50 protein-coding genes and 1 riboswitch (1 of these 51 only partly in view) are annotated in these 56,667 nt (G+C 73.6%); of the genes, 19 read left to right on the forward strand and 31 right to left on the reverse strand.

What is annotated here, in order from left to right:
• The first annotated feature begins 197 nt into the window (after positions 1–197).
• From AB7J25_RS09230 to AB7J25_RS09275, 10 genes are all read left to right on the forward strand, one after another.
• Positions 198–749, forward strand: a complete 552-nt coding sequence (locus AB7J25_RS09230) for a precorrin-8X methylmutase (RefSeq protein ID WP_428507134.1) — start codon at positions 198–200, stop codon at positions 747–749.
• Positions 750–757: 8 nt separating this feature from the next.
• A complete protein-coding gene (locus AB7J25_RS09235; RefSeq protein WP_428507255.1) occupies positions 758–2,260 on the forward strand; it encodes a precorrin-2 C(20)-methyltransferase in 1,503 nt (500 codons plus the stop codon).
• Complete coding sequence (locus tag AB7J25_RS09240) at positions 2,257–3,351, forward strand: cobalt-precorrin-5B (C(1))-methyltransferase (RefSeq protein WP_428507136.1); 1,095 nt, start codon at positions 2,257–2,259, stop codon at positions 3,349–3,351. Before AB7J25_RS09235 ends, AB7J25_RS09240 begins: the two co-directional genes overlap by 4 nt.
• Before the next feature lie 81 nt (positions 3,352–3,432).
• On the forward strand, positions 3,433–4,044 hold the full coding sequence (locus AB7J25_RS09245) for a cupin domain-containing protein (RefSeq protein WP_428507138.1): 612 nt from the start codon (positions 3,433–3,435) through the stop codon (positions 4,042–4,044).
• Positions 4,037–5,047 (forward strand): AIR synthase related protein, encoded by a 1,011-nt coding sequence (locus tag AB7J25_RS09250; RefSeq protein WP_428507140.1) that lies wholly within the window; start codon positions 4,037–4,039, stop codon positions 5,045–5,047. The genes AB7J25_RS09245 and AB7J25_RS09250 overlap by 8 nt, the downstream gene beginning before the upstream one ends.
• 7 nt (positions 5,048–5,054) lie before the next feature.
• Positions 5,055–6,230: an MSMEG_0568 family radical SAM protein gene (locus AB7J25_RS09255; protein ID WP_428507142.1), complete on the forward strand. Its 1,176-nt coding sequence runs from the start codon at positions 5,055–5,057 to the stop codon at positions 6,228–6,230.
• Positions 6,231–6,264: 34 nt separating this feature from the next.
• Positions 6,265–7,671 carry a DUF1116 domain-containing protein gene (locus AB7J25_RS09260; RefSeq protein ID WP_428507144.1) on the forward strand — a complete coding sequence of 469 codons (1,407 nt, stop codon included), beginning with the start codon at positions 6,265–6,267 and terminating at the stop codon, positions 7,669–7,671.
• Positions 7,672–7,722: 51 nt separating this feature from the next.
• Positions 7,723–8,388, forward strand: a complete 666-nt coding sequence (gene nthB / locus AB7J25_RS09265) for a nitrile hydratase subunit beta (RefSeq protein WP_428507146.1) — start codon at positions 7,723–7,725, stop codon at positions 8,386–8,388.
• Positions 8,385–8,975 (forward strand): nitrile hydratase subunit alpha, encoded by a 591-nt coding sequence (gene nthA, locus AB7J25_RS09270; RefSeq protein ID WP_428507148.1) that lies wholly within the window; start codon positions 8,385–8,387, stop codon positions 8,973–8,975. Before nthB ends, nthA begins: the two co-directional genes overlap by 4 nt.
• Positions 8,972–9,334, forward strand: a complete 363-nt coding sequence (locus AB7J25_RS09275) for a nitrile hydratase accessory protein (RefSeq protein WP_428507150.1) — start codon at positions 8,972–8,974, stop codon at positions 9,332–9,334. The genes nthA and AB7J25_RS09275 overlap by 4 nt, the downstream gene beginning before the upstream one ends.
• 164 nt (positions 9,335–9,498) lie before the next feature.
• Here the strand turns inward: AB7J25_RS09275 and AB7J25_RS09280 are convergent, their stop codons facing one another.
• Genes AB7J25_RS09280 through AB7J25_RS09290 form a run of 3 tightly spaced genes read right to left on the reverse strand, consistent with a single transcriptional unit; the run spans position 9,499 to position 13,240 of the window.
• Complete coding sequence (locus tag AB7J25_RS09280) at positions 9,499–10,683, reverse strand: MSMEG_0565 family glycosyltransferase (RefSeq protein ID WP_428507152.1); 1,185 nt, start codon at positions 10,681–10,683, stop codon at positions 9,499–9,501.
• Positions 10,680–12,248: a protein FdrA gene (locus AB7J25_RS09285; protein WP_428507257.1), complete on the reverse strand. Its 1,569-nt coding sequence runs from the start codon at positions 12,246–12,248 to the stop codon at positions 10,680–10,682. The genes AB7J25_RS09280 and AB7J25_RS09285 overlap by 4 nt, the downstream gene beginning before the upstream one ends.
• A 5-nt stretch (positions 12,249–12,253) precedes the next feature.
• Positions 12,254–13,240: a carbamate kinase gene (locus AB7J25_RS09290; RefSeq protein ID WP_428507154.1), complete on the reverse strand. Its 987-nt coding sequence runs from the start codon at positions 13,238–13,240 to the stop codon at positions 12,254–12,256.
• A 110-nt stretch (positions 13,241–13,350) separates the two neighbouring features.
• Here AB7J25_RS09290 and AB7J25_RS09295 point away from each other — a divergent pair, with 110 nt between their 5' ends.
• Positions 13,351–16,539, forward strand: coding sequence for an ATP-binding protein (locus tag AB7J25_RS09295; RefSeq protein WP_428507156.1), 3,189 nt, complete (start codon positions 13,351–13,353; stop codon positions 16,537–16,539).
• On the opposite strand, the gene AB7J25_RS09300 is transcribed toward AB7J25_RS09295, so the two are convergent.
• The 5 genes from AB7J25_RS09300 to AB7J25_RS09320 form a co-directional block, all read right to left on the reverse strand.
• Entirely contained in the window at positions 16,517–17,056 is a 540-nt protein-coding gene (locus AB7J25_RS09300) for an MSMEG_0567/Sll0786 family nitrogen starvation N-acetyltransferase (RefSeq protein WP_428507158.1), read from the reverse strand. The genes AB7J25_RS09295 and AB7J25_RS09300 overlap by 23 nt on opposite strands.
• Entirely contained in the window at positions 17,053–17,661 is a 609-nt protein-coding gene (locus AB7J25_RS09305) for a hypothetical protein (protein WP_428507160.1), read from the reverse strand. Before AB7J25_RS09305 ends, AB7J25_RS09300 begins: the two co-directional genes overlap by 4 nt.
• An 82-nt stretch (positions 17,662–17,743) precedes the next feature.
• Positions 17,744–18,229 carry an MSMEG_0572/Sll0783 family nitrogen starvation response protein gene (locus AB7J25_RS09310; RefSeq protein WP_428507162.1) on the reverse strand — a complete coding sequence of 162 codons (486 nt, stop codon included), beginning with the start codon at positions 18,227–18,229 and terminating at the stop codon, positions 17,744–17,746.
• A gap of 31 nt (positions 18,230–18,260) precedes the next feature.
• A complete protein-coding gene (locus AB7J25_RS09315) occupies positions 18,261–18,527 on the reverse strand; it encodes a hypothetical protein (RefSeq protein WP_428507164.1) in 267 nt (88 codons plus the stop codon).
• Between the two features lie 2 nt (positions 18,528–18,529).
• Positions 18,530–19,873 (reverse strand): FAD-dependent oxidoreductase, encoded by a 1,344-nt coding sequence (locus AB7J25_RS09320; protein ID WP_428507166.1) that lies wholly within the window; start codon positions 19,871–19,873, stop codon positions 18,530–18,532.
• A gap of 121 nt (positions 19,874–19,994) precedes the next feature.
• Between AB7J25_RS09320 and AB7J25_RS09325 the strand changes: the two genes are divergently transcribed.
• Positions 19,995–20,606 (forward strand): helix-turn-helix domain-containing protein, encoded by a 612-nt coding sequence (locus AB7J25_RS09325; protein WP_428507168.1) that lies wholly within the window; start codon positions 19,995–19,997, stop codon positions 20,604–20,606.
• Positions 20,607–20,611: 5 nt separating this feature from the next.
• Here AB7J25_RS09325 and AB7J25_RS09330 read toward each other — a convergent pair whose 3' ends face one another.
• Positions 20,612–21,397: a phosphosulfolactate synthase gene (locus AB7J25_RS09330; RefSeq protein WP_428507170.1), complete on the reverse strand. Its 786-nt coding sequence runs from the start codon at positions 21,395–21,397 to the stop codon at positions 20,612–20,614.
• Between the two features lie 53 nt (positions 21,398–21,450).
• Positions 21,451–21,795: a hypothetical protein gene (locus tag AB7J25_RS09335; RefSeq protein WP_428507172.1), complete on the reverse strand. Its 345-nt coding sequence runs from the start codon at positions 21,793–21,795 to the stop codon at positions 21,451–21,453.
• A 99-nt stretch (positions 21,796–21,894) separates the two neighbouring features.
• On the opposite strand from AB7J25_RS09335, the gene AB7J25_RS09340 reads away from it, so the two are divergent.
• The gene (locus AB7J25_RS09340) at positions 21,895–22,293 is read left to right on the forward strand and encodes an OsmC family protein (RefSeq protein WP_428507174.1); all 399 of its coding nucleotides are present in this window, start codon (positions 21,895–21,897) and stop codon (positions 22,291–22,293) included.
• Positions 22,294–22,333: 40 nt separating this feature from the next.
• On the opposite strand, the gene AB7J25_RS09345 is transcribed toward AB7J25_RS09340, so the two are convergent.
• From AB7J25_RS09345 to cobN, 9 genes are read right to left on the reverse strand one after another with little or no spacing between them, the layout of a single operon-like run.
• Complete coding sequence (locus AB7J25_RS09345; RefSeq protein ID WP_428507259.1) at positions 22,334–23,077, reverse strand: cobalt-precorrin-6A reductase; 744 nt, start codon at positions 23,075–23,077, stop codon at positions 22,334–22,336.
• 8 nt (positions 23,078–23,085) lie between these two features.
• Complete coding sequence (gene cobM, locus AB7J25_RS09350) at positions 23,086–23,829, reverse strand: precorrin-4 C(11)-methyltransferase (protein ID WP_428507176.1); 744 nt, start codon at positions 23,827–23,829, stop codon at positions 23,086–23,088.
• Positions 23,826–25,070 carry a precorrin-6y C5,15-methyltransferase (decarboxylating) subunit CbiE gene (gene cbiE, locus AB7J25_RS09355; RefSeq protein WP_428507178.1) on the reverse strand — a complete coding sequence of 415 codons (1,245 nt, stop codon included), beginning with the start codon at positions 25,068–25,070 and terminating at the stop codon, positions 23,826–23,828. The genes cobM and cbiE overlap by 4 nt, the downstream gene beginning before the upstream one ends.
• The gene (gene cobT / locus AB7J25_RS09360) at positions 25,070–26,851 is read right to left on the reverse strand and encodes a nicotinate-nucleotide--dimethylbenzimidazole phosphoribosyltransferase (RefSeq protein ID WP_428507180.1); all 1,782 of its coding nucleotides are present in this window, start codon (positions 26,849–26,851) and stop codon (positions 25,070–25,072) included. The genes cbiE and cobT overlap by 1 nt, the downstream gene beginning before the upstream one ends.
• Entirely contained in the window at positions 26,845–27,354 is a 510-nt protein-coding gene (locus AB7J25_RS09365) for an SAM-dependent methyltransferase (protein WP_428507181.1), read from the reverse strand. Before AB7J25_RS09365 ends, cobT begins: the two co-directional genes overlap by 7 nt.
• A 26-nt stretch (positions 27,355–27,380) precedes the next feature.
• The gene (locus AB7J25_RS09370; RefSeq protein WP_428507183.1) at positions 27,381–29,474 is read right to left on the reverse strand and encodes an aminodeoxychorismate synthase component I; all 2,094 of its coding nucleotides are present in this window, start codon (positions 29,472–29,474) and stop codon (positions 27,381–27,383) included.
• Positions 29,471–30,046 (reverse strand): histidine phosphatase family protein, encoded by a 576-nt coding sequence (locus AB7J25_RS09375; RefSeq protein WP_428507185.1) that lies wholly within the window; start codon positions 30,044–30,046, stop codon positions 29,471–29,473. Before AB7J25_RS09375 ends, AB7J25_RS09370 begins: the two co-directional genes overlap by 4 nt.
• The gene (locus AB7J25_RS09380) at positions 30,043–31,419 is read right to left on the reverse strand and encodes a cobyrinate a,c-diamide synthase (protein ID WP_428507187.1); all 1,377 of its coding nucleotides are present in this window, start codon (positions 31,417–31,419) and stop codon (positions 30,043–30,045) included. The genes AB7J25_RS09375 and AB7J25_RS09380 overlap by 4 nt, the downstream gene beginning before the upstream one ends.
• A gap of 6 nt (positions 31,420–31,425) precedes the next feature.
• Complete coding sequence (gene cobN / locus AB7J25_RS09385; RefSeq protein WP_428507189.1) at positions 31,426–35,058, reverse strand: cobaltochelatase subunit CobN; 3,633 nt, start codon at positions 35,056–35,058, stop codon at positions 31,426–31,428.
• Between the two features lie 115 nt (positions 35,059–35,173).
• Positions 35,174–35,298: riboswitch (cobalamin riboswitch) on the reverse strand.
• Positions 35,299–35,453: 155 nt separating this feature from the next.
• On the opposite strand from cobN, the gene AB7J25_RS09390 reads away from it, so the two are divergent.
• From AB7J25_RS09390 to AB7J25_RS09400, 3 genes are all read left to right on the forward strand, one after another.
• The gene (locus AB7J25_RS09390; protein WP_428507191.1) at positions 35,454–36,077 is read left to right on the forward strand and encodes an HPP family protein; all 624 of its coding nucleotides are present in this window, start codon (positions 35,454–35,456) and stop codon (positions 36,075–36,077) included.
• Between the two features lie 5 nt (positions 36,078–36,082).
• Complete coding sequence (locus AB7J25_RS09395) at positions 36,083–36,985, forward strand: bifunctional methylenetetrahydrofolate dehydrogenase/methenyltetrahydrofolate cyclohydrolase (protein WP_428507193.1); 903 nt, start codon at positions 36,083–36,085, stop codon at positions 36,983–36,985.
• 125 nt (positions 36,986–37,110) lie between these two features.
• Positions 37,111–38,085 (forward strand): Acg family FMN-binding oxidoreductase, encoded by a 975-nt coding sequence (locus AB7J25_RS09400; RefSeq protein ID WP_428507195.1) that lies wholly within the window; start codon positions 37,111–37,113, stop codon positions 38,083–38,085.
• Between the two features lie 30 nt (positions 38,086–38,115).
• Here AB7J25_RS09400 and AB7J25_RS09405 read toward each other — a convergent pair whose 3' ends face one another.
• The 4 genes from AB7J25_RS09405 to AB7J25_RS09420 all read right to left on the reverse strand — a co-directional run bounded on the left by AB7J25_RS09405 (position 38,116) and on the right by AB7J25_RS09420 (position 42,693).
• Entirely contained in the window at positions 38,116–39,561 is a 1,446-nt protein-coding gene (locus AB7J25_RS09405; RefSeq protein ID WP_428507197.1) for a DUF2252 domain-containing protein, read from the reverse strand.
• A gap of 82 nt (positions 39,562–39,643) precedes the next feature.
• Positions 39,644–40,516, reverse strand: a complete 873-nt coding sequence (locus AB7J25_RS09410; RefSeq protein ID WP_428507199.1) for an MIP/aquaporin family protein — start codon at positions 40,514–40,516, stop codon at positions 39,644–39,646.
• Between the two features lie 140 nt (positions 40,517–40,656).
• A complete protein-coding gene (locus AB7J25_RS09415; RefSeq protein ID WP_428507201.1) occupies positions 40,657–41,952 on the reverse strand; it encodes a chloride channel protein in 1,296 nt (431 codons plus the stop codon).
• Positions 41,953–42,015: 63 nt separating this feature from the next.
• Positions 42,016–42,693 carry a GAP family protein gene (locus tag AB7J25_RS09420; protein ID WP_428507203.1) on the reverse strand — a complete coding sequence of 226 codons (678 nt, stop codon included), beginning with the start codon at positions 42,691–42,693 and terminating at the stop codon, positions 42,016–42,018.
• A 121-nt stretch (positions 42,694–42,814) separates the two neighbouring features.
• Between AB7J25_RS09420 and AB7J25_RS09425 the strand changes: the two genes are divergently transcribed.
• Positions 42,815–43,102 carry a DUF2795 domain-containing protein gene (locus AB7J25_RS09425; RefSeq protein ID WP_428507205.1) on the forward strand — a complete coding sequence of 96 codons (288 nt, stop codon included), beginning with the start codon at positions 42,815–42,817 and terminating at the stop codon, positions 43,100–43,102.
• Between the two features lie 47 nt (positions 43,103–43,149).
• Here AB7J25_RS09425 and AB7J25_RS09430 read toward each other — a convergent pair whose 3' ends face one another.
• From AB7J25_RS09430 to AB7J25_RS09465, 8 genes are all read right to left on the reverse strand, one after another.
• Positions 43,150–44,412, reverse strand: coding sequence for a serine hydrolase domain-containing protein (locus AB7J25_RS09430; RefSeq protein ID WP_428507207.1), 1,263 nt, complete (start codon positions 44,410–44,412; stop codon positions 43,150–43,152).
• Between the two features lie 224 nt (positions 44,413–44,636).
• The gene (locus tag AB7J25_RS09435) at positions 44,637–46,109 is read right to left on the reverse strand and encodes a biotin carboxylase (RefSeq protein WP_428507209.1); all 1,473 of its coding nucleotides are present in this window, start codon (positions 46,107–46,109) and stop codon (positions 44,637–44,639) included.
• On the reverse strand, positions 46,106–47,149 hold the full coding sequence (speB, locus tag AB7J25_RS09440) for an agmatinase (RefSeq protein ID WP_428507211.1): 1,044 nt from the start codon (positions 47,147–47,149) through the stop codon (positions 46,106–46,108). The genes AB7J25_RS09435 and speB overlap by 4 nt, the downstream gene beginning before the upstream one ends.
• A gap of 28 nt (positions 47,150–47,177) precedes the next feature.
• The gene (locus AB7J25_RS09445; RefSeq protein ID WP_428507261.1) at positions 47,178–48,551 is read right to left on the reverse strand and encodes a gamma-aminobutyraldehyde dehydrogenase; all 1,374 of its coding nucleotides are present in this window, start codon (positions 48,549–48,551) and stop codon (positions 47,178–47,180) included.
• A gap of 65 nt (positions 48,552–48,616) precedes the next feature.
• Positions 48,617–50,584 carry a primary-amine oxidase gene (locus AB7J25_RS09450; protein WP_428507213.1) on the reverse strand — a complete coding sequence of 656 codons (1,968 nt, stop codon included), beginning with the start codon at positions 50,582–50,584 and terminating at the stop codon, positions 48,617–48,619.
• Between the two features lie 3 nt (positions 50,585–50,587).
• Entirely contained in the window at positions 50,588–52,123 is a 1,536-nt protein-coding gene (locus tag AB7J25_RS09455; RefSeq protein ID WP_428507215.1) for an APC family permease, read from the reverse strand.
• Positions 52,124–52,485: 362 nt separating this feature from the next.
• Positions 52,486–53,772, reverse strand: a complete 1,287-nt coding sequence (gene lysA / locus AB7J25_RS09460; RefSeq protein ID WP_428507217.1) for a diaminopimelate decarboxylase — start codon at positions 53,770–53,772, stop codon at positions 52,486–52,488.
• Between the two features lie 113 nt (positions 53,773–53,885).
• Positions 53,886–54,557, reverse strand: a complete 672-nt coding sequence (locus tag AB7J25_RS09465) for a GntR family transcriptional regulator (RefSeq protein WP_428507219.1) — start codon at positions 54,555–54,557, stop codon at positions 53,886–53,888.
• A 151-nt stretch (positions 54,558–54,708) separates the two neighbouring features.
• Between AB7J25_RS09465 and AB7J25_RS09470 the strand changes: the two genes are divergently transcribed.
• Both AB7J25_RS09470 and pruA read left to right on the forward strand, forming a co-directional pair.
• On the forward strand, positions 54,709–55,644 hold the full coding sequence (locus tag AB7J25_RS09470; RefSeq protein ID WP_428507221.1) for a proline dehydrogenase family protein: 936 nt from the start codon (positions 54,709–54,711) through the stop codon (positions 55,642–55,644).
• Between the two features lie 64 nt (positions 55,645–55,708).
• Positions 55,709–56,667, forward strand: partial view of an L-glutamate gamma-semialdehyde dehydrogenase gene (gene pruA, locus AB7J25_RS09475; protein ID WP_428507223.1) — the 5' portion only. It continues 688 nt past the right edge of the window; the window shows 959 of its 1,647 coding nt (coding positions 1–959); the start codon lies at positions 55,709–55,711; its stop codon lies beyond the right edge, outside the window.

Here is a 56,667-nt window from a genome sequence, read left to right on the forward strand (position 1 = left end):
TCGTGTTCTGGACGGTCCTGGCACTCACCCTGGCCACCCTCGTCCAGCGGGCGACCCGACCCACGCCCGCACCCGTCTCCTGAACACCCACCGCGCGGCCGCCGTCACCCTGACGGCGGCCGCGTCGCCTCCCCCGTGCCGGGGAGCCGCGGGTGGAATTCCTGCCGGCCCGCGCGGCGGCCGCCTATCGTCCGCTCATGAGACTGCCCTCGTCGACGGCGGCGGACGGCCCGATCCGGGTCGTGCTCGTCGACGACCACGAGATGGTCGTCGCCGGTCTCACCGCCATGCTGAGCCCGTTCCCGGCGCGGGTCCGCGTGGTCGGGCGGGCGAGCGGCCTCGATGAGGCACTGGCGGTCATCGAGGACCTCCGTCCGGACATCGTCGTCTCCGATCTCCGGATGCAGGGCGCGACCGGCCTGGATCTCTGCCGGGCGCTGCGCGAGCGCGACCCGCAGCGGCGCATCGTCCTGCTCTCGGTCTACGACGACCAGCAGTACCTGTTCCAGGCACTGCAGGCCGGAGCGTGCGGCTACCTCCTCAAGCGGATCACCGGTGAGGAACTGGTCCGCCGGGCGCCGCGGCCCGCGGCGGTCCTGGGCATCCCGGTGGGCTTCATCGGGGCGGCCGAGTCCAAGGCGGAGCTCGCCGGGCGCAGCGACCTGGAGCACCTCGTCGTGCACGGCCGCCGCGGCGGCTCCGCGATCACGGTCGCGGCGGTCAACGCCCTGGCCAGCGAGCAGGAGTGAAGGTGGGAATGGGCACCGGACGGCTGTACGGCGTCGGCGTGGGGCCGGGGGATCCCGAGCTGACCACGATCAAGGCGGCGCGGATCATCACCGCCGCCGACGTCGTGGCCTACCACTCGGCCCGGCACGGGCGCTCCATCGCACGCCGGATCGCCGAGCCGCACCTGCGCGGCGACCAGATCGAGGAGGCGCTGGTCTACCCCGTGACCACCGAGGACACCGACCATCCCGGCGGCTACCAGGGCGCGATCGACGAGTTCTACGCCGCGGCCGCCGAGCGCCTGGCCGCCCACCTCGACGCCGGGCGCGACGTCGTCGTCCTCGCCGAGGGCGACCCGCTCTTCTACGGCTCCTACATGCACATGCACAAGCGGCTGGCCCACCGCTACCCGACCGAGGTCGTCCCGGGCGTCACGTCGGTCAGCGCCGCCGCGGCCGCGCTGGGCCGCCCGCTGGTGGAACGCGACGAGGTGCTCACCGTGCTGCCCGGCACGCTCGCCCGCGCGGAGCTGGCGCGGCGGCTGCGCGACGCCGACGCCGTCGCCGTCCTCAAGCTGGGCCGCACGTTCGGCACGGTCCGGGGCGCGCTCGCCGACGCGGGCCGGCTCGACGAGGCCCACTACGTCGAGCGGGCCACCATGAGCGGGCAGCGCACCGGCCGGCTCGCCGACGTCGACCCCGGCTCGGTGCCGTACTTCGCCGTGGCGCTGCTGCCGGGCGAGGCCGCCACCGCCGTCCCGGCGCCGGCGGAGGTCCGCACCGACCGGGCGGGAGAGGTGGTCGTCGTCGGCACCGGTCCGGCGGGGCGGGACCGGCTGACCCCCGAGGTCGCCGCGGCGCTCGCCGAGGCGGACGACCTCGTCGGCTACGGCCCCTACCTCGACCGGGTCCCGCCCAACCCGCGCCAGGCACGACATCCGAGCGACAACCGGGTCGAGGCCGAGCGGGCCGCGCTGGCGCTGGACCTGGCCGCGTCCGGGCGGTCGGTCGCGGTCGTGTCGGCGGGCGACCCGGGCGTGTTCGCGATGGCCGCCGCGGTGCTGGAGGTCGCGTCCGAGCCGAAGTACCTCGACGTGCCGGTGCGGGTGCTACCCGGGATGAGCGCCGCCCAGGCGGTCTCCGCGGCGGTCGGCGCGCCGCTCGGCCACGACCACGCGATGATCTCGCTGTCCGACCGGCTCAAACCGTGGGACGTCGTGGAGGAGCGGCTGGCGGCGGCCGCGGGCGCCGACCTGGCGATCGCGATCTACAACCCGCGCTCGAAGGCCCGCCCGTGGCAGGTGGCGGCGGCACGCGACGTGCTGCTGCGCCACCGGGCACCCGACACCCCGGTGGTCCTCGGCCGCGATGTCGGGGGCAGCGACCAGCGCATCACGATCACCACCCTGGGCGGGCTGGACCCGGAGCTGGTCGACATGCGCACGCTCGTGATCGTGGGCTCGTCGCAGACGCGGGTGGTCGAGCGGGCCGGGCGCACCGTCGTGCTCACCCCGCGGCACTACCGGCGGTGAGCTCGCGGCACGCCGCCGGGGGCGGGCTGCGGCACGGCTGGACCACCGGGGCCTGCGCCACCGCGGCCACCACGGCCGCGTACACCGCCGTGCTCACCGGGCGGTTCCCGGACCCGGTGACGATCACGCTGCCGAAGGGGCACCGGCCCGCGTTCGCGCTCGCCCACGAGCGGCTCGGCGCCGGGTCGGCGACCGCCGGGATCGTCAAGGACGCCGGCGACGACCCGGACGTCACCCACGGGGCGCTGGTCTCGGCCACGGTGCGGCCCGGCCCGACAGGGTCTGGCGTCACGTTCCGGGCGGGGCCGGGCGTCGGCACCGTCACCCGGCCCGGGCTGCCGCTGGAGGTCGGGGAGCCCGCGATCAACCCGGTGCCTCGCCGGCTCATGCGCGAGGCGGTCGCGGAGCTCGCGAAAACGCACGGGGCGCCGGGCGACGTCGTCGTCGAGGTCTCGATCGAGGGCGGCGAGGAGCTGGCCACGAAGACCTGGAACCCACGGCTGGGGATCCTCGGCGGGCTGTCCGTGCTCGGCACGACGGGCGTGGTGGTGCCGTACTCCTGCTCGGCGTGGATCGACAGCATCCGCCGCGGCGTGGACGTCGCCCGCGCCGTCGGGTACGTCCACGTCGGCGCCGCGACCGGCAGCACGTCGGAGAAGACCGTCATGGACCTCCACCGGCTGCCCGAGGAGGCCATGCTCGACATGGGCGACTTCGCCGGCGCGGTGCTCAAGTACCTGCGCCGCCACCCCGTCCCGCGGCTCACGATCGGCGGCGGGATCGGCAAGCTCGTGAAGCTCGGCGACGGCCACCTCGATCTGCACTCGGGCCGGTCGCAGGTCGACCTCGCCGCGCTTGCGCGGGTGGTCGCCGCTGCCGGGGGCGGCGCGCGGCTCGCCGCCGAGATCACCCGGGCCAACACCGCGCTCGACGCCCTTTGCATCTGCCGCGAGCACGGCTTCGACCTCGGGACGCTCGCCGCCCGCCGCGCCTGCGCCACCGCGCTCGACGTGCTGCGCGGGGCGCCGGTGGAGGTGGACGTGGTCGTCATCGACCGCGCGGGAGTGATCGTCGGGCGGGTGGGGCCGTAGCGCCGCATCAGCCTCGCAATATTCACCATAGGGAACGGCCGTCTATGATAGAAAAGACGTGCCGTCCCGGAGGAGCACCCGATGAAGCCGAGCGCGCACCCGAAGCCCACTGATCGTACCCACGGGTGGGAGCACGTCGTCGACGCGATCGGGCCCAGGGTCCGCCGGTTGCGCCTGCAGCTGGGCCTCTCCCTGCAGCAGCTCGCCGGCCGGGCCGAGGTCTCGGCGGCGGCGATCCACAAGGTCGAGCGGGGCGAGATGGTGCCGACGATCACCACGCTGCTCAAGCTGTCGGCGGCGCTGGAGCGGCCGGTCGGGTTCTTCATCGACGACGGCACGCCCGACCCCGTCGCGGTGCACCGGCGGTGGGACGAGCGGGCGACGCCACCGGCGGACTGGGCCTCGACGCTCGGCGGCGTGTCGGCGGAGTCGCTCGCGCAGCCGAAGGGTCCACTGCATGCCGGCGTGGTTGCGGCGACGCTGCCTCCCGGCGGATCCGGCACGGCGCCGACGCAGCGGCCCGGGGAGGAGATCCTCCTCGTCGACGAGGGGACACTCGCGGTCGAGATCGCCGGCGAGCGGTACCTGGTCGAGGCGGGCGACACCCTGCACTACCCCACGGACCGGCCCCGGTCCTGGCGCAACGACGGCACCGAGACCGTCCGGGCGATCTGGTGGTACGTCCATGACTGAGCTCCTCGCCCGGGACCGGGTCGACCTGGCCGCGCTCGGCGAGTCCGTGCGCGCGAACCCGGCACTCCACGCGAAGGCCGAGATCACGCTGGTCGGCGAGGTGCTCGGCGACACGGACTGGGTGAGCGGTCCCGGCGACGACGGCGCCGTGCTCGCGCCCATCCCCGCCACCGACCGCGTGATCGCCTGCGGCGAGGCCATGCTCCCCGCGTTCGTCCGCGCCGATCCCCGGGCGGCGGGCTTCGCCGCGGTCCTGACCAACGTCAACGACGTCGCCGCGATGGGTGCCGAGCCGCTCGGCATCGTCGACACGATCGTGGGCAGCGAGGTCCTCGCCCGGTCCGCGCTGGCCGGGATGCGCGAGGCCGCCGAGATGCTCCGCGTGCCGATCGTCGGCGGCCACCTCACGATCTGGGACGGCGAGCCGTCGATCTCCGCGTTCGCCGTCGGCTCGACGCCCCGTCCGCTGTCGGTCACCCGCGCCGCGCCGGGCCAGGCGCTCGTCGTCGCCGCGGCGCTGGACGGGGACATGCGCCCCGACTTCCCGTTCTTCCCCGCCTTCGAGGGGCGCCGCGACCGGTGCGCCGGGGACGTGCGACTCCTGCGCGACCTCGCTGCCGCCGGCGTCGTGGTCGCGGCGAAGGACATCAGCATGGCGGGGCTCGTCGGCTCCCTGGCGATGCTCCTGGAGGCGGGCCGCCTCGGGGTCGCGGTCGACGTCGACGCCGTGCCGACCCCGGCAGGCGTGGCGCACACGCGGTGGTTCAACTGCTTCCCGAGCTTCGGCTTCCTGCTCTGCGCGCCGGCGGGACGGGCGCGCGAGTGCGTGGCCGCCTTCACCGGGCGCGGGCTCGGTGCCGCCGTCGTCGGGACCCTGGACGGCTCCGGCGAGGTGCGGCTGCGCTCCGGCGCCCTCGAGACCCGGGTCCTGGCGCTCGGCAGGCGGGGCGTGACGGGTCTTCCCCCGCTAGCTGTATCGGATAGTGGAGTTCTTCCACTATAGTAGATGTATGACCGACCTCCTCACCGAAGCCCCGCCGTCGTTCCGCACGTCCGAGGCCCGGATCGCCGAACTGATCATGGAGTTGCAGGCGGTCGGACTGCGGATGGAGACCGACCTGGAGACGACCCGGACCGGAGGGGCGGGGCCCTCCGACTCCGGCATGCTCTGGATCGAGGGCGTCCCGGTCACGGTGCCGCCGAACAGCGCGTCGCCGTACGCCCTGCGCGCCGAGGACGACGGCCAGGGCGTCTACCGGGACGGGGTCAAGCTGGCCTCGGTGTCCGGCACCTCCCGCCCCCGCTTCTACGACCTCACCACCGCCGACGGGGTGCCCTACCACCAGATCGCCCTGCTGCACCTGGACTCCCTCGCCTCCACCGTCGTCCAGGCCTGCAACTACTGGGGGAACTCCGACCAGTGCGCGTTCTGCGGCATCGGGGTGTCGCTGGCCTCCGGGCGCACGATCGCCCGCAAGACCCCGGAGATGCTGGCCGAGGTGGCGCTCGCCGCACGTGACCTCGACGGCGCCGTCGACGCCACGCTGACCACTGGGTCGTCGGTGGCGCCGGACCGCGGCGCGCTCTACGTGTCCCGGTGCGCCGAGGCGGTGAAGAACGCCGCCGGCCTGCCGGTCGAGGTCCAGTTCGAGCCGCCGCGCGACCTCGTGGTGCTGGAGCAGGTCCGCGACCACGGGGTCGACGCGGTGGGCATCCACGTCGAGTCCTTCGACCCGGCCGTCCTCGCCCAGGTCGCGCCCGGGAAGTTCCGCACGGGCATCGACACGTACTTCCGGACGTGGGAGCGGGCGGTCGAGCTGTTCGGCGAGGGCCGGGTCTCCACCTACGTGATCCTGGGCATGGGCGAGGACCCCGAGCTCACCGTGGAGATGTGCCGGCGCGCGGTCGACATCGGCGTGTACCCGTTCGTCGTGCCCCTGCGCCCGGTCGCCGGGTCGCTGATGGCGGACGTCCCGGCCCCGAGCCGGGAGTACACCGAGCCGATCTACCGCAAGGTGGCCGGCTTCCTCGCGCAGCGCGGCCTCGGCCCGGAGACAGCCGTCGCGGGATGCGCGCGGTGCCAGGCGTGCTCGTCGCTCAACCTGGTGCAGAAGGCCGACCACCCCTCCCCCTGCGCGTCCGGCGGTGGTGCGGCGCCGCTGCTGCAGATCGGCCCCCGCCCGTAGCTCACCTTCTACTTCGATGAACGAGGAGGACGCCATGACGGCGCCCGTGCTGCCCGACGAGGTCGCGGTGGTCAACATCGGCCTGCCCATGTTCGCCGAGGCCGTCAGGGCCCAGGGCCGGCCCGTCCAGCACGTCGAGTGGCGGATCCCCGCCGGGGGCGACCGCGCCGCGGTGCGCGCGCTGGCCCGGCTGTACGGCGACGCCGCCGCGGCGGTCGACGCCGCCAACGACGAGGTCGTACGGCGGCTCGACCAGGGCGTGCCGCACCTGACCGCGGTCTCGACGGTCGGCGAGGCGGTGCCCGGCGTCGAGGGCCGGATGCTGCTGCACTGCGGCCCGACCCTCCCGTACGCGGAGCACTGCGACCCGCTGCGCCGCTCGATGCGCGCCGCGGTCGTCGCGGAGGGCTGGGCCGCCGACGTCGACGAGGCGGACCGGCTGCTGGCCCGCGAGGACGTCACGCTCGACGCGGCCAACCACCACGACACGGTCGTCCCGATGGCCAGCGCCGTCGGGCCGTCCCAGCCCGTGCTCGTCGTCGACAACGCCGAGGGCGGGACCCGCGCCTTCTCCTCGGTCAACCAGGGACCCGGCGACGTCGCGTGGTTCGGCCGCGACACCGACGCCGCGATCGCGCGGCTGCGTTTCCTCGCCGAGACCGCCGGGCCCGCGTTGCGCCGGATCCTCGACGCGGCGGGCAGGCTGGACGTCTTGGCGCTCGCCGCCCAGGGCGTCACGATGGGCGACGATCTGCACATGCGCACGCAGGCCGCGACCAACCTGCTCACCCGGACCTGGCTGCCGCACATCGCCGACCTCCCCGACGCCGCCCGCCGCCCGTTCGCCGACTACCTCGCGGGCAACCACCTGTTCTTCCTCAACCTCGCGATGGCCGCGGCGAAGTCGCTGCAGCTGTGGGCGCAGCAGGTGCAGGGTTCGAGCATCGTCACGACGATGTCCCGCAACGGCACGACGTTCGGGATCAAGCTCGCCGGCTCGACCCGGTGGCACGTCACGGACGCGCCACCGGTCGGCGACGCGCTCTACTACTCCGGCTACGGGCCCGGCGACGCGGCGGGCGACATCGGCGACAGCGCCGTCCTGGAGCTCACCGGCCTGGGCGGGCCCGCGGCGGGTGGCTCGGCGGCGGTCGCGGCCTTCCTCGGTGGGTCGATGGCCGACGCAGCCGCCGCGACCGTGGGCTTCCGCGCGATCTGTCACGGCACGAGCACCCGCTTCACGCTGCCCCCGATGGGCTTCGCCGGCACGCCGCTCGGGGTGGACGTGCGCAAGGTGGTGGAGCTGCAGATCACCCCGAAGGTGACGACGGGGATCCTGCACAACGCCTCCGGGGTCGGGCAGATCGGGGCCGGGGTGGCGACGGCGCCGGTCGACTGCTTCGAGTCCGCACTGCACGAACTCGCCGCGCGGATCGACTGATCCATCCACTATGCTCAATTCGATGTTCCTATCATGAACAGAGGTGGTGCCATGCAGACGATCGCCGACATCGGCGGCACCGATGGTTGGGGAGCGGCAGCCGTTCCCCGGGCCGAGGAGCCGGTGTTCGCCGAACCGTGGGAGGGGCGCGCGTTCGCGCTGACCCTGCTCACGATGGGCCGGGTCTCCGGGCAGAATCTGGACGCCTTCCGCCGCGCGCTCGGCGAGCTGGACGAAGCGGCGTACTTCGACGACGGCTACTACGGCCGCTGGCTCAACGCCGCCGAGAACATGCTCGTCGAGAGCGGGATCCTCGCTCCCGGCGCCGTCGACGTCCGGGTACGGCGCAACCAGGGCGAGGACGTCGAGGACCTGCCCGCACCGGAGCCGAGCAAGCCCGACTACGCCGCCACGGCGGCGGGCTCGCTGCGCCAGGTCGAGGACCCACCGGCGTTCGCCGTCGGCGACTCCGTGCGAGCGAAGGACGTGCCCCCCGTGCGGCACACCAAGCTGCCGCGCTACGCGAGCGGCAAGCTCGGCACCGTCGAGGCCGTCCAGCCCGCGCACCTCCTGCCCGACACCCACAGCGTCTTCGAGGGGGAGAACGCCCAGCACGTGTACACCGTGCAGTTCGACTCCCACGAGCTGTTCGGGGACGACGCCGAGGACTTCATCCTGACCGTCGAGCTGTTCGAGAGCTACCTGGAGAAGGCATGAGCACCACCGAGGAGCACCTCTCCCCCGCGCTGCGGACCGAGGCCCTGGAGCAGCTCCTGACCGAGCGCGGCCTGGTCGACCCCGCGGTCATGGACAAGTTCATCGCGACCTACGAGACCGCCGTCGGGCCGATGAACGGCGCGAAGGTCGTCGCGCGGGCGTGGGTGGACCCGGAGTACCAGCAGCGCCTGCTCGGCGACGGCACCGCTGCGATCAAGGAGCTCGGCTTCGGCGGGCCGCAGGGCGAGCACATCGTCGTCGTCCGGAACACCCCGCAGGAGCACAACGTCGTCGTGTGCACGCTGTGCTCCTGCTACCCGTGGCCGGTGCTCGGTCTGCCGCCGTCCTGGTACAAGGACCCCGCGTACCGGGCGCGCGTCGTCCGCGAGCCCCGCACGGTGCTCGCCGAGATGGGCCTGGACCTGCCGGACGACGTGCCGATCACCGTCCGCGACTCCAGCACCGAGGTGCGCTGGTTCGTGCTGCCGGAACGCCCGGCGGGCACCGAGGACCTCGGCGAGGAGGAGCTGGCGGCGCTGGTGACCCGCGACGCGATGGTCGGCGTGGCGAAGGTCGCCGCGCCGTGAGTGCGCCGCTGGCCGTCGACGGGCCCGCCGCCCCGCCGCGGTCGAACGGGGAGCTGGTGTTCGCCGAGCCGTGGGAGAGCCGCGCGTTCGGCATGGCCGTCTCGCTCTACGAGGCGGGGCTCTTCGCCTGGCCGCAGTTCCAGGCGGCGCTGATCGCCCGCATCGCGGGCTGGGAGGCCGGCCACCCGGCCGGGGAGTGCTGGAACTACTACAGCCACTGGCTGGGCGCCCTGGAGGACGTCCTCGCCGGTGACGGCACGGTGTTCCCCGACGAGGTCGCCCACCGCGCCGCCGCCCTCGCCGCCCGCCCGGCCGGGCACGACCACCGCGACGGGACCGGCCACGGTCACGGGCACTGACCCGCGCAGACACCACAGGGCCGCTCCTCCCGCTCAGGGAGGGGCGGCCCTTTCCGGCTACGGTCGCGTCCGCGCCGATCGGTCGGGCACATCCTCACCGAGCGTGCGGCCACTCACCTGCCGCGATGCAGGAACGCACGCTCGACGTGCCCGCAGTGCCGTGCTCAGACGGCCACGCTCGGGCGCAGCTCCGCGTAGATCTCGCGGTGCCGGTCGGCGCTCGCGGCCCAGCTGAAGCGGGTCGGGACCTGCCGCCCGCGGGCCCGCAGCCGGTCCCGCAGGGCGGCGTCGCGGACCAGCCGGGTCATCGCCGCGGCCAGGGCCGCGTCGTCGCCGACCGGGGGCAGCAGCGCGTCGGTGCCGTCGGTGAGGTACTCCCGGAAGACCGGGAGGTCGCTCGCCACGACCGGCAGCCCCGCCGCCATCGCCTCCAGCACGACCAGGCCCCAGCCCTCCTTCACCGACGGGAACGCCAGTGCGTCGGCGCTGTGGTACCAGCCGCCCAGCTCGGCCTCGCTCACGGTGCCGAGCAGGACGACGTCCTCGCCGAGGGTGAGCCCGAGGTCGGGCAGCATCGCGAGGGCGGCCTCCCGGTAGGCGGTGTAGTCCTGGAAGGAGTGGCCGCCCACCACGGCGAGCACGGCGTCGACGCCTTCACGACGGAGCCGGGCCAGCGCCCGGAACGCGTGCACGCTGCCCTTGCGCGGCTCGATCCCGCCCACCGAGAGGAACACGAACCGCCCCCCGTCCGCCGCCACGCGGGCCCGCAGCGCGGCGCGCACGTCCGCGGGCGGCGCCGGGAACCGCCCGGCGTCGACCCCGTTCGGGACGACGAGGGCGTCGCGGCCGTACTCGTCGCGCAGGATCCCGCGCCACTGGTCGCTGACGACGAGCACCCGGTCGGGCTCGACGATGGCGGCGCGCTGGCAGTCCACGAGGGCCTCGGTGGTGAAGTCGTCGACGTGGTGCACGGTCCGCACGACCGTGACCGGCGCGCCGGCGTCGCGCACCCGGGCCGCCGCCCGGGCCGCGATGCAGTCCTGGGTGTGCAGGACGTCGAAGTGCTGCGCCAGGTCGGCGAGTCCCGCCTCCAGGATGTCGATGGCGGCGAAGACGCGCTCCTCGAGCGTCGTGCCGGTCTTCGACGGCCCGGGCAGCACGGTGTGCGGCACCCGGGTCGGCCGGAACAGGCCGGCCCGCGGGTCGCCGAGCGCGACCAGGTGCACCGGATACCCCTGCGCGTGCAGCGCCTCGGCAAGGCTCAGCGTGTGCACGAGCCCGCCGCGTGGCTTCGTCGAGTGCGTGACCAGCGCCAGGCCACCCGCCGCCGGGCTCGGACCCGCGCTCACAGCCGCGCCGCCGCGAGCTCGGGCTTGCGCGTGGCGAGCGCCGCGGCGGCCAGCGCGGCGCGGGCCGCCGTGTCGGTGACCACGCAGCCCGCCTGTTCGAACGCCTTCCGCTGGGCCGCGTACCCCTGCGGGTCGCCCTCCGTGCCGAGCACGTAGACGACGACCTGCGGACCTCCGTCGGCGGTGATCTCCGCGCAGATCGGGGCCAGCTCGCCCGCCGGGTCGGCGTGCGCGCCGTACCCGAGCACGACGTCGAGCAGGATCGCCGCCACCGCCGGGTCGGCGCCCTCCTCCTTGAGCAGGGCGATCCGCGCCTCCGGGTCGATCATGGGGTGCGGGCGGCCCTTCGTGTACTCCTCCTCGCCGAGGTCGAGGCACACGTGCGCCCCGGGCGGGGCGGGCAGGCCGAGGGACTTGTCGATCGGGGTGTTGGAGTACACCGGGCCGAGAACGTCGGCCAGCACGACCAGCGACTCGTAGCAGAGCGTCCCACCGGAGTAGAGCCCACGCACCAGCGTGCGCTCGGGACCGAGCGCCGCGGCGGCGACGGCCACCCGCTCCACGAGCCCCTCGGCGGGGTCGGGCGCCTGCCCGCCCGCAGCGGCGACGGCCGCGACGGCGCCCGCCTCCAGGGTGCGGGTGACGGTGGCCCCGGGCGGTGCCCCGAACTCGGCCGGCACGCCGATCAGCGCGGCCACCAGCGGCTTGCCGGCCGCGGCCGCGACCACGGCCCTCGCCACCTCGACGGCGGGCGGCTTGGACACGAGCAGGACGACGTCGGTGCCCGGGTCGGCGACGAGCGTGCGCACGGCGGACAGCGCCATCCGCCCGCCGATCGCGGACGTGAGGTCCCGCCCGCCGAGCCCGATCACGTGGGAGACGCCGAGGCCCCAGCGGTCGACCAGCCCGGCGGCCTCCTGCGCCCCGGTGCCGGCGGCCGCGACCACCGCGACCCGCCCGGGCTTGACGACGTTGGCGAAGCCGAGACAGGTGCGGCCGAGCATGGCGGTGCCCGCCCCGGGGCCCATGACCAGCCTGCCGAGCCTCGTCGCCCGGTCCTTGAGCTCGACCTCCTCCTCGACGGGCACGTTGTCGCTGAACAGCAGTACGTCCAGGCCCGCCGACAGCGCCTTGTGCGCCTCCAGCGCGGCGTAGTCCCCGGGCACCGACACCACGGCGACGTTCGACCCCGGGGCCCGCGCCAGCGCCTCGGCCAGCGACCGGACCGGCCGCTCGGCCGCCTCGCCGCCATGGTCACCGCCCCGCTCGTCGGCGGAGAACATGGCCGACTCCGCCGCGGCCCGTGCGGCGGCGACGGCCTCGTCCGAGGTCGCCCGCACGGCCAGGAACAGGTCGTTCGCCCCGGCGGTCTCGATATCGGCGAGGTCGGCGAGATCGAAGCCCTCGGCCCTGAGCGTCTCCAGGTTCGCGGGGGTCGCCATCGCCGCCGCCGCCCAGTCGACGCCGTCGACGTCACGCATCGCCCGGGTCCCGAACAGCTGGACGACCGAGTCGACGTAGGTCTCGCGCTTCACGGTCACCCGGTACAGCAGTGCGGTGTCCATCCGGCTCACGAGGCGGCTCCCATGGTGAGGCCGGCCCGGTCGCCGGCGACGATGCGTGTGCCCGCGGCGTCGGTGCCGGCGGGATGGGGGGCGAGCGAGTCGGGGGCCAGCTCCGCATTGGTGATGACGGCGGTCTGCCCACCGTCGCGGAGGAACCGCAGGGCCGCCCGGACCTTCGGGCCCATGCTCCCGTCGGGGAACTGGCCGGCGTCCAGGTGCTCCTGCGCCTCGTCGAGACAGACCGTCCCGAGGCCGCGGGCCTGCGGGGTGCCGTAGTCGAGCATCAGGCGGGGCACGTCGGTGACCAGCAGGAGCGCCTCAGCGCCGAGCGCGGTCGCGAGCCGCTGCGCTGCGAGGTCCTTGTCGATCACGGCCTCGATCCCGCGGTACCCGGTGTCGGCGCGCACCACCGGCACGCCTCCCCCGCCGGCCGCGATCACCAGCGCGCCGGTCGCCACGAGGTCGCGGATCGCGGAGAGCTCGAGGATCTCGCCGGGCTGCGGCGAGGCCACGAGCCTGCGGTAGCCGCGGCCGGCGTCCTCGCCCACGACCCAGCCCTGCTCGGCCACGTGCCGCTGCGCGGCCCGGGCGTCGAGGAAGGGGCCGATCGGTTTCGTCGGGTGGCTGAAGGCCGGGTCGGCGCCGTCGACGAGCACGTGCGTGACGACCGAGACGACCTGCGGGCCGCACGCCCCTCCCGCCTCGCGCAGCGCCAGGGTCAGGAGCGACCCGATGTGCCCTTCGGTCATCGCCCCGAGCAGGAACAGCGGCAGGGCCGGTACGCGAGCCTCGGCCTCCTCCTGCTGGATGGCGAGGTTGCCTACCTGCGGTCCGTTGCCGTGCACGATCACGACCGACCAGCCGTCGGCCCGCAGCCGGCAGACCGCATCGGCCATCGCGCGGACGTTCGCCAGCTGCTCGTCGTGGGTTCCCGCCTGGCCGGGCCGGGTGATGGCATTGCCCCCCAGGGCGACCACCGCCGTCTTCTCCATGGTCCGTTGACCCTCCTCTCGCCGAGACGTCCACTATACGACATATTCGCCCCACGATAGTTAAGACCTTGGCGGTCGGAGTGCGCCGACAGATCGGTAGAGTCCGCAGGATGACCAGGGCATCGGTGCGGCTGCGCCTCATCGGGCCCTTCCGGGTCGAGGGCCCCCTCGCAGCGCCGGTGCCGGTGGGCAAGGCGATGCGCACGCTCGCCGTGCTCGCCGAGCGGGTGGGCGAGTTCGTGCCGCTCGGGGAGCTCGTCGACACCCTCTGGGAGGCCGACCCTCCCGAGCGCGCGGACCGCAACATCGCCGCGCTGGTCAGCCGGCTCCGGCGGGCGCTGGGCCGGGAGCGCATCGAGGGGGGCATCCGCGGCTACCGCCTCAGGGGCGACGACCTGACCGTCGACCTGCGGGAGGCGGCCGAGCAGGTGGAGACCGCCGAGCGGGAGCTGGCCCAGGACCGCTACACGCTGGCGTCCGTGGCTGCGGAGAGTGCGGCGCGGCTGCTCGGCGAGGACGTCGCGCTCGCCGGGGAGCGGGACGACGAGTGGCTGCGGCACCTGCGGCTGGGCGTGGCCCACCTGCTGCGCCGGGCGCGGATCTGCTGGAGCCTCGCGTCGCTGGAGCTGGGCGGCCACGACGTCGCGGTGGAGGCCGCGGGCGCGGTCCTGCGCGCCGACCCCCTCGACGAGGAGGCCTGCCGCGTCCTGATGGTGGCCCACCAGCGGGCGGGCCGCTCCGGCGCCGCGCTCATCGCCTACCGCAGGCTGCGGCAGGCCATGGCCGAGCAGCTGGGCAGCGATCCCTCGCCGGAGACGCAGGCCGTGCACCTGTCGGTCCTGCGCGCCGAACCGGCGGTCGGGGTCCGCCGTCCCGCCTCCCCACCGGGCGCCGCGGACACGCCGGACCTGGTCGGCCGCTCCTCCGAGCTGGCGCGCCTGCGCGCCCTCTGGACGGCGGCCGCGGCGGGCAGGCCGGGGCTCGTGCTCGTGTCCGGGGAGGCCGGCATCGGCAAGACCGCCCTCGTCTCCGCGTTCGCCGAGGAGCCCAGGCGGACGGGCGCGATGGTGCTCACCGCCACCTGCTACGAGGCGGAACGCTCGCTCTACCTGCAACCGCTCGTGCAAGCGCTCACCAGCGCCGCGCAGCGGCTCCGGCCCGCCGAGGCGGCCGAGCTGGCCGGCTCGCGCCGCGGCACGCTCGCCAACCTCGTGCCCGAGCTGCGCGAGACCGTCGGCCCGCTCCCCTACGAGCGGGCGGGTCCGGAGATCGAGCACGGCCGCAGCCTGGACGCGGTCGCCGGATTCCTGGTCCGCCTGAGCATGCGCCAGCCCGTGGTGCTCACCGTGGACGACGCGCAGCACGCGGGCCGCTCCACGGTCGAGGCCCTGCACCTGCTGGCCAGCCGCTGGGCCGGCGGGCGGATCATGGTGGTCGTCGTCGAGCGCGCCACCGAGGACGAGCGGGTCACCGAGGCGCTGCGCGACGTCGCGGCCGCCCAGCTGGCGCTGGGTCCGCTGGCGCGTGAGAACGTGGCGACGCTCGCGGCACGGGCCGCGGTGCGCTACGACCCCGACCAGCTCTACGCGCTGACCGGCGGGTCGCCGCTGTTCGTCACCGAGCTGCTGCGTCATCCCGCCGCGGCCGGCGCCGTGACGCCGGTCCCGGTCCCCCCGTCGCTGCACGGGGCGGTGCGCGACCGCATCGCCCACGCCGGCGCGGAGACCGCCTCCCTCCTGGCCGTCGCCGGCGTCCTCGGCACCGCGTTCCCGCTCGAGGACCTCGCCGCGCTCGCCGGCCTCGGGGAGGAGGAGTGCGCGCGGCAGGCGGAGCGCGCCCTGCGCGCGGGTCTGCTCGTGACCCGCGACGGCACGTTCCACTTCCCCAACGACATCGTGCGCCGGGTCGCCTACGAGTCCGCGCCCGAGCCCGTGCGGATCAGCCGCCACCGCCGCGCGGCCGAGCTGCTCGCCGCGAACCCCGAGGCCGCGGCCCGCCACCTCGCCGCTGCCCGCGACTGGACGGGCGCCACGCGCGCGTTCGTCGCAGCCGCCGAGCGGGCGCACCGCGCGTTCGCCAACAGCGAGGCCGCCCAGCTCCTCACCCAGGCCCTGGAGACCGCGCAGGCGGCGGGCGACCCGCACGACACCGTCGAGGTGCTGCTGCGGCGGGGCCGCGCGTGCGGGGAGCTCGGCCGGCTCGACGCGGCCCGCGCCGACCACGAGCGGGCGCTGGAGGTCGCCCGGGCGGCCGACGACACGGAGCTGGAGGCGCGCGCGCTCGAGCAGCTCGGCTGGACCGCGCTGTACGCCCGTGACGCGATGCAGGCCGTCGACCTGGCCGAGCAGGCCACGGGACTGGCCGAGTCGGCCGCCGCCGCCCCGGGCGCGCTGCCCAGCGCGATGCTCCTGCTGGGCCGGGTGCGCCACTGGGACGGCGAGTACGCGGGCGCGGAGGCCGCCTACGACGAGGTCCTCGCCGCCGAGCCGGACGAGACGACGCGCGCCCAGGCCCTCGCCTACCGCGGCGCGCTGCTGCAGCACCAGGACCGCTTTGCCGAGGCCCGGTCCGTGCTGGCCCGCGCCGCCGTGCTGTGCCGGCGCACCGGCGAGTTCCGGCCGATGCTGCAGACGCTGTTCTTCACCGCGCTGACCCGCGGCGACACGGGCGACTTCTTCGGCGCGCTGCGCGCGCTCGACAACGCCCGTCGCCTCATCGACACCGAGGGCGTGAGCTTCTACCGGGCCGGCATCGAGACGACGACGTCGTGGATGTGGCAGGAACTCGGGCAGGTGCACCGCGCGCGCGAGCACGCCGAGCAGGCCGTCGAGCTGGCCCGGCGGGGCGGCGGGGCGCTGGAGCTCGAGCAGGAGCTGCACGCGCTCCTCGCGCTCGCGGACTGCGACCTTGTCCTGGGCGACACGGACTCCGCGGGTGCCGCGGTCGAGGCCGCCGTCCCGATGCTCGACCGGTCGCTGCCGTTCCGCCCGCGCGCGGCCATGCGGCTGCTGGAGATGCGCTCCCGGTTCGACCCCACGCTCGCGGAGGCGCTGCTCGACGAGGCCCGCAGCTACTCGTCGCCGAAGTACGAGGCGCTCGCGCTCGCCACGCTGGGCAAGACGGATCTGGCAGGCCAGGTCGCGGCGCGGACCGGCTCCGACCTCCTGATCGGCCAGCTCGGCGCCCCGGCCGAGCGCCGGGCCGCGACCGAGCGCATCGCCCGGCGGCTGCCCGCGCCCCTGCGGGAGTCGTTCGCGGCAGCGGGACGGCTGATCCTCACCGTTCCGCGCACGCACTGAGCCGGGCCGGGCTACCCACGTCGCGGTGGAGGTCGCTGCCGAGGTCGATGTCCATCCACACGTGGGGCAGGCCGAGGTAGGGCGCCGGCTCGGCGAGCTGGTTCCAGCCCAGCCGCCGGAAGAAAACGAGGTTGGGAGCCTGCACGCGGGCCACCATGCGGCGCCCACCCAGCTCGCCCGCGGCCGCGACCGCGAACCGCACGAGGGGGCGGCCCAGGCCGCTGCGGCGGTACTGCGGCAGCACGGCGAGCCGGTCGCCCTGCCAGTCCCCTGCGGGATCGGCGGGGTCGAGCGGGTAGAGCCGCACCGTCCCGGCGGGCACGCAGTCGACGAACCCGACGATGTGCAGGCAGGTGCGGTCGTCGTCGCGCGCGTCGCGGTCCGACACCGCGAACACGTGCTGCTCCTCGACGAACACCGCGTGCCGGATCGCCTGGTGGACGGCGAGGTCGGCCGCGTCGCGTGCCTGCCGGCAGCCGAGCACCTCACGTCTGGTTCCGCTGTCCACGGCTGTCACGATTCGGCCTCCTCATGCCAGTGGGCCTCGACGGCCGACCGGGACCGGTCGTGCGCATCGAGCCACTCGTTGCGATCGGCGTACGTCCGGGCGTCGGGCCCGCCGCCCGGCGGGTCGACGCGGAGCAGGTATGGCTCGGCAGGCGACCACGCGAGGACCTCCGCGGTCACGACCGTGCCCGACGGCACGTGGATCGCGACGCTGCGGCCGGCCGTCAGCTCGGAGATCTCCGCCGGGCCCTCCCACGCGGCCCAGGCCCGGCCCGCCGCGCGGGCCTCGTCGATCGCGCGACGCCGGTCGCGCTCGCCGCGCTCGGCCGCGAACTCGCGGTCCAGCAGGGCCGACGCGACGGCGACCAGGACGGGCGGCGGGACCGCGACGTCGACCGCGGCGGCCGCGACGACCTCCTCGGCCCGCCCGCGCTGTTCCAGGAGCCCGCGGGAGTCGGCACAGCGGGACCGCAGCTCGCCCGCCACGAGCCGTACGGCCTCGACCGTCCGCTGGTAGAGGTGCGGGTCGGCGATCAACGCGGGGAACAGCTCGGCCTCCGCGGAGCGCCAGCCGGCGCGCGCGACGAGGACCGTCCGATCGGCGTTCTCGTTCATGGTGGTTTCGCCTCGCCCGGCGGGTCGGGTCCGGCCGCGGGGGCCCGCGGCCGGACCGGCCGTCCGGTCTTTCAGAGCTGGATCAGAGCGTCCAGGTCTGCATCACCAGGGCGCCTTCGCGGCGCGCGGTGAGGTTGCAGTCGAGGACGTCGAGCGGGTGGATCGGCTGCACACCCTCGATGAGGTCGGTCTCGCGCATGCCGTACAGGGCGGCCATGGCGAAGCGGCAGGCCAGGACCTTGCCGCCCTCCTTCATGAAGGTCTGCAGCTGGTTGTTGTAGGCCATGTGGCCCGGGAAGGCCTCGGAGCCGACGGTCGGGAAGCCCCGGGTCGCCGAGGCCATGAGCACGCCCGGCCCGTACAGCACCAGGGTGGTGTCGAAGCCCTTCCGGTTGATCCGCGTACAGGTCAGCATGTTGACCAGGCCCACCGAACCCTCGTAGGGCACGGTGTGCATGAAGACGTACGCCTTCTCGCCCTCGTTGGCCTGGATGTCGTCGAACAGCTTCTCCTCGTAGTCGACGATCGCATCACCCGAGTGGGCCCGCTCACCGACGATCTGCGCCACGGCGTTCTCCTTCTCTCTGTGGGGTCGAGGGTCAGACCGCCGGACCGCGCAGCTGCGGCGGCGGAGCCCACGTCTTGCGGTGGCTGCCCGGCATCGCCCGCATGATCCGGCGCCGGAGCGACCAGGGCAGCAGGGCGTAGGCCGGGGCGAAGACCTTCAGCCAGAAGATCTCCTTGGCCCCCTTCGGGGGCCGCGGCGCCGGGCCGTACGTGGCGGCGAGGCGGCGATGGGCGTCGACGAGCAGGTAGTGCTCGGCGTTGGCGCGCAGCCAGCCCGTGAAGGAGGTGCGGCGGGCCATGGTCAGGCACCCGCCTTGGCGACGCCGTCCTGGGCCGCCACGACGATCGGCTCGTTCAGCGCGCCGATGGCGGGCGAGTACACGTTCTCCATCGCGCCCAGGTCGTGCAGGGTCAGCCCGAACTTGATCGCGGTGGCCAGGAAGTCGGCGCGTTCCTTGATGCCCTCGCCGCCACCGACCATCTGGGCGCCGATGAGGCGCAGCGTCCCGGGCTCGGCCAGGAGCTTGACCTTGACCTTCTTGACCCCGGGGTAGTAGCGGGCCCGGGAGATGCCCTCGGCGACACCGAGGACGTAGGGGATCCCGAGGGCGGTGGCGGTCGTCTCGCCGAACGACGCCCCGCCGATCACCCACTTCCCGGCCGGGGTCCCCCACGGGACGTAGACGGCCCGGTAGGCCCGCGAGCCGCCACCGGCGTTGGTGCCGGCGACCTTGCCCTGCGCGTAGGCGTGCGAGCCGGTCAGCCCCTGCAGCGGCACGCCGGTGAGACCGTGCGGGATCTCGCAGGTGTCGCCTGCGGCCCAGACGTCGGGCGCGGAGGTCTTCATGCGCTCGTCGACGACGATCCCGCCAGTCGACCCCAGCGTGATGCCCGCGTCCGCGGCGAGGGCGTTGTTCGGCACCTTGTGCGTCGCGACGACGGCGAGCTCGACCGGGATCTCCCCCTCCGAGGTCCGGATCGCCCGCAGCGCGCCATTGCCGTCGCCGAGGAACTCCTCGAGCGTCGTGTTGAAGTGCAGGTGCACGCCCAGCTCGCGCCACGACTCCTCGACCGGCGCCATGATGTCCGGGTCGGCCATGGCGGACAGGGCGTACGGGTTGGGGTCCACGAGGTGGGTCTCCACGCCGCGGTGCGCCAGCGCGGTGACCATCTCCAGCCCCAGCGGCGACGCCTCGACGACGACCGCGCGCCGGGTCTCCTCGATGACCTTGTCCCACTCGGCGGCCCGCCGGATGTTCTTGACGTAGTACAGGCCGGACAGGTCCGTGCCCGGCACGCCGGGGTCGGCGTAGTCGAAGCCGGTGGCGATGACGAGCCGGTCGTAGCCGACCGTGCCCTCGCCGGCGACCGTGACCTTGCGGGCATCCGTGTCGATGCCCGTGACGTCGGTCTCGTACCGGACGTCGATGCCCGCGTCCACGTAGGCCTGCTTGCCCGCGAGGATGAGCTGCTCGAAGCTCTCGATCTCCCCGCCGTGCACGTACGGGATGCCGCAGGGGCTGTACGCCACGTCCTCGAACCGGGTGTAGACGATCACCTCGGCGGACGGGTCCACGGCCTTCACGCCGCCGGCGGCGCCGAGGCCCGCCGCTCCCCCGCCGATCACCACTACCTTGCGCGGCACGTTCGAACCGCCTTCCACCGTCTATGCTGGGGACCGTCACTGGTCATTCACTATCCGACTTGCGAATTCTACCATACTTAACACGCCCCGCGTGTCAACGCTCCCGAGGAGGACGTGTCCGATGCCGCCACGTGCCGTCCCGCCCGTACAGTCCGAGGAGGCCGCGCCGGCGGCCGCCCCGAGCTGGGCGCGCGTCGTCGAGGCGATCGGACCGAAGGTGCGGGCGCTGCGCCAGGAGCGCGGGATGACCCTGCAGCAGCTCGCGCACGCGGCCGACGTGTCCGCGGCGGCGGTCCACAAGGTGGAGCGGGGGGACATGGTCCCCACCGTCACGACGATGCTGAAGATCGCGTCCGCGCTCGACGTGCCGGTGCGCCACTTCGTCGAGAACGCCGAGCCGGGCGCACCGCTCGCCGTCCACGCCCACGGCGCGCAGCGCCCGCCGCGGACCGCGGGATCGACGGCGATCAGCGGTCCGGCGGAGCGGTTCCGGGCGGGCGCGACGATCCACCGTCTCGCCGCCGGGACGCAGCGCAAGGGCAGGCGCCGCGCGGGCGAGGTCCTGCTGGTCGTGCTCGACGGGACGCTCGACGTCACGGTCGCCGACGAGCGGTACGAGGTGGCCGAGGGCGAGTCGCTGCACTTCCCCACCCACGTCCCGCACGCGTGGTCCGCCCTGGGCAGCGGGCTGGCGCAGTACCTCACCGTCACGGTGGAAGGCGGCGAGCCGTAGGGCCGTCAGGCCGGCTCGGCGTCGCGCTGCCCGCAGCGCGCGACGAGGGCGGTGTCGGAGCGCAGCCCGAGGCGCAGCGTCTCCACCGCGAGGACCTCGTCGTGCGCGACGTTGCCGAGGTTGACGTCGGGTCCGAAGTGGCGCACGAACCACGCCTGCTGCGCCGTCCGCGGTGCCTCGAACACCACGCGGTCGACGCCCGCGGCGACGACGACCGCCTCGACGACGTCGGGCCGGACCCGTCCCGCCTCGTCGAACGTGCCGACGGTGCCGCTCTGGCGACCCTCGGTCACCACGAGGTGGGCCCCGGCCTCCAGGTCGGAGATGCACTCGGCCGGCCAGTTCCGCGAGGCGAGCCGCTCGCCCGGGGCCTTCGTGCCGACCTCGGCCAGGACCGTGAAGTCGGCGGAGGCCCGCCGGATCAGCTCACGCTTGGCGTCCAGCGGCATCTCCACCGTCCCGCGCGAGACCTCGACGCAGGGGAACCCGACCCGCAGCGCCCAGTCCAGGCACTCCTCGGCCAGGCCCTGGCTCCAGGCGATCTCGAGCAGGGTCCCGCCGAGGCAGGCGTCGACCCCGCGCTCGCGCAGCAGGGCCACCTTGTCCGCGATCGTCGGGTCGACGTAGCCGGTGCCCCAGCCGACCTTCCAGATGTCGATGTGCCCCGCGCCGGAGCCGAGGACGTCGGCGGTCGCGCCGAGCCCCGCTCCCTGGTCGAGGACGTGGGTGAGGCCGACGCGGCGCGGCTTGGCCGACCGGGGCGGGAGGTCGAGGAACTCGGGGGGAGGCACGCGACACATCCTACCCGTATAGTTGATGTGTCATCTACTATAGGAGATGTGCTTCACGCCCTGACCAACTGGAAGATGCGCGCCGTGTCGGCGTCGGGTGCCGGGCCGGCGGCCCGCCTCCCCACGATGTCGACGGCAAGGCCGAACACGCGCTCCGCACGGATCGGGTCGATCCAGCTGTGCGCGGCGGCGAAGGTCAGCCACTCGGCCGGCCCGAGCACCGATACGTCGGTGTAGTCGAGCTCGTGCCAGGTGACCGCGATCTCCAGCAGCTCCAGCGCGACGTCCGGGTCGACGTCGACGCGCAGGAGGCGATCGTGGTGATCGGGATGCAGCGCGGAGGCGCTGCACTGAAGGTGACATCGGGACGGGCGCTCGCACGCACGGACTGTCGTCATCACGACTCCCCACGAACTGTCCGGGTTGTGATCGTGCCCACTGTGCACCGGAGCGGTTGCACGGGCGTTGCACCCGGACCCGAGAACGGAGGTAGGACGGTGGCCATCACCGAGCGAACGGTGCACTCCCGCTGGGCAGGTGGCCTCCGGGCCGACGTCCGGGCGGGCGGGCACGACCTCGTGGTCGACGAGCCCGAGTCGGTGGGCGGCACGAACGCCGGACCCCAGCCGACCGAGCTCCTCCTCGCCGCGATCGCGTCGTGCTTCACGCTCGCCGTCGCGTGGTCGGCGGGCAAGCGCGGGATCGAGCTGTCCGATCTCGACGTCGCCGCCACCGGGCGCTACGACGGGCCCCGCTTCACCTCGTTCCGCGTCACCGTCAAGGCCGCCACGCCCCCGGGCACCGACCTCGACGCGCTGGTCGCCGCCGCGCGACGGGTCTGCTACGTGACCCGCACGCTGGAGGGCTCCCCCGGGATCGAGATCGTCGTGGAGTGAGCGGGTGGCCTCCGGGTGTCCCGATCGGCCCGAGTGCCGGTCAGCCGGCTCCCGCCGGGAGCGCGAGGACCCAGCGGGCCGCATCCTCGACCGTCGCGACGCTGTCCACGCCGGGCGGCAGCGGGGGCCGCGCCTGGACCACCACCGGGATCCGCAGCGCCGCGGCCGCGTCGAGCTTGGCCCCGGTCATGTCGCCGCCGCTGTCCTTGGTGACCAGGACGTCGATGCGGTGCTCGCGCAGCAGCGCCGTCTCCCCCGCGACGGTGAACGGGCCGCGGTCGAGCAGCACGTGCAGGCACGGCGGTACGGGTGGGACCGGCGGATCGACGGAGCGCGCGAGGAACCACAGGTCGTGCAGGTGGGCGAACGCGGCGAGCTCGACCCGGCCGGTGGTGAGGAAGACCCGGGAGCCCAGCCCGGGCAGTGCCGCGGCGGCCTCGGCGAGCGAGCCGACCCACGTCCACTCCGGGGTGGCCCGGGCGCCCCAGCCCGGCCGGCGCAGGACGAGCAGCGGCATCGCGAGCCGGGCCGTCGCCGCGGCCGCGTGGGCCGTCATCCGTGCCGCGAACGGGTGTGTCGCGTCGACGACGGCGCCGACGGAGTGCGCGCGCAGCCACCCGCACAGCCCCTCGACCCCGCCGAACCCGCCGATGCGCACGTCCGAGTCCGGCAGCGCGGGCACGGCGACCCGGCCCGCGAGCGAGGTCGTCACCCGCAGGCCGGGCGTCCCGGCCAGCGCCGCGGCGAGCCTGCGGGCCTCGCCGGTGCCCCCGAGGATCAGCAGGTGCACGGTCAGGCGCGGCAGCGGGCGTCGGAGTAGAGGTGGCTGTCCGGGAAGTGCCCGGCCGCCAGGGCCTGCCCCACGACGATCACGGCGGTGCGCCGGATCCCCGCGGCCGCGACCAGGTCGGCGATGTCGTCGAGCCGACCGCGCAGCACCCGCTCGTGCTCGCGGCTCGCATGGGCGACCACCGCGGCCGGGCAGTCCGGCCCGTGGCTGCCGACCAGCTCCTTCGCGACCTCCTCGATCCGGTGCACCGCCAGGTGCAGCACCACGGTGCCGGCCGCGGCGCCCAGGGCCGCGAGGCCCTCACCGGGCGGCATCGGGGTGGCCCGGGCGGCGATGCGGGTCAGCGTGACGGTCTGGGCGACCCCCGGGACGGTGAGCTCACGGCGCAGCGCCGCCGCTGCGGCGGCGTAGGCGGGCACGCCCGGGCAGACGTCGTAGGGCACGCCCGCGGCGTCGAGACGGCGCATCTGCTCGGCCATCGCGGAGAACACGGCGGGATCCCCCGATGCCAGGCGGGCGACGTCCAGGCCGTGCGCGTGCGCGCCGATCATCTCGTCGACGATCGCGCCGAGCGTCATCAGCGCGGTGTCGACCCGGCGCGCGCCGGGCGGGCAGAACGCGAGCATCTCCTCGGGCACGAGGCTGCCGGCGTACAGGCAGACCGGCGAGGCGGCGATCAGGTCCCGCGCGCGCAGGGTCAGCAGGTCCACGGCGCCGGGACCGGCCCCGATGAAGTGCACCGTCATCGTGTCGACTCCTGCGGTTCGGCGGGCTTGTCCACGCACCACGTCGTGACGGGCATCCCGGGCCGCCAGCCGGTGAAGCCCCCGACCGGCGCGGCACGGGACACGGCGATCCTGGTCAGCGTCCCGCCGAGGCGGGCGCGGCCGTCCGCGAGCACCGCCTCCGCCTCGACGGTCACGGCGTTCGCGACCAGCCGGCCGCCGGGGCGCAGCGCCGACCAGCACGCGTCCAGCACCCCGGGGGCGGTGATCCCGCCCCCGACGAAGACCGCATCCGGGGCCGGCAACCCGGTCAGCGCCTCAGGTGCCCGGCCGACGACGACCTGCAGGCCCGGAACGCCCAGCCGGGCCGCGTTGGCGGCGGCGCGCTCCGCGCGCGCGGGATGTGACTCGACGGCCACCGCGGCGCACGAGGGATGCGCACGCATCCACTCGATCCCGATGCTGCCCGCCCCGGCTCCGACGTCCCACAGCAGCAACGCCGGCCGCGGGGCGAGCAGCGCGAGCGTCACCGCGCGGACCTCGCTCTTGGTGAGCTGGCCGTCGTGGTCGTAGGCCTCGTCGGGCAGTCCTGGGGTCTCGCCGAGCACGCGGGTCCGCGGCATGGCGACGCACTCCACCCCGATGACGTTGAGCGCGTCGCCGGGCGGGTGCGGCCAGTCCGCGGCGGTGCCCTCCCGGCGCCGCTCGTCCGGCCCGCCGAGCTGCTCCAGCACCACGAGCCGGCTGGGCCCGTAGCCGTCCGCGGCGAGCAGCGCGGCGAGCTCGCCCGGGGTCTGCGCCCCGGTGCTGAGTACGAGCACGCGGCGGCCGGGCCCGAGCGCGCGACGGACCGCGGGCAGCGGCCGGGTCACCGCGCTCACCACCGTGACGTCCTCGGCGGGCCAGCCCAGCCGCGCGCACGCCAGCGCCGCCGACGACGGGTGCGGGACCACCCGGATCCGGTCCGGGCCGAGCAGCCGGGCCAGGGTGGCGCCGATCCCGTGGAACATCGGGTCGCCGCTCGCGAGCACGCAGACCGTGCGGCCGGCACCGTCGACATGGTGGCCCAGCAGGCCGGGCAGGGCGGGCAGCATCGGCGAGGGCCAGGCCACCTGCTCGGCGCCGGTGTGGTCGGCGACCAGCTCCAGCTGGCGCTTCCCGCCCAGGACGACCTCGGCCGCCCGGACCGCACGGCGACCCTCCTCGCCCAGGGTCGCCCATCCGCCCGCGCCGATGCCGACGACCGTGACCGTCCCGGGCACTACGCGTCCTTGTCGGAGACGCCGGCGGAGTCGAACGTGGCGACGTCGTGCAGCGCCCGCACCGCGCCCTGGACGACCGGCTGGGCGAGCAGCGCGCCCGTGCCCTCGCCCAGCCGCATCCCGAGGTCGAGCAGCGGCTCCAGGCCGAGGTGCGCCAGCGCGATCCGGTGACCCGGCTCGGCGGAGCAGTGCCCGGCCACGCAGAAGTCGACGGCGTCGCGGCGCAGCGCCGCCGCCACGAGCGCCGCTGCCCCGGCGTTGACCCCGTCGAGCAGCACCGGCACCCGCAGCGCCGCCGCCCCGAGCACGAACCCGGCGAGCCCCGCGTGCTCCAGCCCGCCGACCGCGGCCAGCACGCCGACCGGATCGGCCGGGTCCGGCCGGTGCAGCTCCAGCGCGCGGCGGACGACCGCGGTCTTGCGGTCCAGCGTGGCGTCGTCGATACCGGTGCCGCGCCCGGTCGCCACCGCCGGGTCCGCCCCGGTGAAGGCACAGATCAGGGCGGCGGCAGCGGTCGTGTTGGCGATGCCCATGTCGCCGGTGACGAGCAGCCGGTTCCCGGCCGTCACCAGGTCGCGGGCGGTCTCGATGCCGACCTCGACCGCCCGCCGGGCCTGGTCGCGGGTCATCGCGGGCCCGGCGAGCATGTCCGCCGTGCCGTCCGCGACCCGCCGCGGCAGCAGGCCGGGTACCGGGTCCGGCCCCTGATCCAGCCCGTGGTCCAGCCCGTGATCCAGTACTGAGGCGACACCCACGTCGACCACGCACACCTCGGCCCCCACCTGGCGGGCGAACGCGTTGACGACCGCGCCGCCCGCCAGGAAGTTGCCCACCATCTGGCCGGTGACCTCCTGCGGCCACGGCGTGACGCCCTGCGCGTGCACGCCGTGGTCGGCGGCGAACACCGCGACGGCGGCGGGTTCTGGCATCGGGGGCGGGCAGGCCCCGGCGACCGCCGCGAGCCGCACGGCGAGGTCCTCGACCCGTCCCAGCGCCCCGCGCGGCTTGGTCATCCGGTCCAGCCGGTCGCGGGCGGCGGCCGCCGCCTCGGCGGACGCGGGCTCGATCGCCGCGACCGTCTCCTCGATCAGGTCCATGGGTTCCTCCCCGGGCAGGGCCCGTCGTCCGTAGCTGTCGTGGTGGACGGCCCAGGCCAGCGGCCTGCGCCGGGCCCAGCCCGCCGCGGCGAGCTCGGGTTCGGCGGGGAACGCGGCGACGTGCCCGACGCACAGGTAGGCGATGACCTCCAGGTGGCCGGGCAGGTCCAGCAACGCCGCCAGCTCGCGGGTGCCGGCGTCGTCGAGGAAGCTCACCCACCCGACGCCGAGGCCCTCCGCCCGGGCGGCCAGCCAGAGGTTCTGCACCGCGAGCGCGGCCGAGTACGGCGCCATCTGCGGCTGGGTGGCCCGGCCGAGCACGTGCCGCCCGCCGCGCGTGCGGTCGCAGGTGACCACGACGTTGAGCGGCGTGTCGAGGATCGCCTCGATCTTCAGGCCGCGGAACGCGGCGGCCCGCCCGCCCGGCAGCGCGGCGGCGTAGGCCTCGCGCTGCCGCACGACGAGCCGCTGCACCCGCTCCCGCACTGCCCGGTCGCGGACCACGACGAAGTCCCACGGCTGGGAGAACCCGACGCTCGGCGCCGCGTGTGCTGCGGCGAGCATCCGGCCCAGCACGGTGTCGTCGACGGGCACGTCGGGCCGAAACCCCGTCCGGACGTCGCGGCGCCCCTCGACGACCCGGTAGAAGGCCCGGCGGGCGGCGTCGGCCTCGGCGCTCAGCACGGCGCGCTCCGCTCGGGTGCCGATGCGATGGTCGGCGGGACCTCCTGCGTCGCGCACATCCCGGGCACGAAGCCCGTCTCGACCGGGCCGGCGAGCCGGCGCACCGCCTCGGCGAGCCGCCCGAAAGGGGACCGGATCCCCGGGCCGCCGACCGTCGCGAGGACCGCGGTGCCGCCGGGATGGCCGAGGAACCACTCCCCGATCCGCGCCGCGACACCGTCCCAGCCCACGCCGTGACCCGGCCCACCGTGGCCGGGGAGGACCAGCGGCTCGACCCGCCACGCCTCGACGTAGTGCAGCACGACGCGCTCGGCCGTGCCGGTCTCGTCCGGGCTCGTCACCAGGACGAAGACGACATCGGCCGCGGCGAGCGCCTCCACCGCGCGGACGGTGACGAGATCCGGATCACCCGGTCCTGTCCCCACCCCCACGAGCTGCCCGAGTGACACCCTGCTGCCGTCACCGGCCCGTGCCACCGGTAGGACCGACCGTTCCTGGACCATCCTGCCTCCCCGGTCGTGCTCCGATCTCATGCCGGCCCCACCGTCCCGACCGCTGCCCCGACCACCGCCCCGGCCACGTCCGCAGCCCCGGCGGGCTCCGCGGCGACCAGGCGGAGCACCTCGCGCAGCGCGGGATGCGGGTCGCCCCACACGGCGACGTCCGCCACCCGGGGCACCCACCGCGGGCCGCGCAACGCGTTGGTGACGAACGCACCGTCGGCCCGGGCGAGATCGGCCAGGTCCAGCACCGCGAGCTCGTACGGGACTCCCGCCCCGTCGAGCCGGTCGAGGACGGCCTGGCGCCCCACGCCGGGCAACAGCCGCCCGTCCAGCGGCGGCGTACGCACGACCCCGCCGCGGACGACGAAGACGTTGGACCGGGTCGTCTCCAGCAGCAGGCCGCGGTCGTCGACGAGGAGCGCCTCGACGCCGGGGGGCAGGCCCGCCTCGATCCGGTCGATCCAGCGCCGGTCGGCCCACTTGTGCGGATGCGCACCCGCCGCGTCGAGGGTGTGCACGACCAGCCCGGTGCCCGTCCGGCGGGCGGCGAACGGCTCCACCCGCACCTCGACGCGGCCGGGGTCGTCGGGGCGCGCGGTGATCCGTGCCACCTGGTGGCGTGGCGCGCCGGCAGGCGCCGACGCGGCGGCGCGTACCGCGGCTCCGATGTCGGCGTGCAGGGTCTCGCCGTAGCACTCCCAGTAGGACCGCTGCAGCCGCCCGACGTGCTCGGCCAGCCGCACCGGGCGGCCGTCGACCAGCAGCAGGGTCTCCCGCAGCCCGGCGGCCGGGTCGACCCGGGGCGCACCGCGCGGGGCACGGCGGGGTCGCAGGTCCGTGCAGCCGAGGGTCTCCAGGATCGGCGCCGCCTTGTCCAGGCACTCCCGCCACTCGCGCCACGGCGCCGAGTCGACGGTGATCCCGCCGCCGACCCCGAGCCGGGTGCGGCCGCCTGCGGCCACCTCCAGCGTGCGGATGGTCACCGCCAGCTCGAGCCCGGCGAGCGGTCCGGCATAGCCCATCGCCCCGGTGAAGAGCCCGCGCGCAGCGTCCTCCACCTCCTCGATGATCTCGACCGCGCGGATCTTGGGCGCGCCGGTGACCGACCCGGGTGGGAACGCCGCCCGGACGAGGTCGGCGTCGTCGTGGCCCGCCGCGAGCTCGCCCGCCACCGAGGAGACCAGGTGCCACACGCCCGGGTGGGGCTGCACCGACAGCAGCTCGGGCACCGTCACCGAGCCCGTCCGGCACACTCGGGCCAGGTCGTTGCGCACCAGGTCGACGATCATGACGTTCTCCGCGGCGTCCTTCTCGGAGCCGCCGAGGAGCACCCGCTCGCGCTCGTCGTCGCGGCCGCCGACGCGCGGCCGCGTGCCCTTGATCGGCCGGCTGCGGACCGTGCGGCCGGCGCGGATCAGGAACTGCTCGGGGCTCGCCCCCACGGCCGTGCAGCCCGGCTCGGCGACGAGGCCGGCGTGCTCGGGGTCGAACCGTTCGACCAGGCGCGCCCAGGCGTCGTGCGGGGAGCCCGAGAGCTGCAGGTCCAGGGACGTCGCGATGTTGGCCTGGTAGATGTCCCCGCGGCGGATGGCCTGCTGGCAGCGCTCCACCGCGGCGAGGTGGCGGGCCGGATCCGGCCGGCCGCGCAACCGCAGCCGGGCGGGCGGCAGGCTGGTCGGGCGGAGGAGGTCGGTGAGCAGGGCGGCGCGGCGGGCCAGCAGGGCGTCCTCGTCGTCCCCGGCGCCGACCAGCGCCTCGTGCCACCAGCGGCGGCCGTCGTGTCTCAGGACATCGGGGTACCAGCCGAGGCTGGCCGCGGGCACGCCGGCGTCGCGGGTACCGGAGAAGGCGAGGTAGCCGAACCAGCCGCCGCCGACGGCGTCCGGGTGCGCGGGGTCCGGCGCGACCTCCGGCACCAGCGCCAGCACCCCGGCCGGATCCTCCCCTGCCGGGACGTGGACGACCCGCTGCGGGTCGCACGTCACCAGCGCCCCCCGCGACCACGCCCCCGACCAGGCCGTGACGCGGGTCCGGTGCGCGAGCCGGCGCACCGCCTCGGCGACGGTCACCTCGACGGCCAGCGGCGCGACGACCAGCCTGGCCCACCCCGCCCCGCTCATCGGACCCCCACCGGGGCGGGCCGCGGTACCGCGACCGCGTGCACGCTGCCGTTGCCCGGCAGCTCCCGGGGCATGGCCTCCGGCGGGTGCCCGGCCAGCACGGCGAGCAGGGCGCGCACGGTCTCGCCGTGGGTCACGACGACCAGGTCGCCGTCCGGGAGCGGCTCGCGATGCAGGCGGCCGACGAGCGCGGCGACCCGGGCGTGCAGGCTGCGGGCGGTCTCCCCGCCCGGCGGCGCCCAGTCCGGGCCCGCCGCCGCCAGGAGCGGCCCGTACACGGCGCTCGGCCGCCCCTCCCAGCATCCGTGGGCCTGCTCGCGCAGCGCCGGTTCGGGACGGACGGCGAGCCCGTGCCGCGCAGCCACGACCTCGGCGGTCTCCCGGCAGCGGCGCTGGTCGCTGGTGAGCACGGCGGCCACGGAGGCGCCCGCGAGCGCCGCGGCGACCGCGCACGACTGCTGTCCCCCGCGCATGGTCAGGCCCACGTCGGCGGTACGGCCCTGGAGCAGGCCGGCGGCGTTCCACATGCTCTCACCGTGCCGGACCAGGTGCCAGCGCACGCATGCGGTCACCGCCCGACCACCAGCGCGCCGTGCCCGGACGGCCGGGAGGTGGCGGCACGCTCCACCAAGCGGGCGACGGCGAGGGGCGCGCCCGCGGGATGGGTGTGCAGGAACGAGGCGTGCACCCCGCGGCTGACGAACCCCTCCGTCCGGCCTTCCCACCACCAGGCGGCCGTGGTGCCCCGGGCCGGCGTGACCGTGCAGTGGTGGAACTCGTGGCCGGTGACGTGGGTGCCGCGCGCGAACACCGGCGAGGCGGCGACCGCGACCGCGTCCCGGTAGCCGAGCGTGAGCCGGCCGGTCATCGCCGCCGACGCCGGCAGCACCCCGCACATGGGCGCGCCCGCCAGGTCGCGGCACAGGTACAGCAGTCCCCCGCACTCGGCGTGCACGGGCGCGCCGGACCGCGCCAGCGCCTGCACGGCGGCGCGCAGGGGGGCGTTGGCGCCGAGGTCGGCCACGTGCTCCTCGGGGAAGCCGCCCGGCAGCACCAGCGCGGCGGTGCCCTCGGGCAGTGACTCGGCCCGCAGGGGGTCGAACACGGCGATCTCCGCGCCCGCCGCGCGCAGCAGCTCGGTGTGCTCGGCGTAGCCGAAGGTGAACGCGGGCCCGCCCGCCACCGCCACGACGGGCGCGCCGGGCACGGGCGGTCCGACCTCAGCCGCCGGGTCCCAGACCGGCCCCGCCGGCAGGGGCGAGGCGAGCCGCAGCACGGCGCCGAGGTCGACGTGCTCGCCGACGACGTCGGCCATCTCGTCGACGGCCGCGGCCGCCGCTGCCCCGTGCTCGGCCGCCGTCACCAGTCCCAGGTGCCGCGACGGCACCGCCAACGCCGGCAGCCGCGGGAGGGCGCCGAGCACCGGCACCCCGACCTCGGCGCATGCCGTGCGGAGCACCGCGGCGTGCCGCTCGCCGCCGACCCGGTTGAGGACGACCCCCGCGAGCCGCACCGACGGGTCGAAGCCGCCGAAGCCGTGCAGCAGCGCCGCCAGGCTGCGGGACTGGCCGCGGGCGTCCACGACCAGCACGACCGGCGCCTCCAGCAGACCCGCGACCTGCGCGGTGGAGCCCGCGCCGTCGCGCACCCGGCCGTCGAACAGCCCCATCACGCCCTCGACGACGGCGATCCGGGCCCCGGTCGATCCGTGGCGCACCAGCGCGGCGATCCGCCCGGGTCCGACCAGCACGGGATCGAGGTTGCGGCCCGGCCGGCCCGTCGCGAGCGCGTGGTAGCCGGGGTCCACGTAGTCCGGCCCGATCTTGAACGGGGCGACCGGGGTGCCCCGGCGGGCCAGCGCCGCCATGAGCCCGGTCGCGACCGTGGTCTTGCCGCTGCCCGACGCGGGGGCGGCGATCACCACGACGCCCGGCTGGTCAGCCATCGACGCTCACCGGCCCTCCAGCTCGCCCTCGGTGTCGAGCAGCGCGGCGCGCAGCGCGTCGAGCGTCGGCTGCTCCGGTGCCGCCCACATCCCGCGGCCCGCCGCCTCGAGCAGCCGCTCGGCCATGCCGTGCAGCGCCCACGGGTTGGACTCGGCGAGGAACTTCCGGTTGTCGGGGTCCAGCACGTAGGCAGCCGACAGCCGCTCGTACATCCAGTCCGCGACGACCCCTGCCGTCGCGTCGTAGCCGAACAGGTAGTCGACCGTCGCGGCCATCTCGAACGCGCCCTTGTAGCCGTGGCGGCGCATCGCCTCGATCCAGCGCGGGTTGACCACCCGGGCGCGGAACACGCGCGCGGTCTCCTCGTGCAGGCTGCGGGTCCGGACGGCCGACGGCGTGGTGGAGTCGCCGAGGTAGGCCTGCGGTGCCGTGCCGGTCAGCGCGCGGACCGTGGCGATCATGCCGCCGTGGTACTGGTAGTAGTCGTCGGAGTCGGCGATGTCGTGCTCGCGGGTATCGACGTTCTTGGCCGCCACGGCGATCCGCCGGTACGCCGCCTGCATGTCGTCGCGGGCGGGGGTGCCGTCGAGCCCGCGCCCGTAGGCGTAGCCGCCCCAGGTCATGTAGACCTCGGCGAGGTCGGCGTCGTCGCGCCAGTTGCGCGAGTCCACCAGCTGCAGCAGGCCCGCCCCGTACGTGCCGGGCTTGGAGCCGAAGATCCGCGCGGTGGCGCGGCGGCGGTCCCCGGTGCGCGCCTCGTCCTCGGCCACGTGTGCGCGGACGAAGTTCCGCTCGGGCGGCTCGTCCAGCGCGGCGACGAGCCGTACCGCATCGTCGAGCAGCGCGAGCACGTGCGGGAAGGCGTCGCGGAAGAACCCCGAGATCCGCACCGTCACGTCGATGCGCGGCCTGCCCAGCTCGGCGAGGTCGATCACCTCGAGGTGCGTGACGCGCCGGCTCGCCTCGTCCCAGACCGGCCGCACGCCCAGCAGCGCCAGCACCTCGGCGACGTCGTCCCCGGAGGTGCGCATCGCGCTCGTGCCCCACACCGAGAGGCCGACCGAGCGCGGCCAGTCGCCGTGGTCGCGGCGGTAGCGGTCCAGCAGGGACTCGGCCATGACCTGCCCGGTCTCCCACGCCAGCCGCGACGGGACGGCCTTGGGGTCGACCGAGTAGAAGTTGCGCCCGGTGGGGAGCACGTTGACCAGGCCGCGCAGCGGTGATCCGGACGGTCCCGCGGGCACGAACCCGCCGTCGAGCGCGTGCAGCACCCGCTCGATCTCCAGCGCGGTGCCGGCGAGCCGGGGCACGATCTCCTCGGCGGCGAACCGCAGGATCCGCTCGACGAGGGCGGCCTCCGGGCGTCCCGGCAGCCGGGCCGCGACGATCCCGCCCGCGGCGTAAGGGTCCCAGTCGCGCGCCTCCATCGCCGCCACGAGGTCGCGGGCCAGCTCCTCGACCCGGTCGGTCTCGGCCGTCGGTGCCGAGCCGTCCTCGGGCAGGCCGAGCACGGTCCGCAGGCCGGGCAGGCTCTCCACCCCGCCCCACAGCTGCCGCGCGCGCAGCATCGCGAGGACGAGGTCGACGCGCGGCTCGCCCTCGGGAGCGGCGCCCAGCACGTGCAGGCCGTCGCGGATCTGCGCGTCCTTGATCTCGCACAGCCAGCCGTCGACGTGCAGCAGGAAGTCGTCGAACTCGGCGTCGTGCGGTCGCGCGGTGAGCCCGAGGTCGTGGTCGAGGCGGGCGGCCTGCAGCAGCGTCCAGATCTGCTGGCGGACGGCGGGCAGCTTCGCCGGGTCGAGCGATGCGACGGCTGCGTGCTCGTCGAGCAACTGTTCCAGCCGGGCGATGTCGCCGTAGGTCTCCGCGCGCGCCATCGGCGGGATGAGGTGGTCGACCAGCGTCGCGTGCGCCCGCCGCTTGGCCTGCGTGCCCTCCCCCGGGTCGTTGACCAGGAACGGGTAGATCAGCGGCAGGTCGCCCAGCGCGGCGTCGCTCGCGCACGACGCGCTCATCCCGAGCGTCTTTCCCGGCAGCCACTCCAGGTTGCCGTGCTTGCCCAGGTGGACCACGGCGTCGGCGCCGAACCCGCCGTCGGCTGCGGGCGCGGCGAGCCAGCGGTAGGCCGCGAGGTAGTGGTGCGACGGCGGCAGGTCCGGGTCGTGGTAGACCGCCACCGGGTTCTCGCCGAACCCGCGCGGCGGCTGCACCATCAGCACGACATTGCCCGCGCGCAGCGCCGCGACCACGATCTCGCCGTCCGGATCGGCGCTGCGGTCGACGTAGAGCTCGCCCGGCGCCGGGCCCCAGTGCCGCTCGACGGACTCCCGCAGATCCGCCGGGAGGCCCGCGAACCAGCTGCGGTACCGGGCAGCGGAGATCCGCACCGGGTTGCCCTCCAGCTGCTCCTGGGAGAGCCACTCCGGGTCCTGGCCGCCCGCGGCGATCAGCGCGTGGACGAGCGCGTCGCCGTCCCGCGCGGCGACCCCCGGCAGGGCGTCCGGGCCGTCGAGGGGGCCCACGTCGTAGCCGGCGTCGCGCAGCGCCGCGAGCAGCGCGACCGCGCTCGCCGGGGTGTCCAGGCCGACCGCGTTACCGATCCGCGCGTGCGAGGTCGGGTACGCCGACAGCATCAGCACGATCCGGCGGTCCCCGGGCGGGACGTGGCGCAGCCGGGCATGCCGCACGGCGATGCCCGCCACGCGGGCGGCCCGTTCGGGGTCGGGCACGTAGGTCGAGAGCCCGTCCGCGTCGATCTCCTTGAAGGAGAACGGCACCGTGATCAGCCGGCCGTCGAACTCCGGGACGGCCACCTGCGTGGCGACGTCGAGCGGGGTCAGGCCGTCGTCGCTCGCCGCCCAGCCCGCCCGCCCCGAGGTCGGGCACAGTCCCTGCAGGATCGCGACGTCGAGCGCGGCGAGGTCGGCGACGTCCCACGCCTCGTCGGCACCGCCCGCCGAGGCGGACGCGGGTGTCGTGCCCCCCGCGGCGAGCACCGTGACGACCATCGCGTCGGCCTGCGCCAGGGTCTGCAGCAGGGCCGGTTCGGCCTGGCGCAGCGACGCGCAGTACACCGGCAGCGGCCGCCCGCCCGCATCGTCGATGGCGACGCACAGCGCCTCGACGAAGGCGGTGTTCCCGGCGAGGTGCTGCGCGCGGTAGTAGAGCACGGCCACCGTCGGCCCCTCGACCTCGTGCCCAGCCCGGTCCGGCACAGCCCGGTCCAGCAACCCCCACGCCGGCAGCACCGCGGGCGGCTCGAAGCCGTGCCCTGTCAACAGCACCGTGTCGGAGAGGAACGCGTGCAGCTGCGCCAGGTTGGCGCTGCCGCCCTGGGCCAGGTACGCGTGCGCCTCGGCGGCGACCCCGGCCGGGACCGTCGACAGGCTCATCATCTCCGCGTCGGGCGCCTGCTCGCCGCCGAGCGCGACGACCGGCAGCCCCGAGGCGCGGACGGCGGCGATCCCGTCCTCCCAGTAGCGCTGCCCGCCCAGGATCCGGACGACGACGACCCCGGCCCCCGCGAGCAGCGCCGGCAGGTCGGCCATGGGCACCCGGGCGGGGTTGGCCGTCCGCCAGCCCGCGCCGGAGGCCCGGGCGGACAGCAGATCGGTGTCCGACGTGGACAGCAGCAGCATCGTCGGGGCGTCACCCGGTGACGCGCATGCGCGAGGGCGGCGCACGGCGGTTCCCCTTCCTCGGGATCCTCGTCCCGGCGGTGGAGCGAGCGCGTCGGCGCTCGGGCGGGCAGGGCAGTGTCCTGGCTCCCGGATCGTCGCTCGCCCCGGCCTTCCAGGCGTCACGCGCCCGTGGCCGTCGACGGGGTCCGCTCCCCGGTGACAGTGGCGGGACCGCGCCGGACTCGCACCGGCTTCCTGGTCCCCGCTCGCCTCTTGTGTTGTCGCATCTTGTGTTGTCGCCTCACTGTCGGCGGCAGGGCACTGCGGCGTCAAGGCCACGGCCCGGACCTGCGGGGCCGCTCCCCCGCAGGGGGGAGGACATCGCGGCGGCCCGTTCCTTACGGTCCCTCGGCGTGGGAAGCGGCTCGGGAGTCGGCTCGGAAGTCGGCGCGGGAGTCGACGCGGCATCGGGCATCACCGCTCCCCGCCGCCTGCGGACCTACGCCGCGCGGATGTCCGGCGGCGGGTCCACGGGCGTGCGGGCCGCACCCCGCGAGATCGGTTGGTCGGTGCTCGGGACGCTCCTCGGGCTCACCCTGACCGCCGTCCCGACGCATCTCACGCATATGCCGCCCAGCGCCCAGATGTTCGTCATCGGCTCCTTCGGTTCCTCGGCGGTGCTGCTGTTCGCCGCGCCGTCGGCGCCCTTCTCGCAACCGCGCTGCCTGGTCGGCGGGCACGTGCTGTCCGCGCTCACCGGCGTGACCACCGTCCTGCTGCTGCCCGACGAGGCCGTGTACACGGGAGCCGTGGCGGCGGCCGTTGCGCTCGCGATCATGCAGCTGACCCGGACGGTGCACCCGCCTGCCGGCGCGACCGCCCTGATCGCCGTCGTCGAGCCGCACGTGCGGCAGCTCGGCTACGGCTTCGTGCTGGCACCGGTGCTGGTGGGCGTGCTGATCCTGCTGCTGGTCGCACTCGTCGTGAACAACCTGTCCGCCGATCCGCGGCGGCACTACCCCCGAACCTGGTGGTGAACCCGATGCCTGCCCCCGACACCGTCGCGGCGGCGGTCGACGGCCGCCGAGCACGCACGCTCGACGGCGCCGCGACCGCGGCCGCCGTCAAGGCCGAGCTGGCTGCGCGCGTCGCCCGGCTGCGGGACCGCGGCGTCGTTCCCGGCCTCGGCACGATCCTCGTCGGGGACGACCCCGGCTCGCACTGGTACGTCGCCGGCAAGCACCGCGACTGCGCCGAGATCGGGATCGCGTCGATCCGGATCGACCTGCCGGCCTCCGCGACGCAGGGCGAGATCGAGGACGCCGTAACGACCCTGAACGCCGATCCCGCGTGCACGGCGTACATCGTCCAGCTGCCGCTGCCGGAGGGCCGCGACGAGACCCGGGTGCTCGGGCTCGTCGATCCCGCGAAGGACGCCGACGGCCTGCACCCGGCGAACCTCGGCTGGCTCGTGCTCGGCAGGCCCGCACCGCTGCCGTGCACGCCGAACGGCATCGTCGAGCTGCTGCGCCGCCACGACGTGCCGATCGCGGGTGCGCACGCGGTGGTGATCGGGCGCGGGATCACCGTCGGCCGCCCGCTCGGGCTGCTGCTCACCCGGCGCTCGGAGAACGCGACCGTCACGCTCTGCCACACGGGGACCGCCGACCTGCGCGCCCACGTGCGCGAGGCCGACATCGTCGTCGCCGCGGCGGGCGTGCCGGGCGTCGTGACCGGCGACATGGTGAAGCCCGGGGCAGCGGTCCTCGACGTCGGCGTCTCCCGCGTGGACGGCCGGATCGCCGGTGACGTCGCCGACGACGTCCGCGATGTCGCCGGCTGGGTCTCGCCCAACCCCGGCGGCGTCGGGCCGATGACGCGGGCGATGCTGCTCGCGAACGTCGTCGCGCTCGCGGAGGACGCGCTGCGACCGACCGCCGGGTGACGTTCCCGGCAGCCCTGCGCCGGCCACGCACCGGAGGGCCCGGCGGCTCCCGACCGGGGGCCGCAAGCCCCTGGACCCGGGGCCCGGGATCCCCCATCGTCGGGACGGAGGCGGCAGGAGGGGCGATGGACGACGACCTGATCCGGCGGGCGGTGACGCAGGCGCTGAGGGCGCCGTCCCTGCACAACATCCAGCCGTGGCTCTGGCGGATGGGGGACGGCGTCGTCGAGCTGTACCTCGACACGTCCAGGCGGCTGCCCGCGACGGATCCCCTCGACCGGGAGCTCGTCATCAGCTGCGGGGCTGCGCTGCACCACGTGCAGGTCGCCCTGGCCGGACTCGGCAGCGGCGCACGGGTGCGGCGCCTGCCCGACCCCGACGACCCCGGCCACCTGGCGACGGTGACGACGGTCCCCGGGGTGGTCGACGAGGACCGCGCACTGGCCCCGTACCTGTCCCACCGCCGCACGGACCGGCGCCGCTACAGCGGCTGGCCGGTCCCGGCCGAGACCCTCGGCGAGCTGGCCGAGGTGGCCGACCTGCGCGGGCTCGTCCTCACGGTGGCCGCCGATCCGGAGCAGCGCTGGACGGTGTACCGCGCCGCGGCCCGGGCGGCGGCCGCTGCCGGCGCGGATCCCGCACGGGTCGCCGAGATGGCAGCCTGGAGCGGTCGCCCGGCGGGTGCTGCCGACGGTGTGCCCGCCGCCGCCGCTCCCGACGCGGCACGGATCCCCGGCCAGGTGCCGATGCGCCCCTTCGCCCGGCCGACGCTGGCCCAGCCACCCACCGTGGGCGAACCCGAGGCGGCCGCGCTGCTGGTGCTGTCCACACCCGGCGACACCCGCCTGCAGTGGCTGCGAGCGGGTGAGGCGCTCAGCGCCCTGCTGTTGACGGCGACGCGCGCGGGGCTCGCGACCTGCACGCTCACCGAGCTGCTGGAGAGCGACGAGGCCCGCGCCCTGCTCGCGGAGGCCCTCCTCGGGTCGGGGCAGCTCCGTCCCCAGGTCATGATCCGGGCCGGCTGGCCGCTCGTGGGCGCCGCCGAGCTGCCCGCGACACCGCGCCGCCCGCCGGATGCCGTCATCGTCGCGCTGCCCTGACTCCTCGTGCTCACGGTCCTCTGGTCATGGTCATATCTCGGTGGTCGCCTCGACCCTGCCGTCCTTGACGGCGGCCTGGAACGCCGCGTAGTCGCGTTCGTTCTGGTCGGCGTAGGTCTCGGCGAAGGCGGCGACCGCCCGGTCGAACTCGTCCGAGCCGCCGAGGTAGGAGCCCAGGGCGATGCGGTCGCCGGAGCGGGCATGGGCCCGCGCGAGGGTCCACCCGCACATGCGGGCGTACTCCTGCATGCCCGACGGACGGAGCTGCTCGATCGGCACGGAGAACTTCCAGTCCTTCAGCTGGCGCACGTAGAAGTCGCGGTCCACGCCGTCCGGCCCGGTCGTGTGGGTCCAGCCGAGGAGGATGTCGCTCTCCGCCTGCATCAGGCGCTGGCCGGCGACCACCCGCTCGCCCTCGTTGTGGTACTGGCTGCGGCCGCAGTAGGCCGCGAGCACCGACGGCTGGGCCTCCTTGGCCTGCAGGAACAGCGGTTCGGTTCCGTCCCCGCCGTCCATGAGCACGATCCACGCGCGGGTGCCGACGCTGCCGACGCCCACCACCTTGCGCGCACCCTGGACCACGGCGAAGTGTTCGAGCAGGTGCTTGCGGTCGGACTGCAGGGTGCGCCGGTACTTGCCCAGCATGGCGCGCAGCAGCCGGTAGACGGTGTCGATCTGCATGTCGGCGAAGACGTCCTCGATCGGCTCGATCAATGGCGGCTCGGTGATGATCCGTCGCCGGCCGTCGACCACCTCGGTGAGCTTGTTCAGTGCCTGCATGCTGTCGCGCGTATGCGCCTTGGCCACCATCTTCTCGGTGGTCTTGACCTGCTTCGATTTCATCTGCGACCGGAGCCGGCTGACGGTGTCCTCGACGTCCAGGTACGCGTACCACACGTCCATGAAGTGCTGCTCGGCGAACGACCGCATCGCCGTCCGGTATCCCTCGACCGCCGACAGCACGATCGCACGGCGGTCCTTCCCGCCGAACTCGTTGTCCCGGCCCGCCACGGCCAGGCTCGCCGCCAGCCGTTTGACGTCCCACTCGAACGGCCCGGGCAGCGTCTCGTCGAAGTCGTTGACGTCGAAGACCAGCCGCCGCGACGGCGAGGCGAACGCCCCGAAGTTGGACAGGTGCGCGTCACCGCACAGTTGCACCCGCAGCCCCGACCTCGGTGTTCCGGCGAGGTCGGCCGCCATCGGAAGGGCCGCGCCACGGAAGAACGTGAAGGGCGAGACCAGCATCCGCCCGTGGCGGATCGGTACCAGCTCCGGCACCCGGCTCTCGGCCTGCTCCAGCAGGAGACCGACCGGATCGCGCGACGCGCCCGGCGTGAACTCCGCGTGCGACCCGAGCGGGGCCGCGGCCCGGGCATCCTTGCCCCGGGCGACCCGGTCGATGTGGGTCAACCGCTCCGCGCCCTCGCCCGGTGCATCGCCGGACGCCTGCGCAGCACCTGCACTCCTCGCCGCCATGACGGCCCCCCTCTCGTTGCTCGTGCCGACCAGCGGCACGCGTCTCGTCGCGGGGCGGACCAGACCCGCACCGGCGGCGGGCTCAGGAACGCGGCCGGGGGCCCGGACGCCAGCTCACGCCGAGCGAACCCTCCGCGGCCGCCACCCCGCTGCGGCCGCCGCCGGCGCCCCGCAGGACGTGCGCGAAACCCACCGCGACGACCGCGCCCGCCAACGGCCCGACGAGGTACGCCCACCACGACGTCCAGTCGCCGAGTACGAGGGCGGGTCCGAGGGAACGGGCCGGGTTCATCGACGCCCCGCTGACCGGCGCCCCCCACAGCCCGGCGAGGGCGATGTAGCTGCCGACGCCGATGGCCGCCAGCGGCCCGATCTGCTGGGCACCCGACGCGGTGCCCAGGATCACGCTCACCAGGCCGACGGTCAGGACGAGCTCCCACAGCATCGCCGTGGTCGTCGAGATGCCCGCACCGGGCAGGGTCAGGCCGGCGCTGCCCTGCTTGCCGAGCAGGGCCCACAGGAGCAGCGTGGCGAGGATCGCGCCGACCACCTGGGCGACGATGTACGCGGGTACGCGCTTCCACGGGAAGTCGCCGCGCAGCGCGAAGGCGATGCTCACCGCCGGGTTCAGGTGCGCCCCGGAGACCGTCCCCATGAACAGGATGATCGCCGCCACCATCAGCGCCGGCGCCACCACGCGCGCGCCGGACGGGACCGCGTCGTCGCCGAACAACGCGTTCACCATTCCGCCGCCGACGGCGACGAGCACGAGGAAGAACGTGCCCAGCAACTCGGAGAACAGCCGCCGCCCCTCGTAGCTGTTGTCCCAGAAGTCGAACTCGCCGGCCACCGAGTTCGGCTGCCCGATGGACCGCAGCGCGATCTCGGCGTGGCGAGCCGCATCGCGCCGGTCCGACTCCGATGGTGTAGCCGGCCCGTCGGGCTCGTTGCTCATCTCGCACCCCTCGACCACCTCTGGGACACCCACCTGCGTCAGGGCGTTGACGCACCGTGATGCCTCACCACCAGGCCAGGATCGTCGCGGTACCCCGCCGTGTCATCACCCCGGGAGGACCAGGAGGTCCCCGAGACCGCTCAGTTCGGCGTCGCCGGTTCCCCTCCCGTCGCGCGCACCTCCCTGCGGCGTGCGACGAGGTACTTCACCGCCTCCATGGTCAGGAACGCGGTGACGACGGCGATCAGGATCGGCGCGGTCTGCAGCGCGCCGACCTGGGTGAGGAACGCGGCGAGCAGCACCATCGTGAACGGCGCGGCCACGAGCGCACCCGGAACGGCGGCGAGCATGCAGGTGAACGCCAGACCCAGCGGCACGGCCGGGAACACCGCGTGCACCAGGACGCCCACGGTTCCGCCGACGAACAGCGCGGGGAAGATCGGCCCGCCGACGAACCCGCTCGCCTGGCTCACCGCGAACGTGAACTGCTTGGCGATCACGAGGGCGACGAGCAGTCCCACGCCCAGCGTCCCCGCATGCTCCAGCACGGTCGTCAGCTGGTCGCTCCCGGTGAACATCGTCAGCGGCAGCACCACGCCGACGAGCCCGAACAGCACCCCGCCGATCGTCGACCGCACGATGCCGGGGAGCTTCACCAGCTCGAACAGCCGTGACATCCCTTGGACGATCACCACCATCATCGTCACCACCAGCGCCGCGAGCACGCCCAGCGGGATCCCCACGAGCAGCTGCCAGTCCTCGTAGGCGTACGAGGGCACCTGGTAGGCGTCGACGAACACCGCACCGGCGATGGTGAAGTAGATCCCGAACGAGACGCTCGACGAGACGACCCCGCCCACGAGGGCCTTGACGAACCGGCGGCCACCGGGGCGGGCGAGCTCGAGGATGAACATCACGACGATCACCGTGCTGGAGAACAGCCCGCCGTACGCACCGCCGAAGCCGGACAGGGTGCACAGCCGCGAGTCCTCTGAGCTGAGCCTGCGCCGTTGGGAGAGCCAGGTGCCGACCCCGCCGCCCATCGTGCCCAGCGCCTTCTCCGGACCCAGGCTGGCGCCACCGATGAGCGACACGGCCGAGACGACCACGATCCCCGGGACCAACCGCGGTTCGACGTGCCCGTCCTGCACGTCGTCGACCAGGCCGGGGAGCTCCTCGGGCAGGTGCATCAGGCGACGCGCGAGCCCCACGAGGACACCGGCCCCCGCGGTGACCGCCACCCACCACCACTGCCCGCCGAACCAGCCCGGATCGGCATCGTCGTACCAGCCGCCCCCGAACCCGATCAGTCCCATGAACACCAGACCGGCGAGCGCGCCGAACACCCCGAGGGCGACCGCGTACCCCATGAGCATCCAGAACTCGCGGTTCTGGGTGACCGGCGGCGACGGCGCGGGCTCGGGCGACGCACTCATGTCGAGCTCCCCATCAGACGATCTCCTCGCAGTCGACTCTCTTCGGCCCGAGACCTGCCGCGGTCAGCGCTGAACCTCGACGATGCCCCGCACGATCAGGTACACGCCCAGGAGACCGAACACCGTGATCAGGATCTGGTGCTGGTGGCGCCAGATCCAGTCGCTGACCCGCCGCAGGAACTTCTGGAGCTCCGCAGACCTCCTCGCGGCCAGCACCAGGGCCGTCAGCGGCATCGCGAACCAGATCACGTTGTAGACCAGTACCTGGAAGATCCGGTTCGTGTTGCTCGACGTGCTGGCGGTGATCGCGCTGAGTGCGGCGAGGTACAGGATTCCCGGCACGTGGGTCAGCACGCCGACGAGGGCCGCGCGGGGCGCGGACAGGTCGGCGAGCTGGCGGCCGAGCCACGTCTCGGACTCGCCTGCGGCCTGGTTGCGCCGGCGGCGACGCGTCGGCGTCGACACCCATCCGCTCAGCAGCCCTCCGGCGTAGCCGAGCGAGATCGCGCCGAGGACGAGAGCGATCGCCGCATGCACCTCGTCCGGGGCCTCCGCCACGACCGACACGCCCAGGAGGGCGACCAACGCGACGCCGACCCCCACGCTGAAGATCATCCCGGCGACGATGTAGGCCGCCAGCAGCCGCGTCGGCCGCGCGGCCGAGAGCATGGCGTAGACCGACGCCACACTGGTCGGGCGGATGACCGACGTCAGAGCAAGGACCAGCGCATCCAGACTCACGCAGCCATGCTGGTCGGGCCGGGCGGCGCGGGCCTCACCCGCGGGGGGCTACGCGGACCTCAGTTCGCTTGGTATTTCAAGCGCTGATGCGTAGTATCTCACTCCTCACGAGGAGGTCGACATGGATGAGCGGCTCCGGCGCCTGCGTGCCGTTCTCGCCAGCCAGAAGTTCCCCGCCGAACGCTGGGAACTGCTCGCCGCCGCGGAGTTCTACGGCGCCGACGCACGGACGCGGGCCGAGCTGCGGGCCATCCCGGTGGGTCGCTACTCGACGATCGCCCAGGTCGCGGAGGCAGCACGTGTCGTCGCGCGGTCGGCCGCCGAGTCGCAGACGCCCGGCGACGGCCGGCCCGGCGTCCGTCCGGATCTCTCCGCCACCGACGACGTGAGTCGCCCCATCGTGATGTAGCCGGTGGTCGGGAACCGGTCGACCGCGGAAACGTGCGTCGTGGCAGCTCAGTTCGCCGTGGAGCGCCCGCGCGACAACCCGGCGGCTACTCCGGGCGGCCCCGGCCGCAGGTGCGGGAACTGCATCGGGTGCCCGGCCAGCGCCGCCGCGGCGGCATCGAAGGCGTTGAGCGTGTCGTGGAGCATCGTGGGTGACTGGGGCACCGGCCACGACGAGGTCTTGGCGGCGACCGTGCCCGTGACGGGATCGACGTACAGCATCTGACCGTTGATGCCGAGACACAGCAGTACGTCGCCGTGCGCCCGCGGCAGGAACCAGAACTGATTGCGGTACCAGCCGCCGGGAAGGTAGGGCCCGTCGACCGAGTCGGCGAAGGCCTGGCGCACGTCCGGGTCGGGGTTCCACGACGCGGTCAGCCAGTCGGCGGGGACGACGCGGTGGCCCCCGGCGACTCCGTCGGCCAGCAGCATCACCCCGAACCGGGCGAGGTCCGCCGTGGTGGCGTTCATCCCACCGTCGTGCATCGCAGCGCCGAGGGCGTCGCAGGTGATCTCGGCGTCGAGTTCGGCGCCGAGCGGGGTCCAGACGATCTCCGCGATCAGGTCGGCCATCCGGATGCCGGACGCCCGCTCACACACCCAGCCCAGCACATCGGTCTCACAGGACCGGTACTCGAAGACCCCGCCGTGGTCACGGGTCGCGACGAGCGTCGCGAGGTAGGCGTAGGTCGACTGCGGGACGTCGTGGGTGGCCGGCCTCCACATGGCGGCCTGCTCGAACACGCGCACCTCGGCATCGGGGTCGGTGTACTGCTCGCTGAACTTGATCCCCGAGCGCATGTCGAGCAGGTGGCGCACCCGCGCGCCGCGATAACCGCTGGTCGACAGCTCCGGCACGTGGTCGGTCACGAGCTGGTCCGTGGACAGCACCCCGCGATCGACGAGGTTCGCAGTGACGCAGCCCACCAGCGACTTCGTGATCGACATCAGGAGATGGGGGGTGTAGCGGTCGGTCTGGGCCCCGTACCGCTCGAAGACCATACGGCCGTCGTGCACGATGACGACGCCATCGGTGTAGGTCGCATCCAGCACGGCGTCGACGGTCGACACCGTCCCGTCGCTGCGGGCGGTCGCGACCGCCCCGAGCGGCTGCGGGGCGGGAGGGAGGGACATGACGCCGCCGCGGCCCCGGGAGATCCGCTGTGTGGGCACGATCTCGCGCAGGTGGGAGAACGCCCAGCGGTTATAGGGCGGTTCCTGCCAGTTGGCCAGCGTGACGCGGGCCGAGGGGGGCGGCGGAAACCCCTGCATGAGCATAACGCCGACGGTATCAGGAGACCGTTGCGGGAGATGCGGCAGTCCATTCTTCGACGCCCGGAACCGCCCCGGCGTGCAGTGTTGCGGATGAATACCTACATTGCCGGCCGGCTCGATATTTCTCGGCAACGCTGTGCCGACATGTTTCCTCGGCTCGCCACCCTCATTTCCGGGAATCGAACTTCCACCACGGCGCCTCGTGCGGGAATGCGCCGCGATCAGTCATACGACGAACCTTTCACATAGCTGATCGGTACGGGATCGAGCGGCTCGTCGACGGGTGAGCTGGCGTACTGCGCCCGCACCCCGTCGATGATCCGATGGCAGCGCTCGGTCAGCTGGGGCTCGTCGGTCTGCAGGCGGCCTTTCGTCACCAGCACGCCGAGGTCGGCGCCCTTGAACCGGTAGTCGCCGGGCCCGTAGACGCGCAGGAAGAAGCATTCGCTCTCGTCGTGCAGCTCGTGCCAGTCCAGGGCGACGCGGCGGAAGCTCAACTTGCCGTCGTCCCCGAGGTGCCATTGCCCGGTCCTGGGCGCGGCGTCGATCCGCTCCACGACGTCGGTGGGCTCTTTCATGATCAGCTGGCTCCAGACGTCGACCGCGGCCAGCTCCCGCCACCGTTCGTTGATCTCGTCGACATCGAAGCGAGCGTCGACGTCGTAGTACTCGAGCAGGTGGAAGAGGAACAGCGGCAGGTCGGCATACGCGCCCGCGGTGACGTTGGTCATCGACGACGCGCCGGAGATCCGGGGGTTGAGCTCGCCCAGGTACACCTCGTCGGTGTCCAGGTCCACGAGCACGTCGACCTCGAAGAAGCCGCGGTACTCCTCGTCGGCGAGCCGGTCACCGAGCCTGCGGACCAGGTCGATCGCGCGGGCCCGGTGGGCGTCGGACAGTGCGTCCGGGTAGAGGTCGTTGCCGCACCAGCCGCCCTTGTAGGGGGTGAGCTCGGGGTAGCCGGTCAGGTCGGTCATGAACGGGCCGACGATCGTGCCGTTGCTGGTCAGCACCGCTTCCACCGCGGCCGCCCTGTTGTTGATCCGCTTCATGACCTTGACCTCCTGGCCGACGATGTCGTCGGCGTGGCGGTCCCAGTCCTCCTCGGCCGACAGGAAGAACGTCGTCTTCCCACTGTCGCCGTAGGCGGTCTGGACCACCAGGTCGGTGCCGAGGCCCGCGTCGGTGGCGACCTTCACCAAGGACTCCCAGGAGCCGACCTCGGCGATCACGTTCGGCACGCTCGGCGCGCCGGCTTCGTTGCCCAGCCTCGTCGTCGTCAGCTTCGAGTCCAACCTCGTGCGGAGAGCGTGCGAGGGGAGGATGAGCTCGTAGCCGAGTTCGCGGCAGATCTCCTCGGTCTCGGCGTCGAAGAACACCATCGCCACCTTCGCGGGACCACTGCGGCGGGCGATGAACTCCTGGACCTCGGGATCGCGCAGCAGGTAGTTGTTGATCTCCTCGCTGCTCCGGAACTCGACGTACGGCTTGTTGCGCGGGGTGAACACCCGCGGGTGGGCACCGTCCCAGGAGTCGTAGTAGGCGATGTAGTTGAAGTTCCGCACCCACCGGTCGAGGCCGAGCAGGTTGAACGCGGTCGCCCCGACGAAGTAGACGGGCTCCTCGTTGGTCCGGAAGAACGTGCGGATCTCCGGGATGTTGCGCAGCAGGCGCCTGCCGGACGTGGTGGTCATGGCGATTCCCTCCGCCCGCCCGTTTCCGGCGCGCTGGTCCGTCCCTCCAGGAGGGTCGACGGGATGTCGGCCCACGTCTTGCCCGTCCGGCGGAAGGCGATGCCGGACAGGACCTCCAGCACGACCCGGTTCGCCAGGAATGCCGTGACGTCCGCGCTGTCGTACGGCGGCGACACCTCGACCACGTCGATGCCGACGAGCGGCAGCTCGATCGCGATCCTGCGCACGGTGTCGAGCAGCTGACGGGCGGTCAACCCACCCGGCTCCGGGGTTCCCGTGCCGGGGGCGCTACCCGGGTCGACGACGTCGATGTCGACCGAGAGGAACACCCCGTCGCAGTCGTCGACCGCGATCGCGAACGCCTCGGCGAGGCAGGTGTCCAGCCCGCGGCGGACGATCTCGGCCATCTCGAACGAGCGCATCCCCTGCTCGGCCATCCAGTCGAGGGTCGGCGGCTCCGGCCAGTAGCCGCGCAGTCCGATCTGGAGGAACCGGTCGCCGCGGGTGGCGCCGGACTCGATGAGCCGCCGCATCGGCAACCCGTGGCCGATCAGCGACCCGAACTGCTCCTCGCCGGTGTCGGCATGCGCGTCGAAATGGATCACCGAGACCCGGCCCCACCCGACCGCGTGCGCGACGCCCGTGACGTCCGGCCAGGTGATCGTGTGATCCCCGCCCAGCACCAGGGGGATCGCGCCCGCCTCGGCCGCCGTCCGCACCGCGTTCTCGAGCCGATCCAGCGGCGCGCGCCCCTCCACACCGGCCATCTCGATGTCGCCTGCGTCGCGAATCCGCAGGTCGCGCAGCGGATCGACGCGCAGTGCCAGGTGCGGGCGGGATCCGTCATGGGGCAGGTAGTCCGTGCTCCGGATCGCCTGCGGGCCGAACCGGGCGCCCGCCCGGTAGGAGGCCCCGGCGTCGTACGGCGCGCCGATCACCACGATGTCCACGTCCCGCAGTGACTCGGGGTCGTCGATATCGCATCGATCGACCCCGAGGAAGGTCACGTCAGGGCCGAACATCCCGCCGAGTCGCGCCATCGCCGCCCCCGTCCGCTGCCCGAACGGCTCAGTCCAGAGCCGACATGACGTGCTTGATGCGGGTGTACTCCTCGAACGAGTACAGGGAGAGGTCCTTGCCGTAGCCCGACTGCTTGAAGCCCCCGTGCGGCATCTCGGCCACCAGCGGGATGTGGCAGTTGACCCACACGCAGCCGAAGTCCAGCAGCCGCGACATGCGCAGCGCGCGCTGGTGGTCCCGGGTCCAGACGCTCGACGCCAGGCCGTACTCCGTGCCGTTGGCCCACCGCACCGCCTCGTCCTCGTCCTCGAACGGCTGCACCGTGATCACCGGTCCGAAGATCTCGGTCCTGATCAGCTCGTCGTCCTGGTGGAGATCGTCGACGATCGTCGGCGGGTAGAAGTAGCCGCGGTCCCCGATCCGCTCCCCGCCGGTGATGACCTTGGCGTGCGTGGGCGCACGTTCGACCAACCCGGCGACGTGGCCGAGCTGGCGCTCGTTGTTGACCGGCGGGATGTAGAACGCGTCGTCGTCCGCCTCGGCGTTGGACAGCTTGATCTGCCGCGCCTGCTCGACGAGCGCTTCGGTGAAGTCGTCGTGCACCCGCCGGGAAGCCAGCACCCGGGTCGCCGCCGTGCAGTCCTGCCCCGCGTTGAAGTAGCCGGCCACCGCGATGCCCTCGGCCGCCGCCGCGAGGTCCGCGTCGTCGAACACCACGACCGGCGCCTTTCCGCCGAGCTCGAGATGGGTGCGCTTGACGGTGTCCGCGGCCGACCGGGCGACCGCCTTCCCGGCCTGCGTGCTTCCGGTGATCGAGACCATCCCCGGGATCGGGTGGCTGACCAGGGTGGCGCCGGTGTCGCGGTCGCCGCAGACCACGTTGAACACGCCGGCAGGCAGGATGTCGGCGAAGATCTCCGCCATCGCGACGGTGCTCGCCGGAGTGGTGTCCGAGGGCTTGAGCACGAGCGTGTTGCCCGCGGCGAGGGCCGGTGCGAACTTCCACACCGCCATCATCATCGGGTAGTTCCAGGGCGCCACCGAGCCGATGACCCCGACCGGCTCGCGCCGGATCCACGACGTGTAGCCGGACATGTACTCGCCCGTCGACCTGCCCTCCAGGAGACGGGCGGCGCCCGCGAAGAACCGGATCTGGTCGACCATGGGCGGGATCTCCTCGCTCATGGTGAGGCCACGGGGCTTGCCGGTGTTCTCGGACTCGATCGCGACGAGCCGTTCGGCGTTCGACTCGATCGCCTCGGCGAGCTTGAGCATGTAGCTCATCCGCTCGCTGGGCGTGGTGTCCCGCCAGCCGTCGACGAAAGCGCGCTGCGCCGCCTGACAGGCGGCGTCGATGTCGTCCGGGCCCGAGCGCGGCGCCGTCGCATAGACCTCGCCGGTCGACGGGTTGATCACGTCCATGCTCGCGTGACTCGCCGCGCCGGTGAACGTGCCGTCGATGAAGTTGTGCAGTTCGCGCTTGCCTGTCACCGGTCTTCCCCTTCGTCTGAGCTGCCGTCGTGCGACGCCGTGCACGCCGAAGGCGGGGACGGGGCGACGTCCAGCGCCGGGTTGCGGGCGAAGAAGCCGAACGGCTTCAGCCAGAACGACACCGTGTCGACGGGCATCACCGGCCACTCCTCCATCCGCGTGATGTGGTGGAGCCCGAAGACGTACCAGAGCACGACGTCGGTGTCGTCGATCGACCGGTCCTGGGCCGTCCAGACCGGCAGCCCGGTGTCCTCGGCGCTCTGGTTGACGAACTCCCCGCAGGGCCACCGCTCGTCCTGCGCGTACCGGGTGGCCCACAGCGTGTGGCCGATCACCTCTGCCCGCCGCAGCACCGGCGACGACGGATCGATCATGGCCGGGAAGCACGCTCCCGGGACGAGCTTGTACCCGACCGGCGTGCCGAGCCGGTTGGTCACCCCCGGGTTGACCACCTTCCAACCCCGTTGGGTCTCCCAGCGGTAGTCCTGGCGTCCCTCCCGCTCGGTGCGCAACGGCACCTCGCGTGCGACCAGCGCCAGGCCGTGCGGGTTCTCCGGTCCGACCGGCAGTGCCTCGGACTCGGTCATGTAGACCAGGTTGTCGGGGCCGTCGACGTCGAGGTCCAGGCGCGCCACGATGAAGTGCTGGTGGAAGGGCGCGTACGTGCGCTCGTCGACCTGCGTCCCGTACGGCGGCTTGCTGCCCTCGGCGAACGGCGTCGTGACCATCAGCCCGGTGGCGCGCACCTCGCACTCGATGTTGCCGTCCTGGTAGAAGCGCCAGTAGACGAGGTACTCGTAGTTGGCGACGGTGAAGTGCGCCGAGATCACGAGCCTGCGCGAGCGCCGGACCTCGGCGGCCGGCGGGTCGACGTGCTTCCAGAGGACCGCGTTGTCCTCCTCGTGGATGCACACCGCGTTCTCGATGGTGTACGGCTCGCCGCGGCTGTCGTGCAGCACGGCGTCGACGTACCGGATCTCGCCCAGGCAGTCGCAACCGAGCTTCAGCGAGGTGGTCATGAAGCCGAGGCCCCACTCGCCGATGTCGAAGGCGGTGCGCCGGTAGTGATCGACGGTCGGGTCGCGGTACGGCACCACCATCTCGGCGAAGGACATGCGGTGCGCGATGGACCGGACCCTGCCCTCGTCCTCGTATCCGACGCAGTGCAGCACCACGCCCTCGCGGTAGTTGAAGCCGAGGCGCATCCGCCAGCGCTGCCAGCGGAGCTCGTAGCCGTCCACCGTGAACGACACACCGTCGGGCTGGCTGATCTCCAGCGGCTTCAGGTCGTCGCGCTGTTCGAGCCCGGGGACGTGCTCGGACACGTACTCGCCCATCACCGGTGGCGGCTCGACGGCACCGGTGTCCTCGACCTCGAGGAGCGTCATGGAGTTGAGATCGACGACGAAGTGCAACCCGCTGACGTGGTGCGCGTAGGCGTTGCGGCCCGCGGCGTCCCGGTGCCACACATCGCACCAGCCGATCCGCCTGCCCCGGTACTGGTCCGGGATGAGGGCGTCGCCGTACGTCCACATGTCGATGTGCACGGTCGAGGTGTCGGTGATGCCCCGGCGGGCCAGCGCCTCGACCACCAGCGGGTCCTCGACGAGCTGCTCCGCGCACTCGTGCCACTCGTCCACGGTGGCGTTCGGCTGGACGCCGGGCAGGTGCTGCCAGGACACGACACGGTCCTCGGTCAGCGACACCAGCGCCTTGTACACGTCGCCGCTGCCGCGATCCCAACACACGACGATCGCTTCGCGGACGATCGGATCGGCGGTCCGGTAGGCCGCCACGAGCTCCTTCGGCGGCTCGTTCAGCTCGATCGACGCGATCCGCCAGCGGTCGGTCACCCCCTGGTCACGACGCAGGATGGTGACGGTCGCCCGGAACTCGTCCGCGGACAGCGGGTCCAGCGGATGGCGGGCCTGGGTGTGCGTCTGCGCCGAGGTCGTCGCGGACATCGCCTAGTCCTCGACGATCAGCGAGGGCGTGTCGTGCTTGAGCGTCTCGCCGCGGAAGAAGGCCGGATCGATCATCCGCCAGACGAGCATGAGCACCGCGCCGAGACCCAGGATGCCCACCGCCAGGATGAAGACGAGTCCGACGCCGCCGATCGAGGCTCCGCTGCCGTATCCCGGGTCGAAGCTGTCGCGCACCGAGATGTAGAAAACCCACGCGAGGATCGCGCCCCCGACCAGCGGGCAGAGCAGCTTGAACACGATGCTGCTCGCGTTGGTGAACAGCTCGCGTCGGAAGTACCAGACGCACGCGAACGCGGTGAGCCCGTAGTAGAAGCAGATCATGATGCCCAGGCTGGCGATCGTGTCGTAGAGCACGCTCTCGCTCAGGAACGTGAGCACGGCGTAGAAGACGGCGGTCCCGACCCCGGCCGCGATCGTCGCGAACGACGGGGTGTGGAAGCGCGAGTGCATGTGGGCGAACCGGGTGGGTATCGCCCGGTAGGCGCCCATGGCGAGCAGGGTGCGCGAGGCGGGGATGAACGTGGTCTGCAGGCTCGCCGCGCTGGAGGCGAGTACGGCGAGGAACAGCAGCAGCGCGGGCCAGGAGCCCATCACCGGCTCGGCGAGCGCGCCGAAGACGTTGTCCGAGGTCTCCTCGTTGGCCAGGCCGAGGCCCTCGGACCCGACCCCGGCGTAGACGATGGCCGCGATGGCGACCAGCAGGTAGGTCATCAGGATCGCCACGACGGCGACGAGGGCGGCCCGCCCCGGTGTCTTGTCGGCGTCCTTGCTCTCCTCGTTGACCGTCAGGCAGACGTCCCAGCCCCAGAACGCGAAGATCGATCCGGTGAGCCCTGCGACGAACGCACTGAGCTCGAGGCCGGTGAACGGGTTGAGCCAGTCCAGGCTGAACGGGGTGAATCCCGGCGAGCTCGGGGCGCCGATGAACGCCATGATCACGAACAGCGCCAGCACGATCATCTGGAACCCGACCAGTACGACCTGCACGTGGATCGTGGTGGTGATCCCGCGGTAGGCGATGTAGGTGGCGATCGCCACGAACGCCAGGCAGGTGGCGACGTTCACGACCTTGTTCGTGGCCAGGTCGGCGATCGCCTCGTTGTTGAAGAGGCGGGCGATGAACAGGTAGAAGAACGTGACGGCGACCCCGGCCAGGTTCGACAGCACGATCACCGTGGCGATGACCAGTCCCCAGCCGCACATCCAGCCGACGTAGGTACCGAAGGCCTTGGTCGCCCAGGTGAAGGACGTACCGCAGTCCGGAGCGACCCGATTGAGCTCCCGGTAGGCGTACGCGGTGAGCAGCATGGGGATGAATCCCGCGATGAAAATCGCCGGCATCTTCAACCCGACGGCGAGCACGACCAGACCGAGCGTGGCGGTCAAGGTGTATGCCGGTGCCACCGACGAGATGCCGAGTGTCACGCCGGACCACAGGCCCACTTGTCCGTGCGAGAGGCCTTTGTCCTTCAGATCCTGCTCGGGAGCATGGTGCGGATCATGTGCCTCGATCGTCATGGTCGCTTACCCCCTTCCCCCGCGCACACGGCGCTGAAGGATCGGTGGTTTCGGAGCCCGAGAGATGCGGGGCGTGACGGCCACAAGGGACCGGGGACGCCCGGCCTGCCAGGGCCTCGGTCACCCAAAGAGAGCCGAACGCACGCAGCAGTGGCGCCCCCCTTTGGTGCCGGTGCCGTGACTATAGGCGGGTCCAACTCGGCTGGGTAGCGGACAAACCGGCGAACGGACTGCTCCTTACCTGGGTGGATGTACCGGTTCGTGTCGTGGCGTGTACGCGGAGGAACTGGACGAGCCGGAGACCGGTACTGCGCTTGCCACTTCCGCGCAGCAAACCGCTGAGGAATGGCGAGTCCGGTGGCTCACTCGACGTCGCGCGCGGAGAGTTCCTCCCACGTCTCCCGTCGGACGACGAGCCGGGCGACGCCGTCGTTCGCGAACACCACCGGGATGCGGCGGGCTCCGTTGTAGTTGTTGGACATGGTGAAGCAGTAGGCGCCGGTCGCCGGGACCGCCAGCAGGTCGCCCACCGCGGGAGCGACGAGATCGATGCCGTCGATGAGCACGTCGCCGCTCTCGCAGTGCCTGCCCACCACGATGACCTGCTCCGGCGACGGTCGTGTTCCGGCGACGCTCCCGCCTGGCGCGTCGAGCCGGTCCACGATCCCCGCTTCGAAGCGCTGCGCGAACAGGGCGACCTCCAGGTTGTCGCCCATGCCCCCGTCGACGGCGACGAAGGTGTGCGCACCGCGTTTCACCGTGGTGACCCGGTAGAGCGTGGCCGCAGCGCTCGCCACCATGCTGCGCCCCGGCTCGATCACGACGTGTGCGCCAGCTGGCAGGTGCTGCCGGGCCGCGCCGATCAGCGCGTCCAGGTACTCGCCGACGGTGGGCGGGTGGTCCGAGTAGGTGTAGCGGGCACCGAGACCGCCGCCCAGGTCGTAGATCTCGAACTCGCCGAGCGCGGCGACCGGCGCCACCGAGTCCGCGAACGGCTGGGTGTCCAGGATCTGCGAGCCGATGTGCACATGCACGCCGCGCATCGTGAGCCGGTCGCTGCGCTCGATCCGCGCGATGAGCTCTCCGGCCGCCGATGGCGAGAGGCCGAACTTCGAGCCCTCGTGGCCGGTCATCACGTGCGCGTGCACGTCGGCCGTCACGCCCGGGATGACCCGGACCAGCACGTCCTGGTTGCCGCCCCTCGGCACCAGTTCCTCGAGCCGGTCGACGTCGTCGGGCCCGTCGACGACCACCAGGCCGATGCCGTGCTCGACGGCCAGCGTCAGCTCGTCGACGCTCTTCGCATTGCCGTGCAGCACGATCAACGCAGGATCGACGCCGGCCTTGAGGGCCGTGCGGATCTCGCCACTGCCTGCCACGTCGAGGCCGAGGCCCTCCTCCACCATGACCCGCTGCACTGCTGTGCACGGAAACGCCTTGGAGGCGAACACCACCCGCGAGCGCGGCCAGCGCGCGGCGAGCTCGGTCGAGTACTCGCGCGCCCGGGCGCGCAGCGCCTCCTCCGCGACGACCAGGACAGGTGTGCCGAACTCCGCGGCGAGCGCCTCGGCGCGGCAGCCCGCGATCGTCAGCGTGCCGTCCGCGGTGACGGCGCTGCCGGGCGGGAAGAGCTCCAGCAACTGGCTCATTTGGGCCTGATCGTGCCACCGACGACGGCGTCACGCGAGATGTCCGAACGAAGCGGTGGCACCTCGACCGGTGCCGGCTCGCCCGCCATGCCGTCGACGAGAGGACGGCGGTGTCAGCCCGGCGCGTCGAGCGTGTCCCTGATCCGCGCCTTCGCACTGAGCAGCGACTCGCGGGTGATCGTGGCCGCCGCGGCGCTGTCGTGCGCCCGCGCCGCTCCGACGATCCGAGGCTGGAACGTCCAGAGCGTCTCGTCCGACGACGCCACCGCGCGGCGGGCACCGACGATCTTGTACACCCGGCACCGCTGCCAGAGACCGCGGATCATCTCGACGAGGACGGGGTTGCCCCCGGCGGAGTAGAGGAGCGTGAGCATCGCTTCGTCGTGGTTCAGTGCGTCGACGATGCGGCCGCCCTCGACGGCGCGCGTGATGTCGCCACACAGCTGCCACATCCGCGTACAGGCCTCCGGCGACACCACGGCACCACCGAGGCGGGCCGCCTCGGATTCGAGGAGGATCCGCACGTCGTAGATGTGCTCGAGCTCGGTCAGTGTCAGCCCCTTGACCACCGCACCCTTGTGCGGCACCCGCTCGGCCAGGCCGGCCTCCTCGAGGCGGCGGATGGCCTCTCGGACGGGCATGACGCTCGTGCCGACCTGCAGGGCGAGGTCGCGCACCCGCAGCCGCGAGCCTGCGGGCAGCTCGCCGCTCATGATCGCCTCGTGGATGGCCGTGAAGACCCTGTCGGTGAGGAGGGACGGCTCTTCCAGGCGGGTCACGGCCACAGGGCGACGCTACCGGAGGGCGGTGACGGGAACGCCGACGCGAAGGCATTGATTTGATCTGTGATCACATCTTAGAGTGACCACCCCGGCTGGGCGCCCATCCGATCGTGGTGGTCCGTGCGCCGGCATCGACAGCTCGGTGCATCCCGCGATGCCCGTCGACCCCGAGGTGACAATGATCAAGCGCCTTCTTCTCGTCGCGTCGACCAACAGGCGGCTCGAGAAGCTGATGAGCACCAGCCCGCTGGCCCGCGGGCTGGTCAGCCGCTACGTGGCGGGCGACACGCTGCAGGAGGCCATCGCCGTCACCCGCGAGCTGAGGGCCCACGGGATCGACGTCAGCCTGGACCTGCTGGGCGAGACCGTGGACGACCTGGCCGAGTCCGCGATCGCGACCAAGGCCTACGTCGAGGCCGTCCGTGCCATCGCCGAGAACCGCCTGGGTGCGACGGTGTCGGTGAAGCTGTCCCAGCTCGGCATCGGCCTGGATCCCGCGGTCTGCGCCGACCACCTGGACGAGCTGCTGAGAGCGGCGGCAGAGGTCGGGGTACCGGTCGAGATCGACATGGAGCACAGCTCGGTGGGCCCGGCGACGCTCGAGGCGTTCCGTGCGGCCGTGCACGATCACCCCGGCACCCGGATAGCGATCCAGGCCGCGATGCGCCGGACACCCGGCGACCTGGAGTCCTTCACCGGCGTCACGCCGCGCATCCGCCTGGTCAAGGGCGCCTTTCTCGAGCCGATCGAGAAGTCGCTGCAGGAGCGCAAGGAGATCACCGCCCAGTACCGGTACCTCGCCGACTGGGCGCTGGTCAACCTGCCCGACCCGGCCTTCGGCACGCACGACGACGCGTGCATCGACCACGTCAAGCGCTCGGCCGACCGGCTCGGCATCGCTCGTCGCGACTTCGAGTTCCAGATGCTCCACGGCGTGCGGCGCGACGTGCAGCGCGCGCTCGCCGAGGAGGGCTACCGGATCCGCGTCTACCTGCCCTACGGCATGCAGTGGTACCCGTACCTGATGCGCCGCATGGCCGAGCGGCCGGCGAACCTCCTGCTGTTCCTGCGCTCCCTCGTCAGCGGCTGAGCGCCACCTCCGCCCGTCGGGCGACCACCCCACCCATCACCTGCTCCGTTCCCGAGGTAGACCCATGAACCAGCCATCCGTCTCCGTCGCCGGCAACCTCCGCATGACCGCACCGGTGAACGAACCCGTCCGCGGCTACCGTCCCGGCTCGTCCGAGGCCGTCGCCCTGCACGCCGAGCTCGACCGCGTCCGCGGGCAGATCCGCGAGCTCCCGAACGTGATCAACGGGGAGCGCGTCCCGCTCGGTGCGACCGTTGACGTCGTCGCTCCACACGAGCACGCGACCGTGCTCGGCCGCTTCTCCCCCGCCGACTCCCGTCAGGTCGACGCCGCGATCGCGGCCGCGCTCGGGGCCCGGCCCGACTGGTCGCGGACGCCGTGGTGGGACCGGGCGGCGGTGCTGCTCCGTGCCGCAGAGCTGGTGGGCGGCACGTACCGCGACGAGCTCCTGGCGACGACGATGCTCGGCCAGTCGAAGACGTTCCACCAGGCCGAGATCGACGCCGCGTGCGAGCTGGCCGACTTCTTCCGCTACAACGCGCACTTCGCCGCGCAGATCTACGAGACGCAGCCTCCGTCGCCGCCCGGGGAGCTCAACTACCTGGACCAGCGCGGGCTCGAGGGCTTCGTGCTGGCCATCACCCCGTTCAACTTCACCGCGATCGGCGGGAACCTGCCGACCACGGCCGCGCTGATGGGCAACACGGTGGTCTGGAAGCCGTCCGAGAAGTCCGCGCTGAGCAGCGACGTGGTGATGCGGGTCCTCGAGGAGGCGGGCCTGCCACCCGGAGTGATCAACCTTGTGCACGGGTCGGGCGCCGACATCGCCGACCGCGCGCTCGCCGACGAGAATTTCGCCGGGGTGAGCTTCACGGGATCGACCGCGGTCTTCCGTGGTCTGTGGAAGAAGATCGGGACCAACATCGACCGCTACCGCGCCTACCCGCGCATCGTCGGCGAGACCGGCGGCAAGAACGCGGTCGTCGCCCATCCCTCGGCCGACCCCGAGGCCCTCCTCGTCGC

The sequence above is a fragment of the Pseudonocardia sp. genome (assembly GCF_050246655.1).
GTDB lineage: Bacteria > Actinomycetota > Actinomycetes > Mycobacteriales > Pseudonocardiaceae > Pseudonocardia.

What these genes read in the sequence shown, in the direction of transcription:
- AB7J25_RS09230 (WP_428507134.1), top strand. Translation starts at nt 198, where the DNA reads ATGAGACTGCCCTCGTCGACGGCGGCGGACGGCCCGATCCGGGTCGTG.
- AB7J25_RS09235 (WP_428507255.1), top strand. Translation starts at nt 758, where the DNA reads ATGGGCACCGGACGGCTGTACGGCGTCGGCGTGGGGCCGGGGGATCCC.
- AB7J25_RS09245 (WP_428507138.1), top strand. Translation starts at nt 3,433, where the DNA reads ATGAAGCCGAGCGCGCACCCGAAGCCCACTGATCGTACCCACGGGTGG.
- AB7J25_RS09250 (WP_428507140.1), top strand. Translation starts at nt 4,037, where the DNA reads ATGACTGAGCTCCTCGCCCGGGACCGGGTCGACCTGGCCGCGCTCGGC.
- AB7J25_RS09255 (WP_428507142.1), top strand. Translation starts at nt 5,055, where the DNA reads ATGACCGACCTCCTCACCGAAGCCCCGCCGTCGTTCCGCACGTCCGAG.
- AB7J25_RS09260 (WP_428507144.1), top strand. Translation starts at nt 6,265, where the DNA reads ATGACGGCGCCCGTGCTGCCCGACGAGGTCGCGGTGGTCAACATCGGC.
- nthB (WP_428507146.1), top strand. Translation starts at nt 7,723, where the DNA reads ATGCAGACGATCGCCGACATCGGCGGCACCGATGGTTGGGGAGCGGCA.
- nthA (WP_428507148.1), top strand. Translation starts at nt 8,385, where the DNA reads ATGAGCACCACCGAGGAGCACCTCTCCCCCGCGCTGCGGACCGAGGCC.
- AB7J25_RS09285 (WP_428507257.1), bottom strand. Translation starts at nt 12,248, where the DNA reads ATGGACACCGCACTGCTGTACCGGGTGACCGTGAAGCGCGAGACCTAC.
- AB7J25_RS09290 (WP_428507154.1), bottom strand. Translation starts at nt 13,240, where the DNA reads ATGGAGAAGACGGCGGTGGTCGCCCTGGGGGGCAATGCCATCACCCGG.
- AB7J25_RS09295 (WP_428507156.1), top strand. Translation starts at nt 13,351, where the DNA reads ATGACCAGGGCATCGGTGCGGCTGCGCCTCATCGGGCCCTTCCGGGTC.
- AB7J25_RS09305 (WP_428507160.1), bottom strand. Translation starts at nt 17,661, where the DNA reads ATGAACGAGAACGCCGATCGGACGGTCCTCGTCGCGCGCGCCGGCTGG.
- AB7J25_RS09315 (WP_428507164.1), bottom strand. Translation starts at nt 18,527, where the DNA reads ATGGCCCGCCGCACCTCCTTCACGGGCTGGCTGCGCGCCAACGCCGAG.
- AB7J25_RS09325 (WP_428507168.1), top strand. Translation starts at nt 19,995, where the DNA reads ATGCCGCCACGTGCCGTCCCGCCCGTACAGTCCGAGGAGGCCGCGCCG.
- AB7J25_RS09335 (WP_428507172.1), bottom strand. Translation starts at nt 21,795, where the DNA reads ATGACGACAGTCCGTGCGTGCGAGCGCCCGTCCCGATGTCACCTTCAG.
- cobM (WP_428507176.1), bottom strand. Translation starts at nt 23,829, where the DNA reads ATGACGGTGCACTTCATCGGGGCCGGTCCCGGCGCCGTGGACCTGCTG.
- AB7J25_RS09365 (WP_428507181.1), bottom strand. Translation starts at nt 27,354, where the DNA reads ATGGTCCAGGAACGGTCGGTCCTACCGGTGGCACGGGCCGGTGACGGC.
- AB7J25_RS09370 (WP_428507183.1), bottom strand. Translation starts at nt 29,474, where the DNA reads ATGAGCGGGGCGGGGTGGGCCAGGCTGGTCGTCGCGCCGCTGGCCGTC.
- AB7J25_RS09380 (WP_428507187.1), bottom strand. Translation starts at nt 31,419, where the DNA reads ATGGCTGACCAGCCGGGCGTCGTGGTGATCGCCGCCCCCGCGTCGGGC.
- cobN (WP_428507189.1), bottom strand. Translation starts at nt 35,058, where the DNA reads ATGCTGCTGCTGTCCACGTCGGACACCGATCTGCTGTCCGCCCGGGCC.
- AB7J25_RS09395 (WP_428507193.1), top strand. Translation starts at nt 36,083, where the DNA reads ATGCCTGCCCCCGACACCGTCGCGGCGGCGGTCGACGGCCGCCGAGCA.
- AB7J25_RS09400 (WP_428507195.1), top strand. Translation starts at nt 37,111, where the DNA reads ATGGACGACGACCTGATCCGGCGGGCGGTGACGCAGGCGCTGAGGGCG.
- AB7J25_RS09405 (WP_428507197.1), bottom strand. Translation starts at nt 39,561, where the DNA reads ATGGCGGCGAGGAGTGCAGGTGCTGCGCAGGCGTCCGGCGATGCACCG.
- AB7J25_RS09410 (WP_428507199.1), bottom strand. Translation starts at nt 40,516, where the DNA reads ATGAGCAACGAGCCCGACGGGCCGGCTACACCATCGGAGTCGGACCGG.
- AB7J25_RS09415 (WP_428507201.1), bottom strand. Translation starts at nt 41,952, where the DNA reads ATGAGTGCGTCGCCCGAGCCCGCGCCGTCGCCGCCGGTCACCCAGAAC.
- AB7J25_RS09425 (WP_428507205.1), top strand. Translation starts at nt 42,815, where the DNA reads ATGGATGAGCGGCTCCGGCGCCTGCGTGCCGTTCTCGCCAGCCAGAAG.
- AB7J25_RS09430 (WP_428507207.1), bottom strand. Translation starts at nt 44,412, where the DNA reads ATGCAGGGGTTTCCGCCGCCCCCCTCGGCCCGCGTCACGCTGGCCAAC.
- AB7J25_RS09435 (WP_428507209.1), bottom strand. Translation starts at nt 46,109, where the DNA reads ATGACCACCACGTCCGGCAGGCGCCTGCTGCGCAACATCCCGGAGATC.
- speB (WP_428507211.1), bottom strand. Translation starts at nt 47,149, where the DNA reads ATGGCGCGACTCGGCGGGATGTTCGGCCCTGACGTGACCTTCCTCGGG.
- AB7J25_RS09445 (WP_428507261.1), bottom strand. Translation starts at nt 48,551, where the DNA reads ATGGACGTGATCAACCCGTCGACCGGCGAGGTCTATGCGACGGCGCCG.
- AB7J25_RS09450 (WP_428507213.1), bottom strand. Translation starts at nt 50,584, where the DNA reads ATGTCCGCGACGACCTCGGCGCAGACGCACACCCAGGCCCGCCATCCG.
- AB7J25_RS09455 (WP_428507215.1), bottom strand. Translation starts at nt 52,123, where the DNA reads ATGACGATCGAGGCACATGATCCGCACCATGCTCCCGAGCAGGATCTG.
- lysA (WP_428507217.1), bottom strand. Translation starts at nt 53,772, where the DNA reads ATGAGCCAGTTGCTGGAGCTCTTCCCGCCCGGCAGCGCCGTCACCGCG.
- AB7J25_RS09470 (WP_428507221.1), top strand. Translation starts at nt 54,709, where the DNA reads ATGCCCGTCGACCCCGAGGTGACAATGATCAAGCGCCTTCTTCTCGTC.